Origin of the sequence: Phenylobacterium sp. (assembly GCF_030698145.1) — a bacterium.
Lineage (GTDB): Bacteria > Pseudomonadota > Alphaproteobacteria > Caulobacterales > Caulobacteraceae > Phenylobacterium.
The window spans coordinates 1-55,981 of the sequence record NZ_JAUYNW010000092.1 but is presented as its reverse complement, the minus strand read 5'-3'; the positions used below and the strand labels follow the sequence as shown (position 1 = coordinate 55,981).

50 protein-coding genes and 1 tRNA gene (1 of these 51 cut by a window edge) are annotated in these 55,981 nt (G+C 69.1%); 27 read left to right on the top strand and 24 right to left on the bottom strand.

The genetic code is table 11. The features are described from left to right. Window positions 1–1,169, bottom strand: the 5' portion of a protein-coding gene (locus tag Q8Q77_RS14075; protein WP_305584247.1) for a dicarboxylate/amino acid:cation symporter. 139 nt of this gene lie to the left of the window's left edge; 1,169 of the gene's 1,308 nt are visible here — the first part of the coding sequence; its start codon is at window positions 1,167–1,169; the stop codon falls past the left edge of the window. Window positions 1,170–1,308: 139 nt separating this feature from the next. Between Q8Q77_RS14075 and Q8Q77_RS14070 the strand changes: the two genes are divergently transcribed. Continuing rightward, entirely contained in the window at window positions 1,309–1,656 is a 348-nt protein-coding gene (locus Q8Q77_RS14070; protein ID WP_305584246.1) for a PilZ domain-containing protein, read from the top strand. Window positions 1,657–1,663: 7 nt separating this feature from the next. On the opposite strand, the gene Q8Q77_RS14065 is transcribed toward Q8Q77_RS14070, so the two are convergent. Then, window positions 1,664–2,008 (bottom strand): PilZ domain-containing protein, encoded by a 345-nt coding sequence (locus Q8Q77_RS14065; RefSeq protein ID WP_305584245.1) that lies wholly within the window; start codon window positions 2,006–2,008, stop codon window positions 1,664–1,666. Window positions 2,009–2,344: 336 nt separating this feature from the next. Between Q8Q77_RS14065 and Q8Q77_RS14060 the strand changes: the two genes are divergently transcribed. Next, window positions 2,345–2,421, top strand: a tRNA-Arg gene (locus Q8Q77_RS14060). Window positions 2,422–2,457: 36 nt separating this feature from the next. Here the strand turns inward: Q8Q77_RS14060 and Q8Q77_RS14055 are convergent. Both Q8Q77_RS14055 and Q8Q77_RS14050 read right to left on the bottom strand, forming a co-directional pair. Then, window positions 2,458–4,617, bottom strand: coding sequence for a malate synthase G (locus Q8Q77_RS14055; RefSeq protein WP_305584244.1), 2,160 nt, complete (start codon window positions 4,615–4,617; stop codon window positions 2,458–2,460). A 161-nt stretch (window positions 4,618–4,778) separates the two neighbouring features. After that, entirely contained in the window at window positions 4,779–6,191 is a 1,413-nt protein-coding gene (locus Q8Q77_RS14050; RefSeq protein ID WP_305584243.1) for a short-chain fatty acyl-CoA regulator family protein, read from the bottom strand. Between the two features lie 159 nt (window positions 6,192–6,350). On the opposite strand from Q8Q77_RS14050, the gene Q8Q77_RS14045 reads away from it, so the two are divergent. From Q8Q77_RS14045 to Q8Q77_RS14035, 3 genes are all read left to right on the top strand, one after another. After that, the gene (locus Q8Q77_RS14045; protein ID WP_305584242.1) at window positions 6,351–7,943 is read left to right on the top strand and encodes an isocitrate lyase; all 1,593 of its coding nucleotides are present in this window, start codon (window positions 6,351–6,353) and stop codon (window positions 7,941–7,943) included. 356 nt (window positions 7,944–8,299) lie between these two features. Then, window positions 8,300–8,614 carry a helix-turn-helix domain-containing protein gene (locus Q8Q77_RS14040; protein WP_305584241.1) on the top strand — a complete coding sequence of 105 codons (315 nt, stop codon included), beginning with the start codon at window positions 8,300–8,302 and terminating at the stop codon, window positions 8,612–8,614. A 160-nt stretch (window positions 8,615–8,774) separates the two neighbouring features. After that, window positions 8,775–9,209: a helix-turn-helix domain-containing protein gene (locus tag Q8Q77_RS14035; protein WP_371130459.1), complete on the top strand. Its 435-nt coding sequence runs from the start codon at window positions 8,775–8,777 to the stop codon at window positions 9,207–9,209. A gap of 98 nt (window positions 9,210–9,307) precedes the next feature. On the opposite strand, the gene Q8Q77_RS14030 is transcribed toward Q8Q77_RS14035, so the two are convergent. The 3 genes from Q8Q77_RS14030 to Q8Q77_RS14020 form a co-directional block, all read right to left on the bottom strand. Further along, complete coding sequence (locus Q8Q77_RS14030; RefSeq protein WP_305584239.1) at window positions 9,308–11,185, bottom strand: ATP-binding protein; 1,878 nt, start codon at window positions 11,183–11,185, stop codon at window positions 9,308–9,310. A 200-nt stretch (window positions 11,186–11,385) separates the two neighbouring features. Beyond that, window positions 11,386–11,589 carry a cold-shock protein gene (locus Q8Q77_RS14025; RefSeq protein WP_305584238.1) on the bottom strand — a complete coding sequence of 68 codons (204 nt, stop codon included), beginning with the start codon at window positions 11,587–11,589 and terminating at the stop codon, window positions 11,386–11,388. 200 nt (window positions 11,590–11,789) lie between these two features. Beyond that, window positions 11,790–12,272: a TlpA disulfide reductase family protein gene (locus Q8Q77_RS14020; protein ID WP_305584237.1), complete on the bottom strand. Its 483-nt coding sequence runs from the start codon at window positions 12,270–12,272 to the stop codon at window positions 11,790–11,792. A 144-nt stretch (window positions 12,273–12,416) separates the two neighbouring features. Between Q8Q77_RS14020 and argH the strand changes: the two genes are divergently transcribed. The 3 genes from argH to lysA are packed head-to-tail and all read left to right on the top strand — an operon-like array spanning window position 12,417 to window position 15,405. Next, window positions 12,417–13,850, top strand: coding sequence for an argininosuccinate lyase (argH, locus tag Q8Q77_RS14015; protein WP_305584235.1), 1,434 nt, complete (start codon window positions 12,417–12,419; stop codon window positions 13,848–13,850). Further along, a complete protein-coding gene (locus tag Q8Q77_RS14010; RefSeq protein WP_305584233.1) occupies window positions 13,847–14,125 on the top strand; it encodes a hypothetical protein in 279 nt (92 codons plus the stop codon). The genes argH and Q8Q77_RS14010 overlap by 4 nt, the downstream gene beginning before the upstream one ends. Continuing rightward, entirely contained in the window at window positions 14,122–15,405 is a 1,284-nt protein-coding gene (lysA, locus tag Q8Q77_RS14005; protein WP_305584231.1) for a diaminopimelate decarboxylase, read from the top strand. Before Q8Q77_RS14010 ends, lysA begins: the two co-directional genes overlap by 4 nt. Before the next feature lie 16 nt (window positions 15,406–15,421). Here the strand turns inward: lysA and Q8Q77_RS14000 are convergent, their stop codons facing one another. Together Q8Q77_RS14000 and Q8Q77_RS13995 are read right to left on the bottom strand one after the other, a co-directional pair. After that, window positions 15,422–15,955, bottom strand: a complete 534-nt coding sequence (locus Q8Q77_RS14000) for a phosphoribosyltransferase (protein WP_305584228.1) — start codon at window positions 15,953–15,955, stop codon at window positions 15,422–15,424. After that, entirely contained in the window at window positions 15,948–16,847 is a 900-nt protein-coding gene (locus Q8Q77_RS13995) for a DUF3426 domain-containing protein (RefSeq protein ID WP_305584226.1), read from the bottom strand. Before Q8Q77_RS13995 ends, Q8Q77_RS14000 begins: the two co-directional genes overlap by 8 nt. A 56-nt stretch (window positions 16,848–16,903) precedes the next feature. Between Q8Q77_RS13995 and ftsE the strand changes: the two genes are divergently transcribed. From ftsE to Q8Q77_RS13975, 4 genes are read left to right on the top strand one after another with little or no spacing between them, the layout of a single operon-like run. Next, the gene (gene ftsE / locus Q8Q77_RS13990) at window positions 16,904–17,626 is read left to right on the top strand and encodes a cell division ATP-binding protein FtsE (RefSeq protein WP_305584225.1); all 723 of its coding nucleotides are present in this window, start codon (window positions 16,904–16,906) and stop codon (window positions 17,624–17,626) included. Beyond that, a complete protein-coding gene (locus Q8Q77_RS13985; protein WP_305584223.1) occupies window positions 17,623–18,513 on the top strand; it encodes an ABC transporter permease in 891 nt (296 codons plus the stop codon). The genes ftsE and Q8Q77_RS13985 overlap by 4 nt, the downstream gene beginning before the upstream one ends. Next, complete coding sequence (locus Q8Q77_RS13980; protein ID WP_305584222.1) at window positions 18,510–19,124, top strand: YdcF family protein; 615 nt, start codon at window positions 18,510–18,512, stop codon at window positions 19,122–19,124. The genes Q8Q77_RS13985 and Q8Q77_RS13980 overlap by 4 nt, the downstream gene beginning before the upstream one ends. A 5-nt stretch (window positions 19,125–19,129) precedes the next feature. After that, on the top strand, window positions 19,130–19,837 hold the full coding sequence (locus Q8Q77_RS13975) for a 1-acyl-sn-glycerol-3-phosphate acyltransferase (RefSeq protein ID WP_305584221.1): 708 nt from the start codon (window positions 19,130–19,132) through the stop codon (window positions 19,835–19,837). Window positions 19,838–19,978: 141 nt separating this feature from the next. Here Q8Q77_RS13975 and Q8Q77_RS13970 read toward each other — a convergent pair whose 3' ends face one another. Further along, window positions 19,979–20,518, bottom strand: a complete 540-nt coding sequence (locus Q8Q77_RS13970; protein WP_305584220.1) for a gamma-glutamylcyclotransferase — start codon at window positions 20,516–20,518, stop codon at window positions 19,979–19,981. Between the two features lie 73 nt (window positions 20,519–20,591). On the opposite strand from Q8Q77_RS13970, the gene Q8Q77_RS13965 reads away from it, so the two are divergent. Then, window positions 20,592–21,584 (top strand): DUF2125 domain-containing protein, encoded by a 993-nt coding sequence (locus Q8Q77_RS13965; RefSeq protein WP_305584218.1) that lies wholly within the window; start codon window positions 20,592–20,594, stop codon window positions 21,582–21,584. Here the strand turns inward: Q8Q77_RS13965 and Q8Q77_RS13960 are convergent. Further along, window positions 21,581–22,828, bottom strand: coding sequence for a Xaa-Pro peptidase family protein (locus Q8Q77_RS13960; protein ID WP_305584217.1), 1,248 nt, complete (start codon window positions 22,826–22,828; stop codon window positions 21,581–21,583). The genes Q8Q77_RS13965 and Q8Q77_RS13960 overlap by 4 nt on opposite strands. 193 nt (window positions 22,829–23,021) lie before the next feature. Between Q8Q77_RS13960 and Q8Q77_RS13955 the strand changes: the two genes are divergently transcribed. The 3 genes from Q8Q77_RS13955 to Q8Q77_RS13945 are packed head-to-tail and all read left to right on the top strand — an operon-like array spanning window position 23,022 to window position 25,924. Beyond that, a complete protein-coding gene (locus tag Q8Q77_RS13955) occupies window positions 23,022–23,828 on the top strand; it encodes a chorismate mutase (protein WP_305584216.1) in 807 nt (268 codons plus the stop codon). A gap of 36 nt (window positions 23,829–23,864) precedes the next feature. Next, window positions 23,865–24,986, top strand: coding sequence for a histidinol-phosphate transaminase (hisC, locus tag Q8Q77_RS13950; protein WP_305584215.1), 1,122 nt, complete (start codon window positions 23,865–23,867; stop codon window positions 24,984–24,986). A 5-nt stretch (window positions 24,987–24,991) separates the two neighbouring features. Then, window positions 24,992–25,924: a prephenate/arogenate dehydrogenase family protein gene (locus Q8Q77_RS13945; RefSeq protein ID WP_305584214.1), complete on the top strand. Its 933-nt coding sequence runs from the start codon at window positions 24,992–24,994 to the stop codon at window positions 25,922–25,924. Between the two features lie 20 nt (window positions 25,925–25,944). Here Q8Q77_RS13945 and Q8Q77_RS13940 read toward each other — a convergent pair whose 3' ends face one another. Together Q8Q77_RS13940 and Q8Q77_RS13935 are read right to left on the bottom strand one after the other, a co-directional pair. After that, window positions 25,945–27,969, bottom strand: a complete 2,025-nt coding sequence (locus Q8Q77_RS13940) for an elongation factor G (protein ID WP_305584213.1) — start codon at window positions 27,967–27,969, stop codon at window positions 25,945–25,947. A gap of 575 nt (window positions 27,970–28,544) precedes the next feature. Then, on the bottom strand, window positions 28,545–30,143 hold the full coding sequence (locus Q8Q77_RS13935; protein WP_305584212.1) for a pectate lyase: 1,599 nt from the start codon (window positions 30,141–30,143) through the stop codon (window positions 28,545–28,547). A 129-nt stretch (window positions 30,144–30,272) separates the two neighbouring features. Between Q8Q77_RS13935 and Q8Q77_RS13930 the strand changes: the two genes are divergently transcribed. Further along, entirely contained in the window at window positions 30,273–31,229 is a 957-nt protein-coding gene (locus Q8Q77_RS13930) for a Coq4 family protein (protein ID WP_305584211.1), read from the top strand. 173 nt (window positions 31,230–31,402) lie between these two features. On the opposite strand, the gene Q8Q77_RS13925 is transcribed toward Q8Q77_RS13930, so the two are convergent. The 4 genes from Q8Q77_RS13925 to Q8Q77_RS13910 form a co-directional block, all read right to left on the bottom strand. Beyond that, on the bottom strand, window positions 31,403–34,111 hold the full coding sequence (locus tag Q8Q77_RS13925) for an ATP-dependent DNA helicase (protein WP_305584273.1): 2,709 nt from the start codon (window positions 34,109–34,111) through the stop codon (window positions 31,403–31,405). Between the two features lie 102 nt (window positions 34,112–34,213). After that, window positions 34,214–35,269 (bottom strand): Cj0069 family protein, encoded by a 1,056-nt coding sequence (locus Q8Q77_RS13920; protein ID WP_305584210.1) that lies wholly within the window; start codon window positions 35,267–35,269, stop codon window positions 34,214–34,216. 94 nt (window positions 35,270–35,363) lie between these two features. Continuing rightward, window positions 35,364–36,188, bottom strand: a complete 825-nt coding sequence (locus Q8Q77_RS13915; protein ID WP_305584209.1) for a DoxX family membrane protein — start codon at window positions 36,186–36,188, stop codon at window positions 35,364–35,366. A 65-nt stretch (window positions 36,189–36,253) separates the two neighbouring features. Further along, a complete protein-coding gene (locus Q8Q77_RS13910; RefSeq protein ID WP_305584207.1) occupies window positions 36,254–36,682 on the bottom strand; it encodes a CBS domain-containing protein in 429 nt (142 codons plus the stop codon). Window positions 36,683–36,947: 265 nt separating this feature from the next. Between Q8Q77_RS13910 and Q8Q77_RS13905 the strand changes: the two genes are divergently transcribed. Together Q8Q77_RS13905 and Q8Q77_RS13900 are read left to right on the top strand one after the other, a co-directional pair. Beyond that, on the top strand, window positions 36,948–37,673 hold the full coding sequence (locus Q8Q77_RS13905) for an alternative oxidase (RefSeq protein WP_305584206.1): 726 nt from the start codon (window positions 36,948–36,950) through the stop codon (window positions 37,671–37,673). Then, complete coding sequence (locus Q8Q77_RS13900; protein WP_305584205.1) at window positions 37,666–37,977, top strand: DUF1971 domain-containing protein; 312 nt, start codon at window positions 37,666–37,668, stop codon at window positions 37,975–37,977. Before Q8Q77_RS13905 ends, Q8Q77_RS13900 begins: the two co-directional genes overlap by 8 nt. Before the next feature lie 5 nt (window positions 37,978–37,982). On the opposite strand, the gene Q8Q77_RS13895 is transcribed toward Q8Q77_RS13900, so the two are convergent. Both Q8Q77_RS13895 and Q8Q77_RS13890 read right to left on the bottom strand, forming a co-directional pair. After that, a complete protein-coding gene (locus Q8Q77_RS13895; protein ID WP_305584204.1) occupies window positions 37,983–38,429 on the bottom strand; it encodes a hypothetical protein in 447 nt (148 codons plus the stop codon). A gap of 58 nt (window positions 38,430–38,487) precedes the next feature. Continuing rightward, window positions 38,488–38,910 (bottom strand): GFA family protein, encoded by a 423-nt coding sequence (locus tag Q8Q77_RS13890; protein WP_305584203.1) that lies wholly within the window; start codon window positions 38,908–38,910, stop codon window positions 38,488–38,490. A gap of 102 nt (window positions 38,911–39,012) precedes the next feature. Here Q8Q77_RS13890 and Q8Q77_RS13885 point away from each other — a divergent pair, with 102 nt between their 5' ends. Further along, window positions 39,013–41,478: a ligase-associated DNA damage response DEXH box helicase gene (locus tag Q8Q77_RS13885; RefSeq protein ID WP_305584202.1), complete on the top strand. Its 2,466-nt coding sequence runs from the start codon at window positions 39,013–39,015 to the stop codon at window positions 41,476–41,478. Continuing rightward, window positions 41,475–42,206: a ligase-associated DNA damage response endonuclease PdeM gene (pdeM, locus tag Q8Q77_RS13880; protein WP_305584201.1), complete on the top strand. Its 732-nt coding sequence runs from the start codon at window positions 41,475–41,477 to the stop codon at window positions 42,204–42,206. The genes Q8Q77_RS13885 and pdeM overlap by 4 nt, the downstream gene beginning before the upstream one ends. Before the next feature lie 57 nt (window positions 42,207–42,263). Here the strand turns inward: pdeM and Q8Q77_RS13875 are convergent, their stop codons facing one another. From Q8Q77_RS13875 to Q8Q77_RS13860, 4 genes are read right to left on the bottom strand one after another with little or no spacing between them, the layout of a single operon-like run. Continuing rightward, window positions 42,264–42,734: a DUF3429 domain-containing protein gene (locus Q8Q77_RS13875; RefSeq protein ID WP_305584200.1), complete on the bottom strand. Its 471-nt coding sequence runs from the start codon at window positions 42,732–42,734 to the stop codon at window positions 42,264–42,266. Between the two features lie 4 nt (window positions 42,735–42,738). Continuing rightward, the gene (locus tag Q8Q77_RS13870; protein WP_305584199.1) at window positions 42,739–43,509 is read right to left on the bottom strand and encodes a TIGR02186 family protein; all 771 of its coding nucleotides are present in this window, start codon (window positions 43,507–43,509) and stop codon (window positions 42,739–42,741) included. Continuing rightward, the gene (locus Q8Q77_RS13865; protein WP_305584198.1) at window positions 43,509–44,429 is read right to left on the bottom strand and encodes a sulfite exporter TauE/SafE family protein; all 921 of its coding nucleotides are present in this window, start codon (window positions 44,427–44,429) and stop codon (window positions 43,509–43,511) included. The genes Q8Q77_RS13870 and Q8Q77_RS13865 overlap by 1 nt, the downstream gene beginning before the upstream one ends. A 56-nt stretch (window positions 44,430–44,485) precedes the next feature. Beyond that, window positions 44,486–47,632 carry a peptidoglycan-binding protein gene (locus Q8Q77_RS13860; protein ID WP_305584197.1) on the bottom strand — a complete coding sequence of 1,049 codons (3,147 nt, stop codon included), beginning with the start codon at window positions 47,630–47,632 and terminating at the stop codon, window positions 44,486–44,488. Between the two features lie 219 nt (window positions 47,633–47,851). Here Q8Q77_RS13860 and Q8Q77_RS13855 point away from each other — a divergent pair, with 219 nt between their 5' ends. Further along, the gene (locus Q8Q77_RS13855; protein WP_305584196.1) at window positions 47,852–48,055 is read left to right on the top strand and encodes a hypothetical protein; all 204 of its coding nucleotides are present in this window, start codon (window positions 47,852–47,854) and stop codon (window positions 48,053–48,055) included. On the opposite strand, the gene Q8Q77_RS13850 is transcribed toward Q8Q77_RS13855, so the two are convergent. Then, window positions 48,052–49,719 (bottom strand): bifunctional lysylphosphatidylglycerol flippase/synthetase MprF, encoded by a 1,668-nt coding sequence (locus tag Q8Q77_RS13850; RefSeq protein ID WP_305584195.1) that lies wholly within the window; start codon window positions 49,717–49,719, stop codon window positions 48,052–48,054. The two genes, Q8Q77_RS13855 and Q8Q77_RS13850, sit on opposite strands and share 4 nt — an antisense overlap. Window positions 49,720–49,864: 145 nt before the next feature. On the opposite strand from Q8Q77_RS13850, the gene Q8Q77_RS13845 reads away from it, so the two are divergent. The 5 genes from Q8Q77_RS13845 to Q8Q77_RS13825 form a co-directional block, all read left to right on the top strand. Beyond that, entirely contained in the window at window positions 49,865–51,088 is a 1,224-nt protein-coding gene (locus tag Q8Q77_RS13845; protein WP_305584194.1) for an acyl-CoA dehydrogenase family protein, read from the top strand. A 74-nt stretch (window positions 51,089–51,162) separates the two neighbouring features. After that, complete coding sequence (locus Q8Q77_RS13840; protein WP_305584193.1) at window positions 51,163–52,398, top strand: acyl-CoA dehydrogenase family protein; 1,236 nt, start codon at window positions 51,163–51,165, stop codon at window positions 52,396–52,398. Between the two features lie 50 nt (window positions 52,399–52,448). Further along, window positions 52,449–53,657: an acyl-CoA dehydrogenase family protein gene (locus Q8Q77_RS13835; protein WP_305584192.1), complete on the top strand. Its 1,209-nt coding sequence runs from the start codon at window positions 52,449–52,451 to the stop codon at window positions 53,655–53,657. Window positions 53,658–53,709: 52 nt separating this feature from the next. Then, window positions 53,710–54,918, top strand: a complete 1,209-nt coding sequence (locus tag Q8Q77_RS13830) for an acyl-CoA dehydrogenase family protein (protein ID WP_305584191.1) — start codon at window positions 53,710–53,712, stop codon at window positions 54,916–54,918. Between the two features lie 199 nt (window positions 54,919–55,117). Further along, window positions 55,118–55,981 (top strand): acyl-CoA dehydrogenase family protein (locus Q8Q77_RS13825; RefSeq protein WP_305584190.1); only part of this gene is annotated, 864 nt, incomplete at its 3' end.

The following is a 55,981-nucleotide window of genomic DNA, read 5'->3' as shown; positions in this document are numbered from 1 at the left end:
AGGTTGGTCAGGGCGCGGCACTCGCTCATGAACCGGTCCACCCCGACCAGCAGGGCCAGCGCCGCGGGCGGGATGTCGGGGACCACGGCCAGGGTGGCGGCCAGCGTGATGAACCCGGCCCCGGTCACGCCGCTGGCGCCCTTGGAGGTCAGCATGGCCACCGCCAGCAGGGTCAGCTCCTGGGTCAGGCTCAGGTCGATATTGGTCGCCTGGGCCAGGAACAGGGTGGCCAGGGTCATGTAGATATTGGTGCCGTCGAGATTGAACGAATAGCCGGTGGGGATCACCAGGCCGACCGTGGTCTTGCCTGCGCCCAGGCGCTGCATCTTGTCGATCATCTGCGGCAGGACAGATTCCGACGAGGAGGTGCCGAGCACGATCAGCAGCTCCTCACGGATGTAGGCCAGGAACTTCAGGATCGAGAATCCCGAGGCGCGCGCCACCAGGCCCAGGATCACCAGCACGAACAGCAGGGAGGTGCCGTAGAAGGTGGCGACCAGCGCCCCCAGCTTGACCAGGGCCTCCAGCCCGTACTTGCCGATGGTGAAGCCCATGGCCCCGAAGGCGCCGATGGGGGCGAGCCGCACCACCACATGGATCAGGGAGAAGAAAACCTTGGAGACGTCCTCCAGGACGCCGGCCACCTTGTCGCCGAATGTCCCCAGCCGCGAGCAGGCGAAGCCGGTGAGGATGGCGATCAGCAGCACCTGCAGCAGGTTCCCCTCGGCGAAGGCGCCGAAGAAGGCGTTGGGGATCAGGGAGAGCAGGTATTCCGCCAGGCTCTGGCCGTGGGCGGCCTTCTCCACGTAGCTGGCGGCCACGGTGGGATCGAGGGTCGCCGGATCGACATTGAATCCGGCGCCGGGCCTGACGAGGTTGCCCACCACCAGGCCCAGGACCAGCGCGAAGGTAGAGACCACCTCGAAATAGATCAGGGTCTTGGCGCCCAGCCGGCCGAAGGCCTTCATGTCGCCCATCCGGGCGATGCCCGAAACGATGGTGCAGAAGATCACCGGCGCCACGGCCATCTTGATCAGCTTAACGAAGCCGTCGCCCAGCGGCTTCAGCGCCACCCCGAGGTCCGGCCAGATCGCCCCGACGGCCACGCCGAGCGCGATGCCGACCAGGACCTGGACGTAAAGCAGCCGGAAATACCGCAGGAACGCCATGAAACCCCCCTCGCCGCCGACCCCGGCCGCGCGGCGGCGAACATAGGACGATCGCGCCGGCCTTGGCGAGGCTCGCCCTGCGGCAATCCGCGCGCGACCACTTAAGCTCACCTAAACCGTTCTCGTGTAGTCAAGCTTCGTGACCCACGCCCACGACTATCACGAACGCCGAGCCCACCCCCGCGTCGCGGCCAATTTCCGCGCGCGCGGCTTCTATGGTCCCGGCCACGGCCTGTGGGCCGACTGCACCATCGTCGACCTGAGCCAGGGGGGAGCGCGGCTGAAGATCGCCGCCATCTATCCCCTGCCCGCGCGCTTCATGCTGCTGCAGTTCGAGGGCGGCCTGGTCTACGAGGCGCGGCTGCGCTGGCGTCGCGGCGATCTCACCGGCGTGGCCTTCGACGGCAAGCATGACATCGCCACCTCGACCCGCGAGGGGCTCAGCGTCATCCGCGAGACCTGGGACGCGCTGCAAGGCGCCAAATAGCGCCGGCTCAGGTCGAGGCCACGGCCACCCAGATCGCGCGCAGCGCCTTCAGATCATCCTCGACGGCTCCCCGCAGGTCGTGGCGGCCTTCGAAACGCACCCCCAGCGTATCCCCGCGCCGCCAGGTGAGGCAGGCGTCGAACGCCGCGCCCTCACTCACATGGAGCAGGGCGAAATTGGGCGGCAGGGCTTGATCGGCGGGAACGCGGAGCATGGCGCCGCCTGTGGTCAGGTTGCGGATGCCGCAGTCGACCGAGATCACGTGCTTGGGACCGTAGCAGATCCGGCCGCGCAGAAGCGTCCGCTGCCTGACCAGCGCTCGTCGCTCGGCGCGGACGAAGGGTTCGGCCATGACGACAGGCTGACGAAGAATATTTTCCGTGACGTAAAGAGCGGCGGAAACGCTAGACGCCGCCCACCTTCTCGCTCATCGCCCAGACCGCGAGCGCGCTGAGGAAGCCCGAGAGGATCGCCACTCCAAGGGCGAGCATCCAACCCGGCAGATTGGGCCTGCTGCTATGCATCCTGGCCACTCCGAAACCCGTTTCGACAGGTCCATCCTGCGCTCACAGCGTCCCGGTGCGCAATTAAGACTTTCGACCAAGGCGCGAGCCCCCGGCCCGACTTGGCGCCGGACGGCGAACGTGGCATCGGTCTGCGAGATCACGGCGCTGCGGCGAAGTGGCATGGCCCGGTAGCTCAGCCGGATAGAGCAGCGCTTTCCTAAAGCGAAGGTCGGGGGTTCGAGTCCCTTCCGGGCCGCCATCCACTCGGACCGGCCAGCAGATGGGCGAAGCCCCCTCAGGCCGCGGTGAGCGCCGCGACCTGCGCCTTACGCTCCCGGCGGCGGCGGTGGAGGATATGCTCGGTGTAGCCGTTGGGCTGCGCGCGGCCTTCGAACACCAGTTCCAGCGCCGCCTGGTAGGCCACGCTGGCGGCCGGGTCGGGACTCATGGCCTGATAGACCGGGTCGCCGGCGTTCTGGGCGTCCACCACCTTGGCCATCCGGCTGAAGGTCTCGCGCACCTGGGCGTCCGTGCAGACCCCGTGATGCAGCCAGTTGGCGATGTGCTGGCTGGAGATGCGCAGGGTCGCGCGGTCCTCCATCAGGCCCACATCGTGGATGTCGGGGACCTTGGAGCAGCCGATGCCCTGGTCGATCCAGCGCACCACATAGCCCAGGATGCCCTGGGCGTTGTTGTCCAGCTCCTGCTGGATGTCGGCGGCGTTCCAGTTGGAGCGCGCCAGGGGCGGGGTCAGCAGGTCGTTGGTCCCGGTGGCCGCCGCCGTTCCCATCGCGGCCTGGAGCGCCGGGACGTCCACCTCATGATAGTGCAGGGCGTGCAGCACCGCCGCGGTCGGCGACGGGACCCAGGCGGTGTTGGCGCCGGCCTTGGGGTGGCCGATCTTGGCCGCCAGCATGGCCTGCATCTGATCGGGCGCGGCCCACATGCCCTTGCCGATCTGGGCGCGGCCGGGGAAGCCCGTGGCCAGGCCGATCTCGACGTTGCGCTTCTCGTAGGCCGGCAGCCAGGGTTCGGCCTTCATGGCGTCCTTGCGCACCACGGGGCCGGCTTCCATGGCGGTGTGGATCTCGTCGCCGGTGCGGTCGAGGAAGCCGGTGTTGATGAATACGATGCGGTTGCGCGCGGCGTGGATGCAGGCGGCGAGGTTGGCGCTGGTGCGGCGCTCCTCGTCCATGATGCCGATCTTGACGGTGTTGCGCGCCAGGCCCAGCGCGTCCTCGACCATGTCGAAAAGGCGCACGGCGAGCGCGACCTCGTCGGGGCCGTGCATCTTCGGCTTCACCACATAGACCGAGCCGGCCGGGCTGTTGCGCCGGGCGCCGTTCAGGTCGTGCAGGGCCGCGGTGACGGTGACCAGCGCATCGACCACCGTCTCGAAGACAGGCGCGCCGGTATAGCGGACGGCGTCGCTCGTCATGTGATGGCCGACATTGCGCACCAGCATCAGGCTGCGGCCGCGCAGGGTCAGGGCCGAGCCGTCGGGGGCGGTGTAGCGACGATCCTCCTCCAGGCGGCGGATCTCGGTGCGGCCGCCCTTGACCAGCTCGGCCGTCAGGTCGCCGCGCATCAGGCCCAGCCAGTTGCGGTAGACGCCGGTCTTGTCCTCGGCGTCAACGGCGGCCACCGAGTCCTCGCAGTCCTGGATGGCGGTGAGCGCCGCCTCGACCAGCACGTCGGCGACGCCGGCCGGATCGTCCTTGCCGATCGAGTGGTTCCGGTCGATCTGGATCTCGAAATGCAGGTCGTTGTGTTTCAGCAGGACGGCCGACGGCGCGTCTCGCTCCCCACGCCATCCGACGAACTGATCGGGGTTCGCCAACGTCGTGACGCTTCCGTCCTTCTGGGTCACCGTCAGGGCGACCCTGTCGAGCGCATATTGCGTCGCCTCGGCATGCGAGCCGCCGTGCAGCGGTGCAGCCCGGTCAAGGAATTCGCGGGCGAAGGCCACCACCTTGGCCCCGCGGACGGGGTCATAGCCCTTGCCCCCGGTCGGGGGCTCCAGGGCGTCGGTGCCGTAGAGGGCGTCATAGAGGCTGCCCCACCGGGCGTTGGCGGCGTTCAGGGCGAAGCGGCCGTTGGACACCGGCACCACCAGCTGCGGCCCGGCGACCTTGGCGATCTCCGGGTCGACGTTCCCAGTGGCGATCTGGAAGGGCGGCGGCTCAGGGAGCAGATAGCCGATCTCGCGCAGGAAGGCGGTCTGCTCGGCCACGTCGGTCGGGCGGCCGCGACGGTCGCGCCACCAGGCGTCGATCTGCGCCTGCAGCTCGTCACGGCGGGCCAGCAGGTCGGCGTTGCGCGGCGTGAAGTCGGCCAGGATCGCCTCCAGCGCCGCCCAGAACGCGCCGGGCGCGACGCCCGTGCCGGGTAGCAACTCCTGCTCCACAAAGGCGTGCAGGACGTCGTCGACCGAAAGGCTGCTGCTGATATCCATTGGCGTACCAAGTCCCCGACAAGCCAGTCCGAGGCCCGCCGTCGTGGCGGCGGACCAACTTTCTCCGGCGCCTTACTGCACGGAAGCGCGCCGCTTTAGAGCCCTTTGTGCGCCAAACGCAAGATCGGAGCCGATCGGAGGCAGGTTTTGCCCCAACCGCGTTAGCTGTCCGAAAACCCGAAGGGCGCGCTGGTGCGGCGGATGTCGTCGGGCAGGATCTGGCGGCCGATGGGCGGCGCCGAGCGCGCCGTGCACTCGGTGCGGTGGCACAGGCGGCAGGTGACCCCGATCGGCGTCGCCGCCTCCGCGCCTGAGGTAGGCCGGTTCTGGGTGTAGATCAGCCGCCCCGCGTGTTCCTCCGCGCAGCCCAGAGCGATGGCCCGCTCCACCCGCGGCGCGCCGAAGCCGCCGCCGCCGGCGGTCACCGTGCGGGCGATGGAGAAGAAGCGCTGGCCGTCCGGCAGCTCCAGCCACTGGGTGACGATCTCGCGCGGGGTGCGGAAGGCCTGGTGCACGGACCACAGCGGACAGCCGCCGCCGTGCCGGGCGAAGGGAAAGCCCGCGCCGTCCAGCCGCTTGGAGACATTGCCCGCCGGATCGACGCGGATGAAGAAGAAGGGCACCCGCTCCTGCCCGGGCTTCTGCAGGGTGGTGAGCCGGTGGGCGGTCTGCTCGAAGCTGGCGCCGAACTGGCGCGCCAGGGCCTCGACGTCGTAGCGCCGCGCCTCCACCGCACGCGCGAAGGCTGAATAGGGCATGAGGATCGCGGCGGCGGCATAGCTGGCCAGGGCCCGCCGGGTCAGGCGCTCGCCGCTCTCGGCCGCGAAGCTGCTCTCCCCCATCACCGCCTCGATATCCTCCCCCATCTCGAGATAGGCGAGCTGGAGCGCGAGCTGGAACCCCTGGCTGGCGGTGTCCAGTCCGTCGTCCAGCAGGACCTCCTTGCGGTGCCGGTCCAGCCTGCGCGTCGAGCCGACCATCACGCTGGAGGGCAGCCGCCGGACCCGCAGGTTGTGGCGCGTCCTCAGATAGCCGGCCATGTTGTCGTGGGCCGCCACGGCCTGGGCCAGGCGCTCGGCGGCGTCGTCCAGGCTTGGGAAGCTGTTGCGCCGCGCCGCCAGGAAGCGCCGCGACTCGGCGACGGGATCGGAGGCGTCGGAGTCGCCCTCGCCCAGCGACTCGGCGCTGCGGTCGGCGAGCGCGAGCTGCTCCTGGCGGTAGGCCGTGTAGAGCCGCAGCAGCGCCTCGGTCACCCCCGGGAAGTTGGTGGTGATATCGCCCATCTCCAGCGACGGCAGGTCGATGTCGGCGAACATCGGGTCCTTCAGGACCGCCTGCAGGCGCGCGGCGTCCTCCGACGCGCCGTCGCCGGCCAGGGCGCTCATGTCCATCTTGTAGGTCTGCGACAGGCGCAGCAGCAGTTCGGCGGTCAGCGGCCGGTGGTTGCGCTCCAGAAGCGCGATGTAGGAGGCCGAGACGTCTAGATCGGCGGCCATGTCCGCCTGGGTCAGCCCATTGTCGCGGCGAAGCCGGCGAAGGCTGGGACCCACATAGAGGCGGCGTTCGGTCGCCATGGCTGAACTCCGTGTACGTGTGATCCTTACATCATTACAGCCAATTTTTGTAAAGTCTTACATCCACACCTCGCACAGCCTTCCGCGCGGGGCGGTTCGCGCTGTACGGAGACGCCAAGCACCGGGTCCCAGTTCCCCGGCCGAACGCGGAAGAGGCACATGTCCTACCAAGATCACATCATCCAGATGGGCCAGCTCATCAACAGCAAGAACGAAGCGTGGACCGGCATCAACGCCGAATCCGTGGCTCGCATGCGCCTTCAGAACCGCTTCAAGACCGGCCTGGAGATCGCCCGCCACACCGCCGCGATCATGCGTAAGGACATGGCGGCCTATGACGCCGACTCCTCGAAGTACACCCAGTCGCTGGGCTGCTGGCACGGCTTCATCGGCCAGCAGAAGCTGATCTCGATCAAGAAGCACTTCGGCAACACCGACCGCCGCTACCTGTACCTGTCCGGCTGGATGGTCGCCGCCCTGCGCTCGGACTTCGGTCCCCTGCCCGACCAGTCGATGCACGAGAAGACCTCGGTGCCGGCGCTGATCGAAGAACTCTACACCTTCCTGCGCCAGGCCGACGCCCGCGAGCTGGGCGGCATGTTCCGTGAGATCGACGAAGCCCGGGCGGCCGGCGACAAGGCCAAGGAAAAGGCCCTGCTGGAAGCGGTCGACAACTATCAGACCCACGTGGTTCCGGTCATCGCCGACATCGACGCTGGCTTCGGTAATGCCGAGGCGACCTATCTGCTGGCCAAGAAGATGATTGAAGCCGGCGCCTGCGCGCTGCAGATCGAGAACCAGGTCTCCGACGAGAAGCAGTGCGGCCACCAGGACGGCAAGGTCACCGTCCCGCACGAGGACTTCCTCGCCAAGGTGCGCGCCTGCCGCTACGCCTTCCTCGAGCTGGGCGTGGAGGACGGCGTCATCGTCACCCGCACCGACTCGCTGGGCGCCGGCCTCACCAAGCAGATCGCTGTCAGCCATACGCCGGGCGACCTGGGCGACCAGTACAACAGCTTCCTCGACTGCGAGGAGATCACCCCGGACAAGCTCTCCAACGGCGACGTGATCATCAACCGCAACGGCAAGCTGCTGCGTCCCAAGCGCCTGCCCAGCAACCTCTTCCAGTTCCGGGAAGGCACCGGCGAGGACCGCTGCGTCCTGGACAGCATCACCTCGCTGCAGAACGGCGCGGACCTGCTGTGGATCGAGACCGAGAAGCCCCACGTCGAGCAGATCGCCGGCATGATGGACCGCGTTCGCGAGGTCATCCCCAACGCCAAGCTGGTCTACAACAACAGCCCGTCGTTCAACTGGACGCTCAACTTCCGCCAGCAGGTCTATGACGCCTACAAGGCCGCCGGTAAGGACGTGTCGGCCTATGACCGCGCCAAGCTGATGAGCGTGGACTACGACGGCACCGAACTGGCCGACGACGCCGACGAGCGCATCCGCACGTTCCAGGCCGACGGCGCCAAGCGGGCGGGCATCTTCCACCATCTGATCACGCTGCCGACCTATCACACGGCCGCGCTCAGCACGGACAACCTGGCCAAGGAGTACTTCGGCTCGCAAGGGATGCTGGGCTACGTGCTCAACGTCCAGCGCAAGGAGATCCGCGAAGGCATCGCCTGCGTGCGTCACCAGAACATGTCGGGTTCCGACATCGGCGACGATCACAAGGAATACTTCGCCGGCGAAGCGGCCCTGAAGGCCGGCGGCGCACACAATACGATGAACCAGTTCGCCTAAGGCCGACGATTCATCGACCAAGACTGACAGAGCGGCCCGGGGCATGACGCCTCGGGCCGCTCTTCTGTTTTCAGGCGACCCAATACCCCCTACGGTTCAGCCGTCGTTCACATGCAATCGTCGCATTTGTCCGGTAGCCGGCTGACAAGGCGGCGATAGGCGACATCCATGGCCCGACGGCGTTCGTACCTGCTTACGGACGAGGGTCGGCTGGGAACGGAAGGGGCCGGCTGGTGCTTCTCAGATTTGTCGGATGGTTCGCAACTTGCCTGTCGTTGGATGAGATGTGGACCGTGTGCCATTTCGACCACCTCTCTCTTGACGCCAACCCTTGACCCCAGCTTGCGATTGAAGCCATGCGCGACGACATCGACCTTCATCTGGCAAAGCGAGTTTTCCACCGTCGGCGGGAGCTCAACCTCACTCAACGCCAGCTGGGACAACTTTGCGGCGTGACGTTCCAACAGGTTCAAAAGTACGAGTGCGGCGCCAACCGGATCTCCGCCTCGATGATCTGGCGGCTGGCCGAAGCCCTGGACGTCCCGGTCCACTACTTCTATGACGGCCTTGAGAAATCGCACCTGAACGGCGCAAGTGTCGGCGAAGACTTGGCCGCCCAGCCGAAGACGTCGCCCCATCTCGGCCGGACCGGAGACGCGACAACCCGCTAATTGAACAACATGTTCGATGAACATGCTCGTCTATGGGCCTGGCTGAGGCGATGCGCGCACTTTTCAAAGCTGAAATATAAGCCTTAACTTCCTTCGAATCCTGAGCGATCCCCTCGGCGCGCTTGCTCCGCCTTCGGACGTTTTGGGTGAGGAGACGACGATGACTTTGGAGATTTCCAACAAGACCCCGGATCCCATGGACATTGCCCTTGGAGCCGCGGTGCGGATACGTCGCCGAACCATTGGCATGTCTCAGGAAGCCCTGGCCGAACAATGCGGCGTCAGCTTCCAGCAGATCCAGAAGTACGAGAACGGGGCCAACCGCATCTCCTTCTCTCGTCTGGTCCAGATCGCGCGCGCTCTACGCTGCCGGGTGGTCGACCTGATGGACGTGCTGGACACCTCCGGCGCGGAGATCGGCGGCGACATCGACATGCTCAGCCGGATCCGAACGCCCGGCGCCCTTGAGCTGCTGACCGCCTTCGAGCGCCTCCCCCCGGACGCGCGCGCCTCGCTGGTCAATCTGCTCAGGACCCTGACCGACACCGACGCCGGCACAGGCGCCCCTCGAACCCGCCAGCGCGAACTGGCCTAGACCATTTTCCGCCGAAATGGACACCGGTTCGGCGAAGAAAATGGTCTAAATTCAAAGAGGCTTGAGCAAAATCCGATCCAGTCGGATCGGATCCTACTCTAGGCCGCCTGCTCCGGCGCCATCGCCGCCGCGAGGCGTGAGATTTCGGCCAGCAGGGCGGCCGGTGAGATCGGCTTGGCCACATAGCCGTCCATTCCGGCGCGCCGATAGGACTCGATCTGCTCAGGCAGCACATTGGCGGTGGTCGCCACGATGGGCGTCTGACCGGTAGGACCAGGCAGGGCTCGGATCCGGAGCGCGGCTTCAACTCCGTCCATCACCGGCATCTGGATATCCATGAAGATGATGTCATAGGCGCCGGCGCTCGCCTGCTCGACGCCCTCGGAGCCGTCACGGGCGATCTCCACGTCGGCGCCCAACTCGGTCAGCATCCGCAGGGCGACCATGCGATTGGTGGGGTTGTCCTCCACCACCAGCACCCGTAGGCCGGTCAGCCAGGGGTCGGCCCTGACGGGCGCCGGCGCGGCGCAGGCCGGCGCGGCGATGTCGATCCAGAAGGTGGAGCCGGCGCCCTCGAGGCTCGTGAAGCCGATGCCCCCGCCCATGAGCTCGGCCAGCGCCTTGGTGACCGCCAGGCCCAGGCCCGAGCCGCCGAACCGCCGGGTGCTGGAGCCGTCGGCCTGCTGGAACCGGTCCAGGAGATTGGCCTGGGCTTCCATCGGAATTCCGACGCCGGTGTCGGAGACTTCGATTCGCAGGCGCTGGGCCGCGCCTTCCCCCGACGTCGCCAGGATGATCCTCACGCCGCCCTTCAAGGTGAACTTCACGGCGTTGCCGGCCAGGTTGAACAGCATCTGGCGCAGCCGCACGGGATCCAGCGACGCCCAGCCGAGGCTCTCGGGCGCGTTGATGGTGAGCGCGAGGCCGCGGGCGTCAGCGTCGGCCCGCAGCATGCCGATCACCACGTCGCCCTCGCGCGACAGGTCCAAGGGCTCAGCCGTCAACTGCAGGCCGCCACCCTCGATGCGCGAGAAGTCGATGATGTCGCCGAGCAGCTGCGACAGGGTCGAGCCGCAGGCCAGGGCCTCGTCCACCAGGACCTGGGCCGCGTCCGAAAGGGGTTCGCTCTTCAGGATGTGCAGCACACCCATCACGCCGTTCATCGGCGTGCGAATCTCGTGGCTTATATTGGCCAGGAACTCGGTCTTGGCCTGGACGGCGGCGAGCGCCGCGTCGCGGGCGCCGGCCAGTTCCGTAAAGTCCTGCGTGATCCCGAGCACGTCCCAGCCGCCGGACGGCAGGGGACGCACCCCACGCCAGGCAGTCCGGAATCTGCGCCACTCGCCGGTCTCGGCCTTGTGGCGATATGTGACGATGGCGGGTTCGCCCGCGCCGCGGACCCGGGCCCAAAGCGCCTCGACCTCGCCGCGGTCGTCAGGATGAATAAGGTCCTTGAACGCCGCCTCGCCCACCCGCAACAGGCCCGACCCGTCGGGCCGTCCGGTGACCAGTGGGTTGAGATCGTACTCGCGGGCGTCGGGGTCGAACCGCCAGACATAGACCCCCGCCGTCTCGCCCAGCAGTTCTGCGACCCGCCCGACCTTTTCGTTGTTCTCGGCGGCCTGGCGCTCGGTCGAAATGTCCTGGATCACCAGTAGGGCGCGTCCGTCGAAGGCTCGCTTGGCCCGGGTGCGCACCCAAAGCCAGTCGCCATCGGGAGCTGGGATGCGGTGGTCGAATATCGACGAGCCGTCGCGCCTCAAGCGCATCACCTGGTCGGCAATGTGCTGAGCCTCGTCGGGATGGTGGAGTTCGGCGTAGGGGCGGCCCAGGGTCTCGGCTTGCGACCAGCCGGACAGAGCGAACCAGGCGGGATTGGCCGACACGACCTTGCCGTGACTGACGACAACGAAAGCGTCGAGCGCATTTTCGAAGAACCAACCGGCGGCTTCGCCGTCCGTGGCTTCAGATTGCATGCCCCGTCCTCCCGCGGAGCCGCTTCTGGACCCCACGAGGCCATCACGCCGGAAAGCGGTAAACAGAGCCTTGCTGTAGCGAGGACCAGATCAAGGCAGGGGAGCGCCACAATGTCGCACTCCCGACAGTTTGACGTGCAACGGGCGCCGCCCCTTTCGAGATCGGCGCCCGCCCAACACTTAGAATGCGAAAACGCGCCTCAAACCTGCTTCAGGTCGACAGCCGCGTTCTTCCCGCGCTCTTCCTTCTCTTCGTAGCTGACCTTTTCGCCCTCGTTCAGGCCGCGCAACCCTGCCTTCTCAACGGCGGAGATGTGGACGAAGACGTCCTTGCCGCCGTCGTCGGGCTGGATGAAGCCGAAGCCCTTGGTGGCGTTGAACCACTTGACCGTACCTGTGGCCATATCCGTCTCCCTGACTCAGTAGTCCGCGTTGGGCTTGCGACGAGGATCGCCGACCGCCCGGTCTCCGTCTCAGTCGTCTGGGGAGCGGCTTGTTCGGTTCCGCGCGGAAAGCGAGGGAGGAAGAACGTCAGCAGGCCCAAATCGCCGATTGGGCCGAAGTCTGGCCATGGGCCAGGACCCCGGTCAACCGCAGCACCTGTTCAACTTTCCGCCAACACCTTGTCGATCAGGGCCTTGGCGTCCTTGCTCGACCAGTCGGCGCCACCGGCCAACCGGCCGCGCTCCACCCCGTCGGCGCCGTAGATCACCGTCGTCGGCATGCCCGCGGCGACCGGCTTGAAGGCGAACGGCAGGGCCATATTGGGGTCGTGATAGAAGTTGAGCGGCGCATGCTTGGCGATGAACATCCGAGCCTTGGCCTCGTCGTCGGGACGGTCGACGCTGATCGCCACCACTTCGACGTTCTGGCCCTCGTAATTCTTGGCGAGCTTGGCCAGGGTCGGCATCTCGATGATGCAGGGCGCACACCAAGTGGCCCACATATTGACCACCACGACCTTGCCGCGGAAGTCGGCGATGCGCCGGGTCTGGCCCTTGGCGTCGACGAAGCTGGTGGCCGGCGGAGGAGCGGCTTGGACCGGCAAGGCGAACTTGGCCATCTCGCCTTTCGCCAGCGCCTTCAAGTTCGTTTGCCCCTGGGGGTTTATGGAAGCCTGACCAATGATGTAGAGAACCGCGGCGACGCCTAGAACGGCGACGCCCCCCAGCACCCACCGTAGCGGGATCTTGGGGCCGCCGGGGCCACCTTCATCCGAACGCTCGCTCATATGACCGATAACTCCTCGCCTGCTTCGAAAGAGACCCAAGGTGGCCAAGCCCAGGGCGGGCAAGCCATGTGGGGCGGACGGTTTACGTCCAAACCGGCCGAACTGATGCAGGCGATCAACGTCTCCATCGGCTTCGACAAGCGGTTGGCCGCCCAGGACCTGGCGGGGTCGCGAGCGCACGCGGCGATGTTGCGCAAGCAAGGCGTGATTTCAAGCGAGGACGAGGCGGCCATCCAGGGCGGCCTCCAGGCCATCGAGGCCGAGATGGACGCCGGGACCTTCCCGTTCCGCGACGAATACGAAGACATCCACATGAACGTGGAGGCCCGGCTGCGCGAGCTGATCGGCGCCGCCGCCGGCCGGCTGCACACCGCGCGCTCGCGCAACGACCAGGTGGCGCTCGATTTCCGCCTCTGGGTCCGCGAGGCCTGCGACCGCACCGGCGACCAGATCCGCGATCTGCAGGCCGCTCTGCTGGCCAAGGCCGAGCCGCACGCCGCGACCCTGATGCCGGGCTTCACCCATCTGCAGCCGGCCCAGCCGGTGACCTTCGGCCACCACCTGATGGCCTATGTGGAGATGTTCGGCCGCGACGCCTCGCGCTTCGCCGACGCACGGGCCCGGATGAACGAATGCCCGCTGGGCGCCGCGGCCCTGGCCGGCTCGCCCTTCCCCATCGACCGCCACGCGACGGCGCAGGCGCTCGGCTTCGACGGCCCCACGGCCAATTCCCTCGACAGCGTCGCCGACCGCGATTTCGCCCTGGAGGCCCTGGCCGCGGCGACCATCTGCGCGGTCCACCTGTCGCGCCTGGCCGAGGAGATCGTGATCTGGATGACGCCGCAGTTCGGCTTCGTGAAGCTGTCGGACGCCTTCACCACCGGCTCGTCGATCATGCCACAGAAGAAAAATCCCGACGCCGCCGAGCTGATCCGCGCCAAGGTCGGCCGCCTGCTCGGGTCCTTCACCCAGCTCACCGTGGTGATGAAGGGCCTGCCGATGACCTACTCGAAGGACATGCAGGAGGACAAAGTCCCCACCTTCGAGGCCTTCGACGCGCTGGAACTCTCGCTGGCGGCCATGGCGGGCATGGTCGCCGACCTGGAACCCGTCGCCGAGAAGATGGCCGCCGCCGCCGGCGCCGGCTACTCGACCGCCACGGATCTGGCCGACTGGCTGGTGCGCGAACTGGACATGCCGTTCCGCGACGCTCACCACATCACCGGCGCGGCCGTGAAAAAGGCCGAGTCGCTGGGCTGTGATCTATCGGCCCTGCCGCTCGCAGATCTCCAGGCTCTGGAGCCAGCGATCACGGCAGGCGTTTTCGACGTGTTGACGCCCGCCGCTTCGGTCGCCAGCCGCAGAAGCTACGGCGGCGCCTCGCCGGAACAGGTTCGCGCCCAGATCGCGCGTTGGAAGGAGAAGCTGTCGTGACCCTTCGAGTCCTGACGATCGCCGCCCTCACGGGAACCCTGGCCCTGGCCGGCTGCGGCAAGATGGGGGCGCTGGAGCGTCCCGGCCCGATGATGGGCAAGGGCTCAGGCGCGGACGCCGGGTCCGACCCTGGCCGCGCCATCCGCACCGTCGATCCACGTAACCGTGACGACGCGCCGGTTCCGCCGCGCACCCAGCCGATCGATTCCAATCCCAGCGCCACGTCCAGCGCCCCGCAAGGCGCCCTGCCCGACCCCTACGCCCGGCCCAGATGAACCACTTCGAGCTCCACGGGGGCGAGCTCTTCTGCGAGGACGTATCGCTGAGCGCCCTCGCCGAGGCCGTCGGTACGCCGGTCTATGTCTATTCGACCGCGACGCTCGAGCGGCACTACACCGTGCTGCGCGACGCCCTGACGGCCGAGGGGATCCGCGGCGAGCACGGCGGCGATCCCCTGCTGGCCTTCGCCGTGAAGGCCAATTCCAATGTCGCGGTCCTCAAGACCCTGGCGAAGCTGGGAGCCGGCGCCGACACGGTCTCGGAAGGGGAGATCCGCCGTGCGCTGGCCGCCGGCATCCCCTCCGAAAAGATCGTCTTCTCCGGCGTCGGCAAGACCGCCGACGAAATCGCCTTCGCGCTCAAGGCCGGGGTCAGCGAGATCAACGTCGAATCCGAGCCCGAGATGGAGCTCGCCAGTCGGGTCGCCCAGTCGCTGGGAACCCGTGCGGTCATCGCCATCCGCGTCAATCCCGACGTCTCGGCCGGCGGCCACGCCAAGATCTCCACCGGCAAGGCCGACAACAAGTTCGGCGTCTCGTTCTCCGAGGCCGAGCGGCTCTACGCCAAGGCCTCCAACAACGCCGGCCTGAAGCCGGTGGGCGTCACCTGCCATATCGGCAGCCAGATCACCGACCTGGCGCCCATGGCCGAGGCCTTCACCAAGATGCGCGGCCTGGTCGAGCGCCTACGCGGCGAGGGTCTGGCGGTCGAGCGTCTGGATCTGGGCGGCGGCTTGGGGGTTCCCTATTTCAACCAGCCGACCCCGCCGGCGCCGGCCGAATACGCGCGGATGATCGCGAAGACGATGGCCGGGCTGGACGTGGGCTATTCCTTCGAGCCCGGCCGGATGATCGCGGCCAACGCCGGGGTCCTGCTGGCCCGTGTGCTGCACATCCACGAGCGGCCCGAGGGGCGGAAATTCGCCGTGCTTGACGCGGCCATGAACGACCTGATCCGCCCGGCCATGTACGACGCCTATCACGAGATCGTCCCGGTCAAGCCGCGCGCGGGCGAGCCGGTGGTCTATGACGTGGTCGGGCCCATCTGCGAGACCGGCGACACCTTCACCCGCGAGCGCGCCTTGCCGCCGCTGGAAGCGGGCGACCTCGCGGCCTTCCTCAGCGCCGGCGCCTACGGCGCGGTGATGTCCAGCGAGTACAACAGCCGCCTGCTGGCCCCCGAGGTTCTGGTGAAGGGATCGGACTACGCCGTGATCCGGCCGCGCCCGACCTATGAGGACATGCTGGCCCGGGAAGCCGCCGCGCCCTGGCTCTGAGGCGCGTCCTGAACTCCTAGTCCAGAGCCGCGATATAGGGCAGGCCGCGCAGCCGTCCGCCCGCGTCCATGCCGTAGCCAACCAGATAGCGGGCCGGGGCCTCCCAGGCCACGAAGTCCGGCACGATGGCGCGCGGCGTGGGCCAGGGCTTGGTGGCGAAGACCGCGGTGAGCGCACGGCTGGCGCCGGCGTCGGTGACCAGGCGCTGGGCCTCCGACAGCGACAGGCCGGTGTCGATGACGTCGTCGATGATCAGGGCCGTCCGGCCCGCAAGCGGTCGCTGCAGATCGGCGCGGACCTCGCAGCGGCCGAGGCTGGCGCGCTCGTCGCCGTAGGAGGCCAGCCACAGGGCGTCGAACCGGACGTTGCGGCCGGCCCGCGACAGGGCCCGGGTCAGGTCGGAAGCGAACCACAGGCCGCCGGTCAACAGGCAGACGGCCACCGTATCGTCGTCGATATGCGGCGCGATCTCGCGCGCCAGGGCCTCGACCCGCGAGGCCACCTCGGCCTCGCTGAGCAGCATCACCGGCTGCGGCAGCGGCTCAGTCATGGGCCTGCAGGGCGTCGGGCGAACCTGGCGGCAGGGGTTTGGCCTCCACCGGGGCCGGGGCCAGGCTCTGGGTCACGGCGGGCGGATCGGCGGCGTGGCGCAGGGCCGGCGCCTCGTGATGCGTGGCCGCCTTGCCATGGGCCGGATCGTCCTGGACGACCTTGACCTTCTTGATGGGATCGGGCGGGGCGAAGGCCACTTCCAGCACCTTGGCCGTAGTCGGCGGGTCCAGCAGGGCGATGGCGAAGTGTCGGGTCTCCCCGGGCGGGATCTTGGCGTCGGCGGGGCGGGCGATCTTGGTGACCACCGCCTTGCCGTCCCCGTCCAGCAGGCTGATGCGCATGGGCGGGGCCACGACGGGCTCGTCCTGGATGTTGCGGATCATTCCCGAGACCGAAAGCGCGGCATGGCCTTCCTGCAGGGACGGCTCGAAGCGCACGCCTTCGATCACCAGGCCCAGGCTGTTCACCGGCTGGCCGACGAAGGCGAAGGCGCTGGCCGTGCGCGGCCAGATGCGCACCACGTCGACGCGGAACACGAAGGCCACGGCCAGCAGCACCAGCAGGGCCGCGGCCAGGCCCGCCCAGATGATCCCGGTGGCGGCGGCCTCACGGACCCGGCGCTCGGTGTCGGCCTTGGCGCGGAACACCTTGGGCAGGACCTCGCCCGGCAATTCGCTGATCGGGACGTCTTCGTGCGCTTCGATGTCCGGCGCAGGCTCTCGGGCGACAGCGCCTTCGTCGCTGGAAACCTCAAGGTTCAGGGCCGGAGTCTCAGGCAGCGCGGTCCACCGCGCACCGCAGCTGGCGCATTTCACGGCCCGGCCGGCTTCGGGGATCCTGGAATCATCCACGAAATAGCTGGTGGCGCACTCTGGACAGGTCAGTATCATGACGGCCGAATCGGACGCTCCAGCAACCTCAACCGAGGTCGCCGATTTCGGTCCTCATGTCCAGAAACACGCATGTTCAGGGCGCGTTCGACGCCGATCCCGCCGTGGTCCGCTTCGATGACGTGTCGATGCGATATGGCCGTGCCCCCGAGACGCTGAAGGACCTTACCTTCTCATTGGCGCCCGGGTCTTTCCATTTCGTCACTGGGGCCTCCGGAGCGGGCAAGACGTCGCTGCTGAAGCTGATCTTCCTGGCCGCCAAGCCCTCGAAGGGGCTGCTGCACCTGTTCGGCCAGGACGTGTCGGCCATAGCGGCGAAGGAGCAACCGTTCCTGCGCCGCCGGATCGGGGTGGTCTACCAGGAGTTCAAGCTGCTGGAGCACCTGTCGGCCTTCGACAACACCGCCCTGCCGCTGCGCATCGCCGGCCGCAAGCCGGAGAGCTATCGCCAGGACGTGGCCGAACTGCTGACCTGGGTCGGCCTGCGCTCGCGGATGCACGCCATGCCCGCGACCCTGGCCGGGGGCGAGAAGCAGCGCCTCGCCATCGCCCGCGCCGTGGTCAACCGACCCGACATCCTGCTGGCCGACGAACCCACCGGCAATGTTGACCACGAGATGGGCCTGCGCATCCTGCGGCTGTTCGTGGAGTTGAACCGGCTGGGGACCACCATCCTCATCGCCACCCATGACCAGGACCTGGTGGCGCGCTCAGGCATGCCGGTGCTGCACCTGGATGAGGGCCGCCTGACCCGGCTGCCGGCCGGAGGCGAGGGGTGAGCGAGTTCGACACCGAACGTTGGCGGCCCGCGCCCTTCCTGCCCGAGGCCGACGCCAAGGACGGCTCGCTGGTCTTCGTGGTGGCGACCCTGTGCTTCCTGGCCTGCCTGACCCTGCTGGCCGTGCTGGCCGCCGACCGCGCCGCACGCGGCTGGACCGGGCACCTGACCAATGAGGCGACGGTGATCGTGCGGCCCAAGACCAATGAGACGCCCGACGGCGCCGCGGCCCGGGCGGCCGAAACCCTGGCCGGAGTGCCCGGCGTGGTCGAGGCCCGCGCCCTGGAGAAGGAAAAGGCCGAGGCCCTGATCGCCCCCTGGCTCGGCGACGCGGCCGACCTGGAGGACCTGCCGATCCCCCGGCTGGTCTCCGTGCTGCTGGACCCCGAGGGGCCGGCCACCGGCCAGGCCCTGGACAGCGCCCTGAAGGCCCAGGGGCTGGACGCCATCGTCGACGACCACTCGGTCTGGATGAAGGATATCGAACGCTCCGCCGACACGGCGCGGGCCATCGGCGGCGCGGTCTTCACGCTGATCGCGGTGGCGGCGGGCGCGGTGGTGGCCTTCGCCACCCGCGCGGGCCTGGCCGCGCGCCGGGAGGTGGTGGAGGTCCTGCACCTTTCCGGCGCCGAGGACGCCTTCATCGCCGGCCTGTTCCAGATCCGCTTCGCGCGCATGGCCGCCACGGCGGGCTTGTTCGGAGCGGGCGCGGCGGCGATCATGGGGGCCATGCTACGTGTCGCGGGGGGAGGCGACGGCTTGACGCCCGTATTGCCCATCGCCTGGATCGACTTGCTCGCCGTGGCGCCCGCGCCCCTGGCCGCGGCGGGCGTGGCGGCGATCTCCGCGCGCCTGACCGCCCAGGCCCTGATCCGGGACATGATGTGAAACCGCTGGCGGCCCTCCTGGTGCTCGCCGTCATCTGGGCGGTGGGGCTGTTCGCCTTCACCGAGCGGGTGGCGCGCTCGACGCCCGCCCGCGAACCCGCGCGCGCCGATGGAGTGGTGGCCCTGACCGGGGCCGGCTCCAATGAGCGGATCGGCGCGGCCATGGAGTTGCTGGAAGAGGGCAAGGCCCGGCGGATGCTGGTGTCCGGCGTCAACCGAGAGGCCAGCCGCGAGGACATCCGCACTGTCAGCCGCGCCGTTCGCCGGCTGTACGACTGCTGCGTCGACCTGGGCTTCAACGCCGCCGACACCGTGGGCAACGCCCGCGAGACCCAGGAGTGGGCCCGCTCGCTGCGCTATGACAGCCTGATCGTGGTGACGGCCGACTACCACATGCCCCGCGCCATGCTGGAGCTGCGCGGCGCCATGCCCGACACCAGGCTGGCGGCCTATCCGGTGGCGACCTCGGTGGTCGACGCCAACCGCTGGTGGCGCACTTCGGCCGATGTGCGGCTGATGGTGGGCGAGTACATGAAATACCTGGCGATCCTCGGCCGCGAGGCGATCCTGGGACTCGGCCCCGACGACAAGCCGGCGGCGAAGAAAGGCTGACCTCTTTGACGACCTTGCGCTCCCTCGTCTTCGTGATCCTGTTCTATCTGTGGTCGATCTTCGTCGCCGTCGGCCTGTCGCCGGTGCTGTTCGGCCCGCGCGCCTGGACGATGACCCTGATCGGCGTCTGGGGAAAAGGCATCGTCTGGCTGCTGGAGCTCTGCTGCGGCATCAAGGTCGAGGTGCGCGGCAAGCAGCACATGCCCAGGGGCGCGGCCCTGGTCGCCTCCAAGCACCAGTGCATGTTCGACGTCTTCGCCCAGTTCTCCTGGCTGCCGGACGCCTGCTTCGTCACCAAGAAGGAGCTCATGTGGATCCCCTTCTTCAGCTGGTGGGCCATGCGGGCGCAAATGATCGTCGTCGACCGCGGCGGCCACGCCACCGCCCTGCGCAAGCTGATCCGCGACTCCAAGAAGCGCTTCGTCGACGACCGCCAGCTGCTGATCTTCCCGGAAGGCACCCGCACCGCGCCCGGCGCGGCGCCCGACTACAAGCCGGGCGTCGCGGCCCTCTATCGCGAGATCGACGTACCGGTGCATCCGGTGGCCACCAACTCCGGCGTTCACTGGCCCAAGCACGGCTTCCTGCGCAAGCCGGGGACCATCGTCTTCGAATACCTCGAACCCATCGCGCCCGGCCTGAAGCGGGCGGAGTTCATGCGCCTGCTGCAAGACCGCATCGAGACAGCGTCGAACAAGCTGCTGGAGCTGTAGCTTCTCTTCCCTCCTCTTTATGGGGAGGGACCGGCGGCGAAGCCGCCAGGGTGGGGAAGTCCGGCAGGTGCGCGGAAGCTTCCGGCTTCCCCACCCTCGACCGCTGCGCGGTCTGCCCTCCCCACAAGGAGGAGGGATGAGTCACCGCCCCGCCAGCTCCCGGGCCTCGACCATGGCCAGCAGGATCTCCATGGCGTGGTCGCGCACCCCCTCCTCGCGCAGGTGCTCCACCAGGTCGCGCAGGTATTCGACGTTTCGGCCCGACAGCCCGGTCGCCCCGGCGATCAGCTCGGCCTGGCGTTCGAGGGAGAGCGCGCCGGCCCACTGCGGGTGATGGACGTCGGAGAAGAACACCAGGGTTGCTACTCGCCGGCCGTCGGCCAGGCGGATGTTCCCCGCCCCCTCCACATAGGTCTCGGTCGGCTGTTCACGCTCACGGAGATAGGCGTAGACCTCGGGCCAGTCGGCCTCGGCGATCCGATAGGCCGCCCCGCGCACCGCGCCGCCGGGCGCGAGCCCCAGGACCAGGCCGGGGCGTTGATAGGTGCCGCGATGGTGCACCGAATAGATGCAGAACGCCCGCCTTCGCCCGTGTAGGGTCGCAGGCTGGCGCTCCTGGAACGCAAACCCCGGACGCCACATCAGTGACCCGTAACCAAAGACCCACCGCTCAACCGACATGGCCCGCCGCGCAACACCCATTCCGCCCGCCCCTCCTGTGCCCGATCCGGACCCGCCCCGCAAACGCGGACGCATGGGTCTGTACGCGCCGTTCCTGGTCGCCTTCGCCGCAGCCGTCGTGTGGAGCGGCTTCTGGCTCTACCTGCACCGCGAGACGCGGCTGCGGATGGATGCGGGCGCCCAGACCCTGCGCGACGCCGGCTACCAGGTCGACTGGAAGGAACGGCGGATCACCGGCTATCCCTTCCGGTTGAACGTCACCCTGCTGGAGGCCAGCGTCCGCGAGCCTTCCGGCTGGGCGCTGACCACGCCGCGGCTGGAGACCCAGGCCTATGTCCACGCCCTGGGAACCTGGGTGCTGGCGACCCCCGACGGCTTCGATTTCGTGCGGCCGATCGGCGGCCCGGTGAGGGTGAACGGCGAACTTCTGCACGCCAGCCTCTCGCACCTGGACAAGCATCCGCCCAACCTCTCCTTCGAGGGGCGGAAGCTCACCTTCACCCCCGCGCCCGGCGCGCAGCCCTTCGCGCTCATCGCCGCCGACAAGGTCGAGACCCATCTGCGCGCCGGTCCGGACGACCAGGGCGCCGTGCTGTTCCGGGTCGACAACGGCAAGGCCCGGCTGTCGGGCCTGTTCGCGCGGATCGCTGGAGATCGGCCGGTCTCCATGGTCTGGGACTCAACCCTCACCAAGATGAGCGCCTTCACGGGCGCCGACTGGCCCTCGGCGGTGAAGGCCTGGAACGGGGCTGGCGGCGTCATGAACGTGCGCCAGGCCGGACTGACGGCGGGGTCGGCGGTGGTCGGCGCCCAGGCCGGCACCCTCGGCGTCGGTTATGACGGCCGGCTGTCAGGCTCGCTGAACGTCACGCTTCGGGAGGCGCCTCAGGCCCTGACGGCCATGGCCCAGACCGGGATGATACGGCCGGAGGCGGCGCTGGCCGCCGCCGCCGTGGCCGCCGCGCGTCAGGGCGCCGGCGACGTCGCCCAGGCCACGATAACCTTCCAGGCCGGCCAGACCACGCTCGGCCCCGTCGCCATCGGCCCCGCGCCCAAGGTGTATTAGCCGAACGGCTTGTCCAGGGACGGCGGCGGGACCGAGAACCATTTCGGGCCGCCCGGCGTCATGTGCAGGCAGTCCTCCAGCCGCACACCGAACTCGCCGGGCAGGTAGAGGCCCGGTTCATCGGACAGGCACATGCCCGGCGCGAGCTTCGTCGCCTCGCCGTGCACGAAGTTGACTGGCTCGTGGCCGTCCAGGCCGATGCCATGGCCGGTGCGGTGGGAGAGGCCGGGCAGGCGATAGCGCGGGCCGTAGCCCAGCGGCTCGTAATAGGCCCTGACCGCGTCGTCGACCGCGCCGGCGGCGACCCCGACCTGGGCGGTCTCGAAGGCGATCTGCTGGCCGCGACGGACATGCTCCCACACCTGGCGCTGCTTCCTCGTCGGCTCGCCGAACACGAAGGTGCGCGAAATGTCGGACTGGTAGCCTTCCACAGTGCAGCCGCAGTCCATCAACACCACCTCGCCCTCGCCAACCGTCTGGGGCTTGCCCGAGCCGTGCGGATAGGCGCTGGCCTCGCCCAGCAGGATCAACTCGAATTCCGGATCGCCGCCGAGCGCCGCGGTCGCGCGGTTCATGATCGCGCCGATGTCGCGGGGCGTCATGCCCTTCTCGATCTTCGGCCAGGTGTAGCGATAGGCCGCGATAGTGATGTCGCTGGCCGTCTGCATCAGGGCGATCTCGGCCGGCGACTTGATCATCCGGCAGCCGCGCACCACCGGCGCGCCGGAGACAATCCTGGCGCCCGGAAGCAAGCGGGCCAGGCCGTCGCTGACGAAGAACCGCACCGTCTCCTCGACCCCGATCTTGCCGGCGGCGAGCTTGCGTTCCTTCAGCCAGCCGGCGACCACAGCGGCGGGGTTCTCGTCCTCCTGCCAGACGCGGACCTCGGCGGGCACGGCCAGGGTCTCGCGGATCGACGGCTCCTCGAAGTGGGGCGTTACGATCAACAGATCGTCCTCGACGGGGATGATCGCGGCGGTGACCCGCTCGCTGCGGTTCCACCGCACGCCGGTGAAGTAGGTGAGCGCGGCGCCGGGCTCCACGACCAGGGCCGAAAGGCCCTGGGCCTTCATCAGGCCCTGCGCCTTGGCCATCCGGGCCAGGCGTTCGGCCCGGCTGATCGGGACGACGCCGCCGGTCATCGGCGCCAGGCCGTCGGCCTGGGCCAGGGCGGGAAGGCCGGTGGCCAGGGCCAATCCGCCGCCGCCGGCCAGGCTCAGGAACTGTCTGCGATCTGCGCGCACGAAAGGCCTCCCCAACGTCGGAGGCGAAGTGCTGGCATGGGTCGTAAGCGTCGTCCAGGCGGACGAACCAGCGCGTGGTCGGGCGGCCGGCGCCGCCAACCGGTTTCCGCTGCAACTTTTTTGCGGCGTTCGGGCCTATTGCACGCTCCGCCGCAATGACCTAAGCGCCAAACCTTCGTTTTCGGGGGACAAAATGGCCGACGCCGATCCCAAGCCCGCTGCGCCGTCGCTGGACGTTGTGCGCGCGCGCATCGACGCGATCGACGCCGCCCTGCTGGCCCTGGTCGACGAACGCGCCGCGCTGGCGGTGCAGGTCGCCGCCGCCAAGGCCGCCGCCGGCGACGGCGACAAGTTCGGCCTGCGCCCCGGCCGCGAGACCCAACTGCTGCGCAAGCTGCTGGCCACGCCGCGCGACGCCGCCCGGCCCAGCCTGGTGGTCCGGCTGTGGCGCGAGCTAATCGGCGACAGCCTCTCGCGCCAGGGTCCCTTCCACCTCGCCGTCTGGGGCGGCCGCGATCCCTCCCGCATCGTCGAGGCCGCGCGCCTGCGGTTCGGCGCCGCGCCGCTGCTCAAGGTCGCCGCCAAGGCCGAGGACGCCATCGGCGCGGCCCGGTCGCAGGGCGGCGTGGCGATCCTGGCCCTGGCCGGAGACACCCCCTGGTGGGGCCGGTTGCTGGCCGAGCCGAAGCTGCGGGTGTTCGCGGCCCTGCCCTGCCTCGTCGCCTGGGGTCCGCAATCGAGCCTGGCGGTGGCCCAGGTCGAGGTCGAACCCACGGGCGACGACCGGACCTTCTGGGTCACCGACGCGCCGGGCAGCAGCGCCGCCATCGAGGAGGCCCTGGGCCGCGACGGTGTCGCCGGCGACCTGATCGCCGAGGTCGGCGGCCTCAAGCTCTTCGCCCTGATGGGCTTCTACCAGGAGGGCGACGAGCGCCTGGCCCGCGCACCGGGCCGACTTTCCGGCGTGATCGGGGCTGCGCCTGCGCCCTTCGACGTGTAAGAGCGGGCCAAGCTTCCTCCGCCACCGTTGGGACCCATGTCCGATATCGTCATCGACCGCGCCGCCGCGCCCCGGCCCACGCCCAAGGCCGGCATCCTCGAGATCGCCCCCTATGTGCCGGGCAAATCGAAGATCGACGGCGTCGAGCATCCCCTGAAGCTGTCGGCCAACGAGAACATCCTGGGCTCCAGCCCCAAGGCCCGCGAGGCCTTCGGCTCGGCTGTCGACCAGCTGCACATGTACCCCGACGGGCGCACCACCGTCCTGCGCGACGCCCTATGCGAGACCTATGGCCTGGAGCCGGAGCGCCTGCTGTTCGGCTGCGGCTCGGACGAGATATTCCAGCTCCTGAACCAGGCCTTCCTGGAGCCCGGCGACAACATCGTGCAGGGCGAGTTCGGCTTCGGCGCCTACGCCATCGGCGCACGGGCCTGCCAGGCGCAGGTGCGCACCGCCCGCGAGCCCGACTACCGCATCGACGTCGACGAGCTGCTGAAGCAGGTCGACAGCCGCACACGCCTAGTGTTCATCGCCAACCCGGCCAACCCAACCGGAACCTGGATTCCGGGCTCAGAGATCCGCCGCCTGCACGCGGCCCTGCCCCCCAGCGTCGTGCTGGTGCTGGACGGCGCCTATGCCGAGTTCGCCAACGACCCGGCCTTCGAGGACGGGATGAGCATGGTGCGCGAGTTCGAGAACGTCGTGGTGACCCGCACATTCTCGAAACTGCACGGCCTGGCCGCCCTGCGGGTGGGCTGGGGCTACATGCCCGCCGAGATGGCGGGCGCTGTCGACCGCATCCGCCTGCCCTTCAACGTCAACATCCCGGCCCAGCTCGCCGCCGTCGCGGCCCTGGGCGACACCGAGTTCCAGGAGCGCTCCCTGGCCCTGGTCGAGCGCGGGCGGGCCTGGCTGAACCAGCAACTGGGCGGACTCGGCCTCGATGTCGTGCCGTCGGCCGCGAACTTCGTGCTGGTCGGCTTCCCCAAGACGCCCGGCAAGACCGCTAGGGAGGCCGAGGCCTTCCTAGCCTCGCGCGGGCTGATCGTCCGGGGTGTCGGCGGCTACGGCCTGCCCGACCACCTGCGGGTGACCATCGGCCTGGAAGAGCACAATCGCGCCGTGGTCGAGGCGCTGTCCGACTTCATGAAGGGCTGAGCGGCGTGACGGACGTGACCTATCCGAAGATTGCGGTGATCGGTTGCGGCCTGATCGGCTCGTCGGTGATCCGCGCCGCCCGCGAACGCGGCGTGGTCGAGCATGTGGCCGTGGCGGACGCCAGCGCCGCGCACCGCGCCCGGATCGTGGAGCTGGGTTTCGCCGACCTCGTCACCGGCGATATCGCCGAAGCCGTGGCCGACGCCGACCTGGTGCTGTTCGCCGTGCCCGTGCTGGCCATGGGCGAAGCCGCGAAGGCCGCCGCCGCCGCCATGAAGCCAGGCGCCACGGCCACCGACGTCGGATCGGTCAAGGGCTCGGTCGCCGTGGCCCTGGCCGCGGCCCTGCCCGACAACGTCTTCGTCATCCCGGGCCACCCCATCGCCGGCACGGAGCACTCCGGGCCTGACGCGGGCCTGGCCGAACTGTTCGAGAACCGCTGGGTGATCCTGACGCCGCAGCCGCGCCAGGACGACGCCTATCTGGAGGCGGTCGGCCGCCTCGCCGAGTTCTGGCGGTCGCTGGGCGCCAACGTCGAACAGATGGACGACCGCCATCATGACCTGGTCCTGGCCGTCACCAGCCACCTACCCCACCTGATCGCCTACAACATCGTCGGCACCGCCGCCGATATGGAGGAGGTCACCCAAGCGGAGGTGATGAAGTACTCCGCTGGCGGCTTCCGAGACTTCACCCGCATCGCCGCCTCGGATCCCACCATGTGGCGCGACGTGTTCGTGGCCAACAAGGACGCGGTGCTGGAGATCTTGGGCCGCTTTACCGAGGACCTCCAGGCCCTGTCGCGCGCTATCCGCTGGGGCGAGGCCGACAAGCTGCACGAACTCTTCACGCGGACCCGCGAAATCCGCCGCGGCATCATCGCGGCTGGCCAGGAAAGCGCCGAGCCCAACTTCGGCCGCGACCGGGGCAAGCACTAGGCCCGCCCCGGCGCCGGCGACTAAGCCGCGGCGCTGCGGCTTACCTCCTCGGCCAGGCGACCCGTGAGCTCGGCCATGTGGTCGAACTCGGCGGTGAAGTCGCCCAGGCCCTGGGTCAGGCCGCGCAGCTCGGCGATCAGCTCCTGGCGCTCGTGGCGCGGCAGGCAGACCTCGATCTCGTCCCAGCCGGACCAGCCCTCGCGGGGGGTGAAGCCGAGGATCTGGCCACGCCGGGCGGAGATCGCCTGGGTGATCTTGGAGGTGCTGGCGGACGGCGCGTTGATGTGCAGCTTCTCCACCGGCTCGAGCAGATAGGCCCCGCAGACGGCGAGGCCCTCGCTCATGGCCAGACGTCCGGCCTGGCGGAAGGCCATCTCGGAGGAGTCGACGCTGTGATAGGAGCCGTCGGTCAACACCACCTCCACGTCGGTCACCGGGAAGCCCAGCGGCCCCTTCTGCATGGCGTCGCGCACGCCCTGCTCCACAGCCGGGATCCACTGCTTGGGCACCACCCCACCGGTGATCCTCTGCGAGAAGGCGAAGCCGGAGCCCCGCGGCAGCGGCTTGATCTCGATGACCACGTCGCCGAACTGGCCGTGGCCGCCGGTCTGCTTCTTGTGGCGCCCGCGCTGGGTGACGCCTTTGCGGATCGACTCCCGATACGAGATCTTGGGCGCCGTGGTCGCCGCCTCCACGTTGAATCGCCGGCGCAGGCGCTCCAGGGTCACCTGCACATGGGCCTCGCCCTGGCCGAAGATCAGGGTCTCCTGGGTCTCCGGATCGAGCACCATACGCAGGGTCGGATCCTCCTCGGCGAGCTTGGTGAGCGCCGCCGACATCCGCACGTCGTCCTTGCGGTCCTTGGCCGCCACCGCCATCGCATAGAGGTGCAGCGGCTCACGGAAGTTGAGCTGCGGCGTGCGCGCCTTGCCGTCGAAGGAAAGCACCTGGCCCGCCCGGGCGGCCTCGATCTTGGCGATGGCGATGACGTCGCCGGCCGCCGCGTGATCGACCTTCTTGGTCGCGCCGCCGCTCACCGTGAACAGCCCGCCCGCCCGGCTGCGCTCGCCGTTCGAGGCGGTCAGCTCCTCGCCGTCCTTCAGGGACCCGCCCAGGATGCGGGCGTAGGAGAGCTTGCCCGCCTGGCCGGCGTAGGAGGTCTTGAAGACATAGGCGCAGGGGCCGTCCAGCCCCAGCCGCGCGGCGGCCTGGGAGACCTCGGGCGTCTCGTGGCGCAGGGCCTTCAGCAGCCGGCGCACCCCAAAGCCGTTGGAGGCCGAGCCGAAGAACACCGGCACGATCTGGCCCTGGTTCATCTCGGCCACCAGGTCAGCGAACACCAGGTCCCGGCTGGGGGTGAGATCGGAGAGGAGTTGCTCCATCAGGGCGTCGTCGTAGTCGGCCATCTGCTCCAGCATGTGGAACCGGGCCTCAGCCTCCAGCTCGGCCACGTCCTGCGGCAGGTCGACGATCTGCGAGGGTTGGCCGGGCCGGTAGATGTAGGCGCGCTCCAGCGCCAGATCGACGAAGCCGGTGACGTGCTCCTTGTCGATCAGCGGGATCTGGCGAGCCACCACGGGGGCGGCGCTGGCCGGACCAAGCGCGGCCATGAAGGCGTCCAGCGGTCCGCGCGCCTGATCGATCTTGTTGACGAACACCGCGCGGGGCACGCCCAGCCGCTCCAGTTCCTTGAAGATCGGCTGCAGCAGGGCCGCGCGGCCCGGATGCGGATCGGCCACCACCACCACCAGGTCGACGGCGGGGAGCACCAGGTCCTCTGCGGCGGCGAACTCCGTCGAGCCGGGGCAATCGATGACCGCATAGCGGTCGCCCATGAACTCGAAGCCCGCCAGGTTCAGCTCCACCGACTGGCCGCGCGCACGCGCCTCGGGGGTCGCATCGCCGACGCTGGAAGCGCCGACCTCGCCCTGACGGGCGATGGCGCCGCTCGCAAACAGCATGGCTTCGAGAAGAGTCGTCTTGCCGGCTCCGGCCGCTCCCACAAGAGCGATGGTGCGTACCGAGCCAGGATCACGCTTACCCATGACCTGTCCTCCGTGAACGGGGCGTCCGCACGGAAGCCGACGCCTCCAAGTCCGATGCAACGCCCGCTTCGGAGCCGATGCAAGGCGCCTAAACGTGAAAGGCGAGTTGGCGGAGGGAACGAAGCGCTCCGCCATGCCCTAATGAGGGTGTCGTTTTCTTGCCTATGAGGGCAGTCGCAATGACGCCCAGCGAGCTACGGCAATCCAACATCGAACTCTTCAGGCTGCTCCTTGAACGGACGAGCGACCCCATCGAGCGCTTGCGGATAGAACGGTTGCGTGATGAGGAGCGGTTGAAACCGGACGGCGCTTATCGGCCATCCACGGGCGAGCGTATCCCGCGCCCGTTGCATGGCTACGAGCCATGGCCTCCGGGTCGAAATCTGTGAGGGCGGAAAGCTACTCTGGACTGAACGGGTTTAGCCAACAGCGTGCAGGAAGCGGCGCGTCGCCAAGCGGGCGTCACTCACGGTCCGAATCGGGAGGGCGGTGAGACCCCTCATCCGACCCCCTGCGGGGCCACCTTCTCCGGCAAGGTGAGAAGGATCGTGACGTCACCCTACTGAGCCCGAACCCTACCCGCCCGCGTCCAACTGCCCGATCAACAGGCCCATGTTCTTGATGAAGGCCGAGGTCGAGATGCCCATGACCGGGGTGTCGGTGGGATAGGGCGAGGTGTCGTAGGCGTCGCCCCCATGAGTCGTCGCGTAGTCGCCCGGTGTCGGCGTGGCGGGACCCGGGCCCTTATAGGGATGGCTGGTGGCGACCAGGGGCGTCGGCCACCAACCCTCCGCGTTCAGGCCCGCCACCAGGCGTGCGGCTTCCTCGAGCGAGGCCTTGAGCGGGGCCAGGGACTGGCCGCCGTTGAGGTCGGAGGTCGCCAGATCCTGGTTTGCGAAATAGCGCGGCAACGGGCCCTTGTGGGTCAGGGGCGAGTTCGCGGCCAGCTTATCGGGGGGCGTGGCCTTGAGCTTCTCGTAGCGCCTGCGCAGGGCCTCGACCTTCACCGCCCGGAAGGCGCCGTAGTGGCCCAGCGTCTTCTCCGGACTGCCGTCCACATAGTAGGCGCCGTTAACGACATTGGAGCCGCGGCGGTGGACATAGAGCGGCCGGTCGGTCCCGATCTCGATGAAGGTCGGATGGGTGCGGCCGTTCCGGGGTTCCGGCAGGGCGACCTTGGCCAGCCAGTCCAGAGCCTCGGGCACGCGGGCCAGGTACTTCGGATCGCCGGTCAGCTCGAAGAAGTTCATGAGCTGCTCGACATTGGTCGCCGTGGTGTGGGTGGCCAACGCCCTGGGCTCGTAGCTGCGGGCGGCGACGGGCTTGAGGTCGGCCAGGCTGTGCTGCAGGCCCCATCCGGCCTGGGGCGCCGGTTGCTGTGTGATCAGGAACACATCCATGGCCCGGCGGATCGCGCCGGCCGCGCGTGGATCGCCTAGGGTCTGGTTCAGCATGACCAGGAACTTGATGTTCTCCCCGGCCACGTCGTCATTGAAGGTGATGTGGCCCGTATAGTCCGCGCCATGGGCGGCGAACGGCCGCCCGGCCGGCCAGCGCTGCGGCCAGCCGCCGTTGGGATACTGGCTGTCCAGCACGAAGCCGACCGCGCGATCCAGGGCCGGCTTGAAGCGGGGATCGCGCTTCTCGAGATAGAGCCGCAGCAGGAATTGCATGGCCTCAGAAGTCCCGGCGTCGTCGAAGGTGCCGTTGCTCCAGTCGTGCTGGAATTCCTCCATCCGCCAGGCGTTGGCGCCGGTGGTGGCGTACCAGTCGGCCTTGGACGCCTCGCCGCCGAAGTCGATCAGGTAGTTCCAGCCGCCGGACGGGAGCTGGCCGTCCATCAGGGCCTGGGCCGCCTGGGTCGCGGCGGCGTAGTAAAAGTCATCGCCGGTGGCGTGATAGGCGTCGAGGAACAGGTGGCCCATGGTCCCGGTGCCCGGCGGCTGCACCCAGACCATGGTCGGCTTGGCCTCCAGCTCCCCCCAGCGGCGCGAGAAGTCCGGCAGGTAGGACCAGACGTAGCCGCCATGGACGGCGGCCTTGTCCGTCATGAAGGCGGTCGCCCGCTTCATGGCCGCCAGCACCTGCGCGCGGGAGGGGCCATCGGCCGCCTGGGCCGGCAGCGCCAGACCGGCGGCCAGGGTCGCGAGGATGAGCCGTCTGGTCGCGAGCATGGAGTCTCCCTGGTGTCTGGGTTGGCCGCATAATGACACCGGTGTCAGTCCTGGCAAGCGGGGCAGATTGATTTCCGTTCGGGAATGGTAGGCTCACTCTCCTCAACAGCCTGCGTCAGGGAGGCGGCCATGATCGACCCGCAGGCGCGAGAGCGCTTCGAGGACCAGGCCACCTGCGGCGGCGACGCCGCCGAGGCCCAGCGGCTGGCCATGGCCCTGAAGGCCGGGGAAGCTCCGGCTGGGCTGCAACTGGCCGCGCTGTGTGTGCACGTCGCCGCCGTCGCGCCGGAGCACCTGACCACGATCTATGACGGCGCGGCCGTGGGCTGGCTGGGCTGGCAGCCTCGCGGGCTCCTGGTCGAGGCCCCGGCCGGGACCGATAAGCCGGCGCCTGAGTTCTGGACCGAGTTCTGGGCCCGGGCCCTCGACACCGTCGGGGGCAAGGACGCGCTCGACGTCACCGCCCGCACCGCCGACCTGGCCGGCCGGCTCGCCCCCGCCTTCAGCCTGCGCGTCGCCGCCATGGCCGGCGCCTATGCCGGGGTGGCTCAGGCCGCGGCGGCGGGCTACCCGCGCAAGTTCACCCTGGAGACCCTGGCGCGGTGCCCGCGCGACTCGCTGGGCGGCGAATTCCACGCCCTGATCGTCGACAACGGCTTCGATCTGGAAGTGCTCGACCGCGAAGCCCTGGGCCTCGCAGGCCTGCCCGCCCCGCTCGACTATCTCAACGCCCGCATCCTGCAGTGCCACGACCTCTGGCACCTACTGGCCGGCTACCGCACGACCGCCCTGCACGAGGTGGCGATCTCGGCCTTCCAGATGGCCCAGTTCGGGCACCACTATTCCTCGATGTTCCTGGCGGTGGTCCTCACCAAGATCGCCGCGACCCAGCCGGCGGCCCTGCCCCTGTTCCTCGACACCATCCTCACGGCCTGGACCCACGGCCGCGAGACCCCGCCCCTGATCGGTCTGGACTGGGAAGCCATCTGGAACCGGCCGCTGGAGGCTCTGCGCAAGGAACTCGGCGTCACGGCCTATAGCTCGCCTCATCCGGCGGACCTGTTCGAGCAGCTTCGGGCGGCATAGGCGGCGGCCTAGATCCTCCCCCAGCGCGCAGCGCGGTTAGGGGGAGGTGGCGCGTCGCCTCTTTCGGCGCCGTGACGGCGGGGGATGAAACCCACAAACAAGCGTCAAAGTCCCCCTCAGTCGGCTGCGCCGACAGCTCCCCCAGCAGGGGAGCATCTGGTTGATGATCGACCCTAGCTCTCCGGCGTCCCGAGGAACTCGGTGATCGCCTCGATGGTCTCGACCAGCCCAAGCCGATCCACCCGCACGCCCTGCGGCAGGCCGGTGAACAGGCGGCTCGGGGACGAGGCGTCCAGCATCACGAAAACGCCCTTGTCGTCGGCCCGGCGGATCAGGCGGCCGAAGGCCTGGCTGATGCGGTTGCGGGCCACGCTGTCGTCATAGGTCTTGCCGCCGAACCGGACCCGGCGGGCCTTGTGCAGGATGTCGGGCCGGGGCCACGGCACCCGGTCGAAAACCAGCAGGCGCAGGCTGCGCCCCGGCACGTCGACGCCGTCCCGCACGGCGTCGGTGCCCAGCAGGCAGGAGTCCATCTCCGCCCGGAAGATGTCGACCAGAGCGCCGACCTCCAGGGGGTCCACGTGCTGGGCGTAGAGCGCCAAGCCCTTGTCGGCCAGAGGCGCGGCGATCCGCTCATGCACCGCGCGCAGGCGGCGGATGGCGGTGAACAGGCCCACGCCCCCGCCCCCGGCCGCCAGGAACAGCTCGCGCATGGCCGCGGCCACCTGGCGCGGGTCGTCGCGGCCGACATCGGTGACCACATAGGCCCGGCTGTTGGCGGCATAGTCGAAGGGCGAGGCGAGCTTCAGCGTCTTGGGCCGCTCGGGCAGGCGCGCGGCGCCGGTGCGCATCTCCGCGAGCGCGAAGGGATCGTCCAGGGCGGAGTCCGACAGGGTGGCGCTGGTCACCAGCACCCCATGCGCCGGCGCGATGACGGCGTTGGTCAGGGGCTCGGTCGGATCGACCCAGTGGCGGCGGCTGGCGGCGTCCACCACCCGGCCATAGAGGAAGGTGGCGTCGAACCAGTCGACGAAGTCGGGATCATCGTCGCTGTTCTCGTCGATGGCCTGCAGCATCGAGCGCCAGGCCGGCAGGGTCATGCGGCAGCGGCGGTCGAGGCCGCGCAGGGCGCCCTCGATCCGGCCCCGGTCGCTGGTGACGATCTGGGCGGCCTCCTCGTCCAGCAGGTCCTCCAGGTGGCGGGCGAGGGCCAGCAGCGGGGCCTCGATCTTGGCCAGCGCCACGGCCGCGTCGCGGGCGGTGACGCGCACCAGGTCGAGCGCCGGCCGGGCGGCGCACTCCATGCCGATCTCGGAGGCGGCCGAGCGCGCGCGAAGCTGCTCGATCATCGCCACCAGGAAGGACTCGATGGGCCCGATGGGGTTCACCTCGCCATTGGGCGGGGCGATGCGGCCGGACCAACCTTCACCCGGCAAGGCGGTCGCGGCGTTCAACGCATCCGTCAACGCCCGGCGCGCGTCCTCGCGGTCGCCCAGCATGTCCATCAGGCGGGCTTCCAGTCCCCGGCCCCGGCGGCCGCGCCCCTCCGGCCCGCGGATCCAGCGGCGCATCTCGGCCGACTCCGCCCCGGAGAGCGCGGCGGAAAAGGCCGCGTCGGCGGCGTCGAACAGGTGGTGGCCCTCGTCGAAGACGATGCGCTTGAGCTGGGTGGTCTCCCCGTCGGCCTTGGAGCCCCGCGCCGCCCGGGCGCCGTCGAAGGCGGCCTGGGTCAGGACCAGGGCGTGGTTGGCGATCACCAGGTCGGCCTTGCGCGACCCCCGGATCGCCTTCTCCACGAAACAGGTGCGGTAATGGGAGCAGCCGGCGTGGATGCACTCGCCGCGCCGATCCACCAGGTTGGCGGAGCTGGCCTGGGCGGCGGGCGGCACCGCGAACAGGGTGGGCAGCCAAGCCGGGAAGTCGCCGCCGGTCATGTCGCCGTCGCGGGTGGCCCGCGCCCAGCGGGCGGCCAGGCCCATGCCGATCAGGTCGGCCCCGCCCATCTGGGCGGTGTTGGCCACGTCCTGGAAATTCAGCAGGCAGAGATAGTTCTCGCGCCCCTTGCGGACCACGGCCTTCTTCGCCCGAACCTTGGGGTCCGGATAGATGGCGTGGCTCTCGCGCTCGATCTGCCGCTGCAGGGCGCGGGTGTAGGTCGAGACCCAGACCGCCGGCCCGTTGGCCTCGGCCCACAGCGAGGCCGGCGCCAGGTAGCCCAGGGTCTTGCCGATGCCGGTGCCGGCCTCGGCCAACATCATGCGCGGCTCGCCCTCGCGCTCGCGCGGCTGGAAGGCAAAGGCGGCCTCGGCGGCGAACTCCGACTGGGCGGGACGGGCCTCGTCAAGGCCGGCGCGCTGCAGCAGTTCGGCCAGGCGGGCGGAGGACTGTTCGGGCGTGAAGGGCTTGGAGGTCGCCTCGCCGGGCGGGGCCGAATCCTCCCACTCGGCGATCCGGCTCCAGACGTCGAGGCCCGAGGTGCGGAACTGGTTGCCCACCGGGGCAGAGCGCAGGGCGGCGACCACCGCAAGCCCCCAGGCCCAGCCGGCGCGGGCCAGGGTCTCGGCCACGGCCAGGGCCTCCTCGCGGCTGGGCTCGGGCGAGGCGGCCAGTTCGGCCAGCAGCAGCCGGCAAGCCTGCAGTAACGCCGCGGCCTGGGCGGTCGCGCCCTTGGGCTCGGGCAGCCCCAGCGCCAGGGCCATGCCCGCCGCCGAGGGCGCGCAGAACCTGGCGGGCCGCGTGAAGGCGAACAGCTCCAGGGCGTCGAACAGGCCGGGCGAGCGCCCCGGCGCGTGCAGCCCCAGCCGCTTGGCGGTCATGGACGCATGGGCCACCAGCACCGGCCCGTGCTCGAACAGGTCCCGCGCGTCCGGCGCCCGGATCATCTCGGCCCGCGTCGCATCGGCCGCCGCGGCGCGGGGGCCGGGCAGGACGACGAGGGCCGGGGCCAGGTCGAGATTCGAGGAGAGCGCGTTCACCCGAAACGATTAGCGGGTTTGGGTCCGGGAGTCAGCGGCGCGTTCTGGTTTTGATCCGACGCGCCGCGCCATCGCCCTGGCCAGCTCCTCAGGCGCTTCGTCGGGGATGGGGAACACCGAGCTGACATTGATCTCGCACAGGACATAGGTGTCCTCGCCAGCCGCGTCCTTGGGGCCGTAGAGGAAGTCGGCGTCCCAGATCACCGGCAGGGCCTCGATCTCCAGCAGCCGGGCCATGGCGGGCGTCCAGTCGCCCTCCATTCGGGCGCGCAGGGCCTGGAACGGGGGGTGGCCGGGGCCCGACATGATGCGGGGACCTGGCGGGCCGGCGTCGGCGGGCATCAGGCCGCGGATGATCTGGCGTCCGAAGCCCACGACGAGGTCCTCCGACATGTAGCAGCGGATCATCCCCTCCGGCAGGCGGGGCTGGAAGGCCTGGTCGATCAGCTTGCCGCCGCCGTCGAAATAGGCCCGGCACTCGTAGAGGAAGGCGCGCAGCGGCAGGATGCGGGGCTCGGCCTCGCCCCTCGCCTCCTGGACGCGCGCCATGCCGGCGTCGAGGAACTCGACCTTCCAGACCCCGATGCCGCCATTGCCCCGGTTCTGCTTCAGCACCCGAGCGCCCGAGGCCTCCAGCCGCGCGGGGAACTCGGTCTCGAAGGCGTCGCGGGTCTCGTAGAGCTGGGTGTCGGCGCCCCAGCCCAGGTCGCGGGTCCGATAGAGCACCTCCTTGACGCCCATCTTGAGGATGACGTCGGGATGGGCGCTGACCACGACGCCTGCCGCCGAGACCTCGCGTAGGACCTCGTCCAGCATGTCGCGCCGCTGGCCGCCGGAGATGGGATCGACCCAGACGAGGACGCCGTCCATCCGCAGCAGTTGCGCGCGGACCTCGTCGATCGTGTCCTCGGCGTAGACGCAGGCCTCGGCGGCGACGCCGTGGCGAGCCAGGGCCTCGAACACCGCCCTTTGGCGGCTGGTCGCGGGCGTGGCCTCGCGCCGGGCCTGAGCGTCGCCGCGCCAGACGATCGCCACCTTGCAGGATTGGGAATTGCCGTCAGCCATCTCACGCGCTCCTGTCCGGCGTGGAGCCGGACTCTCAGGAGCGGGTCTTGGACGGCCAGCCGTCTGCCCGGGCGCCCGCGTCAGCCCGGAGCCTTCAGGATAGTCCCTCCGCCGCCGGGTTCAAGGCCGCTTTGGCCGGCCGTCTGCCGATTGAGTCCGCCACCGACCAGGCCGCGCCGGTCAGGCTGATGGCGATGGCCATCATGGTCCATTCGAGACGGCTATCGGGGTCGACGTAGACCCTGGGGATGTGCAGCAGGACCACGAAGCCCGCGAACATCACGCTGAGCAGCCGCGCGGCGAGCCTGGCCTGGACGCCCGAGAGGATGCCGAGCGCGGCCGCGATGTGGCAGGTGCCGGTGGCGTAGGCCCAGAAGAGCTGGTTCGGCGGAATCCAGGCCGGCACCATCGACGCGGTGAACTCGGCGTAGGTGTAGTGGGCTAGGCCGAACACCAGCGGACAGAGGCCGAACACCAGCCGCCCGGCGCGGGAGAGCCCGGCCGCACGCTCGGTGTTGTTCCAGAGCAGGGCGAAGCCGACCAGGCCCGCCATGGCGAGCGCCGAGATCTCGGCGACACCATTCCAGGCGCCGATATTGGTGGGATGGGCCGCCACACGAGGGGCGTGCAGCAGGACCACCCAGGTGAAATAGAGGAGGCCGAGCGCCGCCGCGCCGAAGCGGGACAAGCGGGGCAGTTGGACCGCGACGCCGGCGGCCATCATCGCCGCGCCGCTGGCATAGGCCAGAACCGTATGGCCCGGAACGCCCTTCGGAACCGGCTGCCACTGCATGGCGAAGTCCACCGAGATCAGGCTCAGAAGCCCGAGGATCACGGCCCCAAGGCCGTAGATGCGAACGCCGAACTTCTCCATGGCCTGCCCCCAGACGTCGATGTCGCGCACGACGCGCGGGGGCAAGCTTGGTCATGATTGCGGTGTGATCGTGGCCGTTACTCAATCATTACCTGTGGTGTTATCAGGGGTTAGTGCGTCACCTCCGACGTGGGCTCACTGATCTCCTCGAGGGTCTTGCCGACCTGTTTGGCGCCGTAGTCGAGCGCGATATCGCCGAGGGACAGGATGCCGACCAGCTTGCCCTTTTCGCCGGTGACGACGAGGCGGCGGATCTGGTGGCTCGCCATCTGGGCGGCGGCGTCGGCGACATTGTCATCCTCGCTGCAGGACTGGACGTCGGGGGTCATCACCTCCGAAACCGGCGTGTCGAGGTTCCCACCCACGGCGATCACCCGAAGGACGATGTCGCGGTCAGTGACAAGGCCGATCACCCGGTCTTCCTCGACCACGGGCACGGCGCCGGAATCGACATTGGCCATGACGCCGGCGACCTTGCGGACGCTGTCGGTCGGGCGGGCGGTGGCGACCTGAGCGGTCATGACGTCGGCGACTTTCATGGGGCGTCCTTATGGTTGGAGAGCTCAATAAACCCGTGGGCGATGGTCTCGTTCCGCCTTCGGCCCCAAGCGGAGCCGCGGAGTAGATTGGGAACAGGCGCCGGCCCTGCGAATTGCACTATAGCTCACGGCCTACCGACGACGCCTCGGCGAGACGGCCCGCGTCGCCCCGCGCCTCAAGCTCGAAATCTGCCGCCAGTCCACGCCGGCCTCCAGGCATTCACCGGGCGGGCGGGCAGGCTGCGTCCGGAAAGGACTGAACAAGATGGTCAATTCGATTCTCGCGCCCGACAGGCTCGCCAGAGCCGAGGAACGGGACGCCGAGCCTCTGGTCCATCACACGCCGGTGGGCTTTTCAGATCGTTTCGCACTCGGCTTCACCAAGCTGCTGCGGGTTTGCGCCGACACCTTCTTCGCCAAGCGTTACGGCCACCGCGCGATCGTCCTGGAAACGGTGGCGGCTGTGCCCGGCATGGTGGGCGCGACGATCCAGCACCTCACCTGTCTGCGCCGCATGGTCGACGACGACGGCTGGATCCGCACCCTGATGGAGGAGGCCGAGAACGAGCGGATGCACCTGATGACCTTCGTGGAGATCGCCAAGCCGACCTTCTTCGAACGGATGGTCATCCTGTTCGCCCAGTGGATCTTCTATCTCGGCTTCTTCCTGCTCTACCTGGTCTCGTCGCGCACCGCCCACCGCGTCGTCGGCTATTTCGAGGAAGAGGCGGTGATCAGCTACACCCTCTACCTCAAGGAGATCGACGAGGGCCGCTCGCCCAACGTGCCCGCGCCCGCTATCGCCAAGCGCTATTGGAAGCTGCCCGCCGACGCGACGCTGCGCGATGTGGTGCTGGCGGTGCGCGCCGACGAGGCTCACCATCGCGACGTCAATCACGGCTTCGCCAGCAAGATCGCCGGCCGGCCCGCCGATCACGCGACCGTCGCTCCCTATCCGCCCCGTGCCGACGAGATCAGGTCCCATGCCTAGTATGAAACCGAACCGCGCGCCCGAGCCCTACCGCTCCACTCCGGTCTTCGACGAGGCGACCCTGCCCGTCAGCCTCCGCCGGGCGCATCGCACCAAGCCCGGCGTGTGGGGCGTCATCCGCGTGCTGCAGGGCGAACTGACGCTCTGCTTCACCGAGCCGCCCGAACAGAAGCGCCTGTCCCCGGGCGCCGACGGCGTGCTGGAGCCCGATCAATCGCACTTCGTGCTGACCGAGGGGCCCATGCGGATGCAGATCGACTTCTACACCCAGGCCCCGCGGCTCGCGGCGTCGGAGGAAGCCTAGGGCGCCTAGTACCGCGGGATCGGCTTGCAGATGGTGACGTCGCGGTCGTCGACGCAGGCCATGCCGCGGTCCCGGCGGCCTCGGCCGTCACGGAACAGCAGCACCCGCGGGGTGTTGGACTTCGCCGACGGCGGGGTCGCCGGTCGATCCGGCGCGACATAGGGCGCCCGCGGCGCGGCGGCCAGCACGGCGGCCTCGGGCCGGCAGCGCGAACCGTCGTACATCTTGCCTTTCGGGCATTCGCCGGCCGGGGTGGGCCGGGTGCTCTGCTGCAGCAGCCGCCCCGTAGGACGCGCGCGGCCGTCGTCGCCACGGCACCATAGTTCCAGGGTCGCCGAGGCCTGCGCCGTCGCCACCCAGTGGCAATTGGGCGGGGTCTCGACCTGGGCGGCCGCCGCGCCGCCGCTCAACAGGCCGAACGCCAAGACCGCCAGTCCCAGGGCACGTCGCATCGCCGTCTCCATCGATCGCCGGTCGCGCGATCGATGGGCGCAACCTCTTGGCCCGATCCTACTCCGGAATCTCCACGCCGGAACCGCCGAACGCCTCAGGAAAGTCCTTCATCTTGGGCAGGCCGTCCTTCATCGGCAGGACGGTCTCGGCGTAGTTCACGTGCACGCCCGGCGTGAAGGCCAGGCCCGGAAGGGTGGCGGCGAACACGTCGATCAGGCTGAGCGGCGGGTGGTTGGTCATCAGGTGGCCGCCGCATTTGGAGCAGTACTGGCGCTGGCTGAGATCGGTCTTCGCGTAGGTCGCCACATGCTCGGCGCCCTGCGTCACCCGCACGGCCTCCGGCTTCCACAGGCTGAAAGCGTTGACCGGACCGCCGGACCAGGAGCGGCACGATCGGCAGTGGCAGTAGCCCATGGCTTCGGGCTCGCCCGTCGCCTCGATCTTCACGGCGCCGCAGAAGCACTCGCCTGTGTGGGTCATCGCTGGCCTCCCTATTTTGTCCGCACTCTACCCCTGGGCGGCCGGCTGGCCATTAGGTAGTGTTCGAGTGAAACGTAACGGGAACATGCTATAGGCGGGGAGATGGCTGACGCAGCGGCGAGCCCGCCGGACCTCCTGCCCGAACGCTTCGCCGCCTGGTTCGAGAACCGAGGCTGGAGCCCGCGCGCCCATCAGCTCGACATGGTGGCCAAGGCGCGCGAGGGCCGCGACGCTCTGCTGATCGCCCCCACCGGCGGGGGCAAGACCCTGGCGGGGTTCCTGCCCAGCCTGATCGAACTCAGCGAACGGCCGCCGCCCAACACGCCGCAAGGCATCCACACCCTCTACATCTCGCCCCTGAAGGCGCTGGCGGTCGACGTCGAGCGCAACCTGATGGCGCCGATCCTCCAGATGGGCCTGCCCATCGTCGCCGAGAGCCGCACCGGCGACACCGGCCAGGCGCGCAAGCAGCGCCAGCGGGTCAAGCCGCCCGACATCCTGCTGACCACGCCCGAACAGCTCGCCCTGTTCTGCGCCTGGGAGGGCGCGCGGCTCTATTTCGAGAACCTCAAGTGCGTGATCGTCGACGAGATCCACGCCATCCACGCCTCCAAGCGCGGCGACCTGCTGGCCCTGCACCTGGCGCGGCTGCAGAAGTTCGCGCCGGACCTGCGGCGCGTGGGCCTGTCCGCGACGGTGGACGACCCCGACGTGATCCGCCGGTGGCTGGGCCACGGGACGCACGAGACGATCGACCTGGTCCGCGGCCCGGCCGGCGCCCAGCCGATCGTCGACATGCTGCTGTCGGAAGGCCGGGTGCCCTGGGCCGGCCACACCGCCCAGCACGCCATGGCCGAGGTCTACGAAACCATCAAGACGGCCAAGACCGCCCTGGTCTTCGTCAACACGCGCTTCCAAGCCGAGTTCGCCTTCCAGGAGCTGTGGCGGCTGAACGACGACAATCTCCCGATCGCGCTGCACCACGGATCGCTCGCCGCCGAGCAGCGGCGCAAGGTCGAGGCGGCCATGGCGCGCGGCGAGCTGAAGGCCGTGGTCTGCACCTCCACCCTCGACCTGGGCATCGACTGGGGCGACGTGGACCTGGTGATCCAGCTCGCCTCGCCCAAGGGCGCCAGCCGGATGGTCCAGCGGATCGGCCGGGCCAACCACCGGCTGGACGAACCGTCCCGGGCGCTCTTCGTGCCGGCCAATCGCTTCGAGATGCTGGAGTGCCAGGCCGCCCGCGAGGCCATCGCCGAGAGCCGGTTCGACGGCGACGCCGCCCGGGTGGGCGCCCTGGACGTGCTGGCCCAGCACATCATGGGCTGCGCCTGTTCCGAGCCCTTCGACCTACTGGCGCTCTATGACGAGCTCTGCTGCGCCGGGCCCTATCGCGACCTGACCTGGGAGGACTTCGAGCAGGTCGTGGATTTCGTCTCCACCGGCGGCTACGCGCTCAAGACCTACGATCGGTTCCGACGGATCGTGAAGGGGCTGGACGGCCTCTGGCGGGTGCGCAACCCCCAGACCGCCCAGCGCCATCGCCTCAATGTCGGCGCCATCCTCTCGCCAGCCATGCTCGCGGTGCGCATCGCCATGGGGGGCAAGGCCCTGCGCGGCGGCCGCAAGGTGGGCGAGGTCGAGGAAGGCATGCTGGAGATGCTGGACCCTGGCGACACCTTCGTCTTCGCCGGCCAGGTCTGGTCGCTGGTGGCGGTCACCGGCATGGAGGTCCTGGTCCGGCCCGCCGTGCACAAGGACCCCAAGATGCCGTCCTGGGGCGGCTCGAAGTTCGCGCTCTCCACCTTCCTGGCCAAGCGGGTGCGTGAGCTGATGTTCGACCAGGAGCACTGGAAGGTGCTGCCCGCCGATGTTCGCGAGTGGCTGGAGATCCAGCGCGACCGCTCGCTGATCGTGGGCGACGAGGAGATGCTGCTCGAGACCTTCCCGCGCGGGAAGCGTCACTTCATGGTGGTCTATCCGTTCGAGGGCCGCCTGGCCCACACCACCCTGGCCATGCTGCTGACCCGGCGGCTGGAGCGGTTGGGCGCCGAGCCGTTGGGCTTCGTGTGCAATGACTATGCGATGGCCATCTGGGCCCTGAAGCCGCTGGACGGACTCGATTTCGACGAACTCTTCGACCAGGACATGCTGGGCGACGACCTGGAGTCCTGGCTCGCCGAGAGCTTCATGATGAAGCGCGCCTTCAAGGGCTGTGCGATCATCTCCGGGCTCATCGAGCGGCGATTCCCGGGCGAGGAGAAAACCGGCCGCCAAATCACCTTCTCAACGGACCTGATCTACGACGTGCTCCGCCGACACCAGCCCGACCACCTGCTGCTCCGCTGCGCGCGGGAAGACGCCGCCACCGGCCTGATCGACGTGGCGCGTCTGGGCCAGATGCTGGCGCGGATCAAGGGCCGCATCAGACACGCGGCCCTGGACCACCTGTCGCCGTTCTCGGTGCCGATCCTGCTGGAGATCGGCAAGGAACGCTCGCCCGGCCAGACCGGCGACCGCATCCTCGCCGAGGCCGAGGGCGACCTGATCGCCGAGGCCCTGGCATGAGCGCTCTGGCCCAGCCCCGCCAACCCTACGCCTTCGCCGCCAGCCCCTGCGGCGGCCTGCGCACGACCCTCTCGGGCGTCGACGTCGTCCTGCGCGCCAGCGGGGCGCTTTGGCTCGAGCAGGTCCGCACGCTGGTGGTGGCCGACCTGCATCTTGAGAAGGGCTCGTCCTACGCCATGCGTGGCCAGATGCTGCCGCCCTACGACACCCGCGACACGCTGGAACGGCTAGCCGCCGAGGTGGCCGCGGCCAGACCGGCGGCCGTGGTCCTGCTGGGCGACACCTTCCACGACCGCACGTCCGAAGCGCGGCTTGCCGAGGACGACGCCCAGCGCCTGCGGGAGCTGGCGAGCGCGACCCGGCTGATCTGGGTGATCGGTAACCACGACGCCGACGGCCCCCAGGCCCTGCCCGGCGAGGTGGCCGACGAGCTGTCGGTCGAGGGGCTCACCCTGCGCCACGAACCCCAGGCGGGCTTGCAGCCCGGCGAGGTGGCCGGTCACCTGCACCCCTGCGCCCGCGTCGTCGCCTCGCGCGGCAGCGTGCGACGGCGTTGCTTTGTGACCGACGGCGAGCGGATGGTGGTCCCGGCCTTCGGCGCCTATGCGGGCGGCCTGAGCGTCAAAGACAAGGCGTTCGCGGGCTTCTTCTCGCGCGCGCCCCTGTGCGGCGCGCTGGGCGCTGGCAAGGTCCATGCGGTCGGATGGCGTTCCGTCGCCGGCGACTGAAGCGCGATAGTCGAATGTGGCCGCTGGTTTCAGCGACCTTCGCGCTCCCTTGAAAATCTAGAGCGTCAGCGCCTTTTCCAGGGCCACGGCGAGCGACAGGCAGGCTCCGAGGGTCAGGACGGTCATCAAGCGCGGATAGCGCGCCGGCACGTCCGGGGCGGTGTGGTCGAACAGCCACTGCAGGATGAAAGCGGCCAGGAAGCCGCACAGCAGCCAGGGCGGGTCGATGGAGCCGCGGCTGAACAGCAGCGCCCAACCGCCGACCGGCGAGATCAACGAGTGAGCCAGCCGGGTCCAACGCGGTTGCGCCCGCGCGCTCTCCAGGCCCCATCGGATGCCGCCGAGGAAGCCCATCACCACCGCAGACCAGGTCAGGATCACGGTCAGGGCCGGTCCCGCCAGGTCCGCCGGACCAAGGGCGTAGGCGAAGGCCGAGGCGGGAAAAGGCGCCATGCAGAAGAGGGCGATGACCCACAGCGGCAGCGGCGCGGCGCCCGTCTCGATCTCGACGTCGGTGCGAATGTCCAAGCGGTCAATTCCTCCGGAAGGCGACCGATGCGGCCCAACCCGCGGCCAGGGCGATGGCGACCGAAGCCAAGCCGTAGAACCATGGCCTCTGGTGCGCGAAAAGGTAAAGCGCCCGTTCCAACCCGACCTTCTCCACCGTCAGGCCTCGGACCCGCCGCGAAACGGGCTGGCCGCCCTGGAAGAGGATGATCTCGGCGGTGTAGACCCCGATGGGCGCGGCGGTCGGCAGGTCAATCTCAGCCTTGAACAGGCCCCGGTCCACGAAGGTCACACCCCGGTCGTCGGCGGCGTAGAGGCCGGCCTGCTCCTTCAGCCGCACCACCGCGCGGCGCCAGTCCAGATAGTCGGCGCCCAGACGGCTGACCACCACGTCGCGGACGCCGTAACGGGTCTCCACCCGCTGCTCGAAGGGGGCGTTGATCGCCAGGTGATCGATGCCCGCCCCAAGGCGGCGCAAGGGCCCGAAGCCCGCGATCTGGTCCAGGGGCTTGGTCGAGGCGGTCATGTAGAAGCCCGGCGCGCCCTCGAACACCACGGGCCGGGAGTTGACCCAGATGCCGGCCACCTTGGTCTTGCGCGCGATGCGGAGCGGGGCGTCCGGCCCGCGCACGATCACTACGACGTCGCTCGGCCGGGCGGACGGATCGAATACAGCGCCGTAGAGCACGATGCGCGCGCCGCGGAAGCTGGAGGTGACCTTGACGCTGGTTGTGGTGAGCGCGGCCGAGACGGCGACGGGCGGCCAAGACGGCGGAGGCGGCAGGGCGTCGGCCATTACCCGTTCCCCGCCATCAGGACGAAAGGCTCGGCGGGCGTGAAGAACAGGCCGAGTCCCATGCGCAGGCCCACCGCCAGGACGATGATCGCCAGCAGGGCGCGTAGCTCCTCTGCCCGGAACCTCGACGAGGCCCGCGCCCCCACCTGGGCCCCCAGCACGCCGCCGATCAACAGCAGGGTCGAGAGCACCACGTCGACGGTCTGGTTGCGGCCGGCCTGCAGCACGCTGGTCAGCGAGGTGGTGATGATGATCTGGAACAGGCTGGTGCCCACCACCACGCCGGCGGGCATGCGCAGCACATAGACCATCGCCGGCACCAGGACGAAGCCGCCCCCCACCCCCATGATCGCCGACAGCACGCCCACGAAGACCCCAAGCAGGACCGGGGGAATGACGCTGATATAGAGCCGAGAGCGCGGGAAGCGCATCTTCAGCGGCAGGCCGTATAGCCAGGGCGGGCGGCGGTCGCGGCGCGGCGCGGCGCTCTCCCCGCGCCGGCGGCGCAGGATCGAGCCTAGCGACTCCCACAGCATCAGGGCGCCGATCACCCCCAAGAAGACCAGGTAGGACAGCGAGACCACCAGATCGGCCTGACCCAGCAGCCGCAGCCACCGGAACACCTCGACGCCCAGGAACGAACCAACCGCCCCGCCGGCGGCCAGCACGCCGCCCATGCGGAAGTCCACGGCCTTGCGCCGGGTGTAGGAGATGACGCTGGAGGTCGAGGAGGCGGCGACGTGATTGGCCTCGCTGGCCACCGCCACCGCGGGCGGGATGCCGAGGAAGACCAGGACCGGCGTCATCAGGAAGCCGCCGCCGATGCCGAACAGGCCGGAGATGAAACCCACCGCCGCGCCCAGCGCCACCAGCAACGGGGCGTTCACCGAGACCTCGGCTATGGGAAGGTAAAGGTCCAAACAGTCACGCCTTCGCGCGGAGTTGGTCGCGGCCCGCCCGCCTTACGCGGCCGGCGTCACCGCGTGAAGACCTGCAGGCGCGAGACCGTGGTCGGGTCGAGCGTCCCGGTGGGCGGCAGGGTCTCGTTCCGCTGATAGGCCACGACCGCCATCTTGAGCGCCGGCGAGGGCACGCCGTCGACCGGCCCCTCGTAGTAGCCGAGCCGCGACAGGGCGCGTTGGACGGTCGCCACGGTCGGCGCCGAGACGCTGCCGGTGGCCAGCGAAGGATTGGGCGAGGTGGCGCGATAGCTCCGGGCGGAGGCCTCGGCGATGGCGCGCGCCTCGGCCGAGAGGCCTGAACGGACCCTGGCGGCGCTCTTCAAGGCGCCCTCGTCGCCAGCCTTGGCCGCGATCAGGTACCACTTGTAGGCCTCGGCCGCGTTCTGGCCGACACCCAGGCCCTGCTCGTAGAGCGCGCCCAGGTTGAACTGGCTGTCGACCAGGCCGAGGTCGGCCGCGCGACGGAACCACTGGGCCGCGGTGGTGGAGTTCTTCGGGCCGCCGTCTCCGTTGACGAAGGCGATGCCCAGATTGTGCATGGCGTGGCGGTTGCCGCCCTGGGCCGCGCGCTCCGTCCAGCGGCGCGCCTCGGCGGCGTCGGCCTTCAGGCCCGCTTCGCCCTTTTCGTAGAGCTTGGCCAGGTAGAACTGGGCCGGAGAGTGGCCGAGGTTGGCGGCCTTGCGTAGGCTGTCCAGACCGCCGGCCTGCTTGGTCTCGATGGCGCTGACCGCGTCGGCGTAGAGCGAGGCCAACTCGGCGTCGACGGCCGGCGTGGCCGGCAGGGCCGCGATCGCCGTCGGCGCCAGGGCCACGGCGGCGCGGGGTTCGTTGAAGGGGGTGGTGTCGGCCTCGGCGCCTGTGATCTCGCCGCCATTGGCCTTCAGGGTGGCCAGTGCGTCGGCGACGCGCTTGGGCTGGGCGCCGCCGGGCTGGCCGTCCATCACGATGATGCCGGCCGCCCCGAGGCTCAGGAAGGCCGCGCCGCCCGCGACCAGCAACGCGCTGTGCAGGGCCGAGCCGGCGGCCCGCTTGGGCGGACGCGCGCCGAAGGCCGAGAACAGCGACTTGCCGGCCGGCTTTTCGGGCTTGGCGGCCTTGTCGCCGGCAGGGCGCAGGAACTTGTCGAGCTTGCCCTTGCCCTTCTTGGCGTCGCCCGTGCTGGCCGCGGCTCGCGCCGCGGCGCGAGCCTGCTCGATGACCTCGCGGGTCGAGAGCGGACGGGCCGGCTCTTCCGCCTCAACCGGAGCTTCCTCCAGGTCCAGGTCGGGACGTCGTGCGAAGGCCTGGAGCGCCGGTTCGTCGATCGTCGGATCCGCGACGAGGTCAGGATCGACGAGGTCGGGCAGGTCATGCTGGGTGGCGTCCAGATCGATTTCGTCAGCCTCGGCGAGGGCCGGCGCCGGCGCGACCTCGGCGACGTCGTCCTCGATGGCGTCGGCTTCGAAGGTCTCGGCCTCGAACGCAGCGGCTTCCTCGTCGGCGGCCACCTCGGTGTCGATGGGCGAGAAGCCGTCCGCGGCCTCGAAGTCGGCGGCGTCGAAGGCCGGCCGCTCGGATTCGCTGGGGAATGGGGCGGCCAATTCGATGCGCGGCTCGGCGAAAGCCTGCAGGGCCAGGGCATCGGCTGCGGGCTCGGCCGGTCCGAAGTCGGCGAACGGGTCGGCGTCGAACGGCGAGGGCGGCTCTGCCGCCCGAGCCGGCGGAGCAGCGGCGGCAACCTGCTCGGCCAACCGGCGTTGGGAGTCCGCCAGGCTGCGGTCGATCTTCTCGCGCGCCTCGTCCAGCAGGCGAGCGGTGCGCTCCTCGCTGAGACGGATACGCTCGGACAGGTCCTCGGAGCTGCGGTCGTGGCGCTGCTGGATCCGCTCGCTGACGCGGGCGACCTGTTCCCCGACGTCATCGATGGCCTGGGCGGCGCGGCGCTCTGAGCTGCCGATCCGTTCGGCCAGGCGCTCGGTGATCTTGCCGATCTCCGCGCCCAGGCGCTCCAGCGCCTCGGCGTGAACGCCCTCGCTGCGGCCGAGCCGGCTCTCCATCGCCTGGGCGATGCGCGCGACCTCGCCGCCCACCTGCTCGATGGCGTCGGCGCTGCGTTGTTCGGTGGCCTGGACCCGCCTGTTCAGCGTGTCGGCCATGGTCAGGACCTCGCGGCCCATCTTCTCGATGGCCTGGCCCGAAGCGGTCTCGGCCTTGCGCACGCTCTCGGCCATCTCGCCGAGCTTGGTCTCCATGCGGTCGAAGCGGCCGTCGGCGGCGGCCTGCAGTTTCTGGGCGATCTCGCCGCGAACCTGTTCCACCCGCTGCGACAGCGTCGTCGACAGGGCGGTCAGCCGTTCCTCGATCGCAGGTCCGGCCCCGCTCTCGACCGTCTCCACGCGGCCGTCCAGGTTGGCGAACGCCTTGCCCAGGTCGATCAGCGCCTCGGCGGTGCGGGTCTCCGCGTCGCTCAAGCGGGCGTCGACGCGGTTGGCGACCTCCTCGATCAGGCCGGCCGGGTCGCCCCAGCCGCTGTTCGAGAGCTCTTCGATCCGACGTTCCATGTCCTGGAGCGTCTCGCGGGTCCGGCCTTCGCCCTCGTAGAGATGGGTGGCGACCTTGCCCAGGGCGGCTTCCAGCGACCGGAGGGCCTCTGCGGAGCGCGGGCCGGAAGCTTCCAGCTCAATCTTGCGCAGGCGTTCGGCCAGGCGGGCTTGCTCGCCGCGGGCTTCCTGCACCGCGCCCTCGAAGCGCGCGGCGACGGCGACGTTTTCGCGTTCGGCGGCCTCAAGGCGGGTCATGGCCTCGCGCATGGCGCTCTCGACGCCGACGCTGAGGCCGCGGACCTCGGAGCCCTCAATCCGCCCGGACAGCCGGTCCAGCGCCATGCCGATGCGGCCGATCTCGTCGGCGGGATGCTGGGGCGCCTCGAAACGCTTGGGGGGAGCCGCGGGCCGGCGCGCGGGCTCAGGAGCTCTGGGGGTCTCGATATAGGCGCGCTCGGGACGCTGGGTGAAATAGGCCTGGGAGGTGATCTCCTCGGGGCCGTCGTCCTCGACGTCCTCCAGGATCATCCGATTCAGCCATTCTCCGAGCGTCATTCCGGAGCGACGGGCCAGGTCCTTTGCGACCTCCCGAGCCTTGGGGTCGATCCCCTTGACGCTCCAAGGCGTCGCCGACGTCATCGAATCGTTCTCCCCGCCTATCCTCGACGCTAGCTACCGATCCTTGGGGTGTAAACGCGTGGTCGCCACTATATATAGCGTCCGGTGCGATTGCCTGTGGACGGCGGCGCAAAGTCTTGGCCCCAATGAATCCAAGCGCCCGTTGAGTTAACGGGTCGTTAAGAATTAAGGCCTGCTTCACCTTTGCCCCGGGCGCGCGGCTGCGGTACGCCGTCGCAGATGACCCTGCCCGTCTCCCTCGCGCTCTGCGCCGTCCTGCTGGCGCTGGCCGCCTTCGCGGGCTGGCGCGGCGCCCAGCCGCCGGATTTCGCCAAGGGACCCCGGCTGGCGCCGTGGCGCTTCATCATGGTCACGTCCGCGACCCTTGGCCTGTTCCTCGCGGTCCACGTGGTGAACCTGCTGGGCGTGGCGACCGGGCGCTAGGCCGCGATCGGTTGCGCCTCCTCCCCGCGTTTCGGGCGCTTGGCGAGGCTGGCCATGCCGCCCGAGGTGAGCAGGCCCATGTCGGCCAGGATCAGCGGGATCGACCACCTGTTGGGCGCGGCGATGTAGCGGGGCCGCCAGACCGGGTCGTACTTGCCCTTGTACGAGCGCACGCCCTGGAAGTTGTAGATGTCCTCGCCCCGCTCGAAGATCAGCGCCCCGACGCGCGACAGCACCGGCGCCAGCGGCCGGTCGTCCAGGCCCGACAGGGGCGCCATGCCGAAATCGATGGCCTGATACCCCTGGGCCCGGCCCCACTCGATCAGCTCGACGAACAGGTAGTCCATGATCCGCCGGGGCCCGTCCTCGACGTAGCGCATCAGGTCCATGGAGAACGAGGTCTTGGCCGCGGTCACCCAGAGGGTGGCGAAGGCCACGATGCGCCCCTCGAAACGCACGATCCCCACCGGGAACTCGGCGACGTAGTTGGGGTAGAAGCCGCCCATGGAGAAGCTCTTGTCGCCGCCGGCGTGGTGTACCAGCCAGGCGTCGGAAATCGCCTGCAACTCCGGCATGATCGCCCACACGCCCTCCGGCGGCACGACCTCGAAGCGCGCGCCGCCATCGCAGGCCTGACGCCAGGCCCGCCGCAGATTGCCGCGCTTGGTGCCCTCGATGCTGAAGCTGTCCAGGGCGACGGCGGCGGCCTCTCCCACCTTCGAGATCGAGAAGCCCAGCTCGACGATGTCGGGCAGGTGTTCGGCGTCCAAGCCATAGAAGCCAGGCCGCGCGGCATGGGCGTCGGCCAGCTCCCGGAAGCGCCAGAGCAGGTCCATGCGTTCGTCGCGGCGGCCGACGGGCGCGCCCAGCGAGATCCAGGAACGGCCCCGCACGCCGAACATCAGGAAACTCTCTCCCGACGGCGAGAAGATGAACCGCTTGTCGCCCAGCAAGGCCAGGTTCGAGCCGGGTTCGGCCTCCTCGGCCTTGGCCAGGATGCCGCGGATCCGGGCGAGCTCGGGGTCGGACTCGCCGACCACCTTGGGCGTGGCCGCCGAGGCGATCAGCCGCCAGACCCCGAAGGCGAACAACAGCACCGCGGCGCCCGCCCAGCCGCGGACCGCGCGCGCAGCGTCGTCGTCTGCCATCACCGCCCAGAACGGCATGTCACCATAGTCGGCGTGCTGGAACGACCACAGGCCGAGCAGGCCCGCGCCGGCGACCACCGCGAAGGCCGAAAACAGCCAGCCGGGCGTCACCTCCATGCTGGACAGCCGCGCCTTGCGCGGGAAGGCGCCGTGCAACGGGATCAGCACCACCGCCATCAGGGCCAGGGCCGCGGCCTCTTCCCAGGCGAAGCCCTTGAGCAGGGCCAACGGCGCGGTGACGAGCAAGACCGCCACCGCCGCGGCCCAGGCCGCGTCCAGCCGCGCGCGCAGCCCGAAGGCCAGCAGGACCAGCACCAGGCCCATGATGCTGGAGAGGAAGTGGCTGACCTCGATCAGCACGACCGGGGTGACTTTGTAGAGCGCCAGGAAGCGGTCGGGGATGGATGGCGTGGCGCCCGAGGCCAGGAGCATGACGCCCGCGGTCAGGCTGAGGGCCGCGGCCAGGGTCGGCGCCGCCGCGAACACCGCCGGCCTCAGTTCACGCCAAAGTCGCATACGTCCGCCAGCACCGCCTCAGTTGGCCGAAGCTATAGCGCGATTTGCCGGCGATGCAGCGTCACGCACGATCAAACAACTGTTTCGTCTCCCTTGCTCCTGCCGGCCCCGACGCTAAGGTGGCGGAAAATCCAGGGAGGACTCCATGGCCGACTTCGGCGCCGGTGAACTCGACGCGTTCCGTGTCGAAGTGCGCGATTGGCTGGAAGCCAACTATCCCGCCGAACTGCGCGATCCGAAGGCGCAGACCGATCCGGAAGCCATCTGGGGCGGACGGGCGTTCGCCGGCTCCTCCGATCCCCAGAGCGTCTGGATGCGGCGGGCCGCCGAAAAGGGCTGGACCGCGCCGGGCTGGCCCGCGGCCTATGGCGGCGGCGGCCTTACCCCCGCCCAGGCCCGGGTGCTGGACCAGGAGATGTCCGCCGGCCGCTACCGCCCGCCTCTGGCCTCCTTCGGCGTCTGGATGCTGGGCCCCGTGCTGCTGGAATATGCGACCGAGGAACAGAAACGCGAGCATCTTCCTAAGATCATCAATGGTGATTTCCGTTGGTGCCAAGGTTATTCTGAACCCGGTGCAGGTTCTGACCTGGCATCTCTAGCAACGCGGTGCGAAGACAAGGGCGATCACTGGTTGATCAATGGCCAAAAGGTCTGGACGTCTTACGCCAACAAGGCGGACTGGTGTTTTTGCCTGGTTCGTACCGATACGACCAAGAAACATGAAGGCATTTCCTTCGTCTTGATCGACATGACCACCCCTGGCGTCGAGACCCGGCCGATCAAGCTGATCTCCGGTGAGAGCCCGTTCTGCGAGACCTTCTTCACCGACGTGAAGATCCCCAAGGACAATCTGGTGGGCAAGGTCAACGGCGGCTGGGAGATCGCCAAGCGGCTGCTGCAGTACGAGCGCCAGAACATCTCCGGCGGCTTCGGCAGCGGGGGCGGCGCGGGCGGCTCGGCGGGCGACCTCGGCCAGATGGCCAAGACCTATCTGGGGTCCGACAGCCATGGCCGCGTGGACGACCGCGACCTGCGGATGCGGATCACCAAGAACAAGATGGACTTCGACTGCCTTTACAAGACGATCGCCCGGACCGCGGCCGAGGCGCGGGCCTCCAACGGTCCCTCGGCGGCCACCTCGATCATCAAGTACGCGGCGGCCACCTTCGCGCAGGAACGCTCCGAGCTCATGGTCGAGACCATGGGCCATCAGGGTCTCGGCTGGGAGGGCGAGGGCTTCAGCCCCGCCGAGCTCGTCGCCACCCACGGCTGGCTGCGCTCGAAGGGCAACTCCATCGAGGGCGGCACGTCGGAAGTAAACGTCAATGTGGTGGCCAAGCGGGTTCTGGGCCTGCCCGATCCGAAGTAGGCTATCCCGGCGGCGTCCTATTTTTCGGGCGGCGGCGATCTATCTGAACGACCATATTTTGAAGGCGAATTTACATGGCTGATTTCGGCGGCGACGACACGCAGGCCTTCCGCGCGGATGCGAAGGCGTGGCTTGAGGCCAACTTCCCGGCCGAACTCAAGGCCGATCCCGCCGCCCAGCTGGCCGCGGCCCAGGGCGGCAAGGAAAGCCCGGCGGCCAAGCAGTGGCGCGAAGCCATGGGGTCGCGGGGCTGGGGCACACCCACCTGGCCGGCCCAGTACGGCGGCGGCGGACTGTCGCGCGCCGAGGCCCGGGTCCTGGCCGAGGAGATGGCCAGGATCGGCGCCCGCAACCCGATCGGCGGCATGGGCGTGATGATGTTCGGCCCGACTCTGGTGGAATACGGGACCGAGGAGCTGAAACGCCAGCACCTGCCCGGGATCGTCACCGGCTCGGTTCGCTGGTGCCAGGGCTATTCGGAACCGGGCGCCGGGTCCGACCTGGCGGGCCTGCAGACCCGCGCCGAGGACAAGGGCGACCACTATCTGGTGACGGGCTCAAAAATCTGGACGAGCGGCGCCAACCTCGCCGACTGGTGCTTCTGCCTGGTGCGCACCGACACCTCCAAGAAGCATGAGGGCATCTCCTTCCTGCTGATCGACATGAAGTCGCCCGGGGTCGAGGTGCGGCCGATCCGGCTGATCAACGGGACCTCGCCGTTCTGCGAGACGTTCTTCACCGAGGTGAAGGTGCCGAAGGATCAGCTGTTCGGGCCGCTGAACGGCGGCTGGACGGTGGCCAAGCGGCTGCTGCAGTTCGAGCGCGACAACATCTCGGCGGGACTGGGCGGCGGGTCGATCGGGGCGCCGGTCGCCGCGCTGACCGTGCTGCACGCCGCCAAGGACTATGTGGGCGTCGACGAGGCCGGCCGGCTGGCGGACCCCGACCTGCGCCGGCGGGTGACCGAGCACCTGATGGAGGTCCGCGCCTTCCAGCTCACCGTGCGCCGCGCCGCCGACGAGGCCAAGGCGGGGAACGGACCCTCGGCCGCCACTTCGATCATGAAGTATGCCGGCGCCAAGGTCGCCATGGACCGCAACGAACTGATCGTCGAGGCCCTGGGCTCCAGCGGCCTGGGCTGGGAAGGCGATGGGTTCGACGGGCCGGAGCTGGCCGCGGTGCGGACCTGGCTGCGCTCGAAGGGCAATTCCATCGAGGGCGGCACGTCGGAGATCAACCTCAACGTCGTGGCCAAGCGCGTACTGGCCCTGCCCGATCCGAAGACCACGGGGGCTCTCCCCGCGACCTAGGCTTCATGCTATAGTCTTTGCTAAGATAATGAATATTAGGGAGAATTTTCATGGCTGACTTTGGCGGCTCCGATTTGGAAGCCTTCCGCGCCGACGCGCGCACCTGGCTTGAAGACAATTTTCCGAAGTCCCTGCGCGGCGATCCCGAGACGCTGCAGGCCCTGGCCATGAGCCCCGCAGAGGCGACCGGCGACTGGGCGGTCTGGAAGGAACGCATGGGCGCGCGGGGCTGGGGCGTCCCCACCTGGCCAGCGGCTTACGGCGGCGGCGGTCTCGCGCCTTCCGAGGCTCGGGTATTGCAGCAGGAGATGGCCGCCATCGGCGCGGTCAACCCGATCGGCGGCATGGGCGTGGGCATGTTCGGCCCGACCCTGCTGGAATACGGCACCGAAGAGCAGAAGCAGAAGTGGATCCCCGACATCGTCACCGCCAAGATCCGCTGGTGCCAGGGCTTCTCCGAGCCGGGGGCCGGTTCCGACCTGGCAAGTCTTCAGACCCGTGCCGAAGACAAGGGCGACCACTTCCTGGTCAATGGATCCAAGATTTGGACAAGCGGCGCCCAGTACGCCGACATGATCTTCTGCCTGGTCCGCACCGACACGACCAAGAAGCACGAAGGCATTTCCTTCGTGGTCTTCGAGATGCACCAGCCGGGTGTCGAGGTTCGGCCAATTCTGCTTATAGCAGGCAACTCACCGTTCTGCGAAACCTTCATCACCGACGTGAAGGTCCCCAAGGAAAACCTGATCGGCCCGCTGAACGGCGGCTGGAGCGTGGCCAAGCGGCTGCTGCAGCATGAGCGTTCGGGCATGAACGGTTCGCGCGGCGGGGGCGTGAAGCCCGACGCGCTGGGCGTCATCGCCAAGAAGTATGTGGGCGCCGACGACCAGGGCCGGCTGGCGGACTCCGACCTGCGCACCCGCATCGTCATGAACGAGATCGACCAGAAGGCCCTGCAGCTCACGGTTCGCCGTGCGGCCCTGGAGGCCAAGGGCAATTCGGGCCCCAGCGCCGCCACCTCGATCATGAAGAACGCCAATATGAAGGTCGCCCAGGACCGGGCCGAACTGACCCTGGAGTTCATGGGCCATCAGGGCCTGGGCTGGTCGGGCGACGGCTTCTCCGACGAGGAGCGGGCCGCGGTGCGCTCGTGGCTCTCGGGCAAGGCCGGCTCGATCTATGGCGGCTCCAACGAGGTGCAGAACAACATCATCTCCAAGCGGATCCTGGGACTCCCGGACCTGACCCAGAGCCACTAGGGTGATGACAACACAGAGTTTCGAACGACCAATTTTCAAGGAGACTTTTTAGATGGCTGATTTTGGCGGCGATCTCGACACCTTCCGCACCGAGGCGCGGACCTGGATCGAGGCGAACTTCCCGGCGTCCCTGAAGGGGCGGCCGAACCCGATGATGCGCGAAGAGCGCTCGAAACCCAGCGCGGACCAGGAAACCTGGCGCAAGGCGATGGGCGAAAAAGGATGGGGCGTCCCCACCTGGCCGGCGGCCTATGGCGGCGGCGGGCTGTCGCCGGCCGAGGGCCGGATCATCCAGCAGGAGCTGGGCCGGGCCGGGGCCTATAACCCCATCGGCGGCATGGGCGTGATGATGTTCGGTCCGACCCTGCTGGAATACGGCACGGAAGATCAGAAGAAAGAGCACATCCCGCCGATCGTCCGGGGCGACCTGCAATGGTGCCAGGGCTTCAGCGAGCCGGGCGCCGGGTCCGACCTGGCAAGTCTTCAGTGCAAGGCTGAAGACAAAGGCGACCACTTCGTCATCAACGGCCAAAAAATCTGGACCAGCGGCGCACAATTCGCCGACATGTGCTTCTGTCTCGTGCGGACGGATACTGCGAAGAAACATGAAGGCATCTCGTTCGTCCTGTTCACGATGCATCAGCCGGGCGTAGAAGTTCGCCCGATTCCTCTGATCGCTGGCAACTCTCCTTTCTGCGAGACGTTCTTCACGGACGCCATCGCCGACAAGAAGAACCTGGTCGGCCCGCTGAACGGCGGCTGGTCCATCGCCAAGCGGCTCCTGCAGCATGAGCGCTCGGGCCTCTCGGGCGCGGGCGGCGGCGGCGGGTTCGGCATGGCGGTCAAGCCGCTGCCGAAGCTGGCCAAGGACTATGTGGGCGTCGACGAAAAGGGCCGCCTGGCCGACACCGACCTGCGCACCCGCATCATCATGAACGAGATCGACGGCCGCGCCTTCCAGCAGACCGCCGTGCGCGCGATGATGGAATCGAAGGGCAATTCCGGCCCCTCGGCCGCCACCTCGATCATGAAGAACGCCGGCACCCGCTGGATGCAGGACAAGGCCGAACTGACCCTGGAAGTCATGGGTCACCAGGGCCTGGGCTGGGAAGGCGACGACTTCAAGCCCGAGGAGCTGGGCGCGGTGCGCGGCTGGCTCGGCGGCAAGGCTGTCACGATCTATGGCGGCAGCCAGGAGGTGCAGAACAACATCATCTCCAAGCGGATCCTCGGCCTGCCGGACCTCACCCAGAACAACTAGGGCGCCCCTTTTCCTCCCCCGTTCACGGGGGAGGGGGACCGCCGGCAGGCGGTGGAGGGGGCGGCCGCGGACGCAGAGCCCGGCCTCGCCCCCTCCACCATCCTTCGGATGGTCCCCCTCCCCCGCTTCGCAGGGGAGGAAAAGCGGCTCCAGAACCAACAACCGAATTTTCGAAGATCGATTTAGGGAAACACTAGAAATGGCCGTTCTGAACGAAGAACAGAGCATGCTCCGCGACGCCGCGAAGAGCTGGACCCAGGAAAAGAGCCCGGTCACCGCCTTCCGCAAGATGCGCGATAGCGGCGCCGAGCTGGGCTACGACGTGGGCGCCTGGAACGAGATGGCCGAGATGGGCTGGGCCGGGGTCATCATCCCCGAGGAATACGGCGGGTCCGACTTCGGCTACCTGTCGTTGGGCCTCATCCTCGAGGAAACCGGCCGCACGCTCACCGCCTCCCCGCTGCTGGCCTCGGGCCTCGGCGCCGCCAGCGCCCTGGTGCTGGGCGGCAGCGACGCCCAGAAGAGCGCCTGGCTGCCGAAGATCGCCGCCGGCGAGACGGTCGGTACGCTGGCCGTCGACGAAGGCGCCCACCACGCCCCGGAAAAGACCGCGCTGAAGGCCGAGAAGGCCGGCGCGGGCTACAAGCTCTCGGGCACGAAGAGCTTCGTGCTGGAAGGCATGGCCGCGGGCGGGATCATCGTCTGCGCCCGCACCACGGGCGCGCCGGGCGACACCAAGGGGCTCACCCTCTTAGTCGTCCCCGCCGACGCCCAGGGGAACAGACGCAATCGCCAGTCGCTCCCCGACAGCCGCGGCGCGGCCAATGTCAGCTTCGACAATGTCGAGGTCGGCGCCGACGCGGTCCTCGGTGAAGCCGACAACGGCTGGGACCTGCTGGAAAAGACCCTCGACCGCGCCCGCGCGGGCGTGGCCGCCGAGATGCTGGGCGCCGCGGTCCAGGCCTTCGAGGTCACCCTCGACTACCTCAAGGTCCGCGTGCAGTTCGGCCAGGTGATCGGCTCCTTCCAGGCCCTGCAGCACCGCGCGGCCAAGATGTTCACC

Bases quoted from the DNA above. Each gene is read 5' to 3' on its own strand.
- Q8Q77_RS14045 (WP_305584242.1), top strand. From the start codon at position 6,351: ATGTCCTACCAAGATCACATCATCCAGATGGGCCAGCTCATCAACAGC.
- Q8Q77_RS13965 (WP_305584218.1), top strand. From the start codon at position 20,592: ATGGGTCTGTACGCGCCGTTCCTGGTCGCCTTCGCCGCAGCCGTCGTG.
- ftsE (WP_305584225.1), top strand. From the start codon at position 16,904: ATGTCCAGAAACACGCATGTTCAGGGCGCGTTCGACGCCGATCCCGCC.
- Q8Q77_RS13840 (WP_305584193.1), top strand. From the start codon at position 51,163: ATGGCTGATTTCGGCGGCGACGACACGCAGGCCTTCCGCGCGGATGCG.
- Q8Q77_RS13895 (WP_305584204.1), bottom strand. From the start codon at position 38,429: ATGCGACGTGCCCTGGGACTGGCGGTCTTGGCGTTCGGCCTGTTGAGC.
- pdeM (WP_305584201.1), top strand. From the start codon at position 41,475: ATGAGCGCTCTGGCCCAGCCCCGCCAACCCTACGCCTTCGCCGCCAGC.
- Q8Q77_RS13910 (WP_305584207.1), bottom strand. From the start codon at position 36,682: ATGAAAGTCGCCGACGTCATGACCGCTCAGGTCGCCACCGCCCGCCCG.
- Q8Q77_RS13885 (WP_305584202.1), top strand. From the start codon at position 39,013: ATGGCTGACGCAGCGGCGAGCCCGCCGGACCTCCTGCCCGAACGCTTC.
- Q8Q77_RS13870 (WP_305584199.1), bottom strand. From the start codon at position 43,509: ATGGCCGACGCCCTGCCGCCTCCGCCGTCTTGGCCGCCCGTCGCCGTC.
- Q8Q77_RS13890 (WP_305584203.1), bottom strand. From the start codon at position 38,910: ATGACCCACACAGGCGAGTGCTTCTGCGGCGCCGTGAAGATCGAGGCG.
- hisC (WP_305584215.1), top strand. From the start codon at position 23,865: ATGTCCGATATCGTCATCGACCGCGCCGCCGCGCCCCGGCCCACGCCC.
- Q8Q77_RS13920 (WP_305584210.1), bottom strand. From the start codon at position 35,269: ATGGCTGACGGCAATTCCCAATCCTGCAAGGTGGCGATCGTCTGGCGC.
- Q8Q77_RS13845 (WP_305584194.1), top strand. From the start codon at position 49,865: ATGGCCGACTTCGGCGCCGGTGAACTCGACGCGTTCCGTGTCGAAGTG.
- Q8Q77_RS14000 (WP_305584228.1), bottom strand. From the start codon at position 15,955: ATGACTGAGCCGCTGCCGCAGCCGGTGATGCTGCTCAGCGAGGCCGAG.
- Q8Q77_RS14025 (WP_305584238.1), bottom strand. From the start codon at position 11,589: ATGGCCACAGGTACGGTCAAGTGGTTCAACGCCACCAAGGGCTTCGGC.
- Q8Q77_RS14030 (WP_305584239.1), bottom strand. From the start codon at position 11,185: ATGCAATCTGAAGCCACGGACGGCGAAGCCGCCGGTTGGTTCTTCGAA.
- Q8Q77_RS13925 (WP_305584273.1), bottom strand. From the start codon at position 34,111: ATGATCCGGGCGCCGGACGCGCGGGACCTGTTCGAGCACGGGCCGGTG.
- Q8Q77_RS13970 (WP_305584220.1), bottom strand. From the start codon at position 20,518: ATGTCGGTTGAGCGGTGGGTCTTTGGTTACGGGTCACTGATGTGGCGT.
- Q8Q77_RS13940 (WP_305584213.1), bottom strand. From the start codon at position 27,969: ATGGGTAAGCGTGATCCTGGCTCGGTACGCACCATCGCTCTTGTGGGA.
- Q8Q77_RS14035 (WP_371130459.1), top strand. From the start codon at position 8,775: ATGACTTTGGAGATTTCCAACAAGACCCCGGATCCCATGGACATTGCC.
- Q8Q77_RS13905 (WP_305584206.1), top strand. From the start codon at position 36,948: ATGGTCAATTCGATTCTCGCGCCCGACAGGCTCGCCAGAGCCGAGGAA.
- Q8Q77_RS13900 (WP_305584205.1), top strand. From the start codon at position 37,666: ATGCCTAGTATGAAACCGAACCGCGCGCCCGAGCCCTACCGCTCCACT.
- lysA (WP_305584231.1), top strand. From the start codon at position 14,122: ATGAACCACTTCGAGCTCCACGGGGGCGAGCTCTTCTGCGAGGACGTA.
- Q8Q77_RS13855 (WP_305584196.1), top strand. From the start codon at position 47,852: ATGACCCTGCCCGTCTCCCTCGCGCTCTGCGCCGTCCTGCTGGCGCTG.
- argH (WP_305584235.1), top strand. From the start codon at position 12,417: ATGACCGATAACTCCTCGCCTGCTTCGAAAGAGACCCAAGGTGGCCAA.
- Q8Q77_RS14055 (WP_305584244.1), bottom strand. From the start codon at position 4,617: ATGGATATCAGCAGCAGCCTTTCGGTCGACGACGTCCTGCACGCCTTT.
- Q8Q77_RS13830 (WP_305584191.1), top strand. From the start codon at position 53,710: ATGGCTGATTTTGGCGGCGATCTCGACACCTTCCGCACCGAGGCGCGG.
- Q8Q77_RS14050 (WP_305584243.1), bottom strand. From the start codon at position 6,191: ATGGCGACCGAACGCCGCCTCTATGTGGGTCCCAGCCTTCGCCGGCTT.
- Q8Q77_RS13930 (WP_305584211.1), top strand. From the start codon at position 30,273: ATGATCGACCCGCAGGCGCGAGAGCGCTTCGAGGACCAGGCCACCTGC.
- Q8Q77_RS13955 (WP_305584216.1), top strand. From the start codon at position 23,022: ATGGCCGACGCCGATCCCAAGCCCGCTGCGCCGTCGCTGGACGTTGTG.
- Q8Q77_RS13935 (WP_305584212.1), bottom strand. From the start codon at position 30,143: ATGCTCGCGACCAGACGGCTCATCCTCGCGACCCTGGCCGCCGGTCTG.
- Q8Q77_RS13995 (WP_305584226.1), bottom strand. From the start codon at position 16,847: ATGATACTGACCTGTCCAGAGTGCGCCACCAGCTATTTCGTGGATGAT.
- Q8Q77_RS13850 (WP_305584195.1), bottom strand. From the start codon at position 49,719: ATGCGACTTTGGCGTGAACTGAGGCCGGCGGTGTTCGCGGCGGCGCCG.
- Q8Q77_RS13860 (WP_305584197.1), bottom strand. From the start codon at position 47,632: ATGACGTCGGCGACGCCTTGGAGCGTCAAGGGGATCGACCCCAAGGCT.
- Q8Q77_RS13835 (WP_305584192.1), top strand. From the start codon at position 52,449: ATGGCTGACTTTGGCGGCTCCGATTTGGAAGCCTTCCGCGCCGACGCG.
- Q8Q77_RS14040 (WP_305584241.1), top strand. From the start codon at position 8,300: ATGCGCGACGACATCGACCTTCATCTGGCAAAGCGAGTTTTCCACCGT.
- Q8Q77_RS14065 (WP_305584245.1), bottom strand. From the start codon at position 2,008: ATGGCCGAACCCTTCGTCCGCGCCGAGCGACGAGCGCTGGTCAGGCAG.